Annotated in this window: 61 protein-coding genes (2 of these 61 cut by a window edge); 29 read left to right on the top strand and 32 right to left on the bottom strand. The window is 57.6% G+C overall.

Annotated features, from left to right (window positions below; all coding sequences use genetic code 11):
- The 3 genes in view from GS646_RS03645 to GS646_RS03635 are tightly spaced (each overlapping or abutting the next) and all read left to right on the top strand, a layout consistent with a single transcriptional unit that may run on beyond the window.
- A protein-coding gene (locus GS646_RS03645; protein WP_171187074.1) for an ABC transporter permease crosses the window boundary here: on the top strand, nt 1–619 show its 3' portion. The gene continues 410 nt to the left of window position 1, outside the view; 619 of the gene's 1,029 nt are visible here — the last part of the coding sequence; its start codon lies beyond the left edge, outside the window; it ends in the stop codon at nt 617–619.
- Nucleotides 616–1,770, top strand: a complete 1,155-nt coding sequence (locus GS646_RS03640) for an ABC transporter permease (protein ID WP_171187076.1) — start codon at nt 616–618, stop codon at nt 1,768–1,770. Before GS646_RS03645 ends, GS646_RS03640 begins: the two co-directional genes overlap by 4 nt.
- Nucleotides 1,767–3,119 carry a CoA transferase gene (locus tag GS646_RS03635; protein ID WP_171187078.1) on the top strand — a complete coding sequence of 451 codons (1,353 nt, stop codon included), beginning with the start codon at nt 1,767–1,769 and terminating at the stop codon, nt 3,117–3,119. Before GS646_RS03640 ends, GS646_RS03635 begins: the two co-directional genes overlap by 4 nt.
- A gap of 84 nt (nt 3,120–3,203) precedes the next feature.
- On the opposite strand, the gene GS646_RS03630 is transcribed toward GS646_RS03635, so the two are convergent.
- Entirely contained in the window at nt 3,204–5,585 is a 2,382-nt protein-coding gene (locus GS646_RS03630; protein ID WP_171094410.1) for a mechanosensitive ion channel family protein, read from the bottom strand.
- 391 nt (nt 5,586–5,976) lie between these two features.
- On the opposite strand from GS646_RS03630, the gene GS646_RS03625 reads away from it, so the two are divergent.
- Genes GS646_RS03625 through GS646_RS03595 form a run of 7 tightly spaced genes read left to right on the top strand, consistent with a single transcriptional unit; the run spans nt 5,977 to nt 12,470 of the window.
- A complete protein-coding gene (locus GS646_RS03625; protein ID WP_171094413.1) occupies nt 5,977–7,191 on the top strand; it encodes a glycosyltransferase family protein in 1,215 nt (404 codons plus the stop codon).
- Nucleotides 7,188–8,435 (top strand): glycosyltransferase, encoded by a 1,248-nt coding sequence (locus tag GS646_RS03620; RefSeq protein ID WP_171647594.1) that lies wholly within the window; start codon nt 7,188–7,190, stop codon nt 8,433–8,435. The genes GS646_RS03625 and GS646_RS03620 overlap by 4 nt, the downstream gene beginning before the upstream one ends.
- The gene (locus GS646_RS03615; protein ID WP_171647595.1) at nt 8,435–9,511 is read left to right on the top strand and encodes a glycosyltransferase family 4 protein; all 1,077 of its coding nucleotides are present in this window, start codon (nt 8,435–8,437) and stop codon (nt 9,509–9,511) included. Before GS646_RS03620 ends, GS646_RS03615 begins: the two co-directional genes overlap by 1 nt.
- A complete protein-coding gene (locus GS646_RS03610; RefSeq protein WP_171187086.1) occupies nt 9,508–10,092 on the top strand; it encodes a histidine phosphatase family protein in 585 nt (194 codons plus the stop codon). Before GS646_RS03615 ends, GS646_RS03610 begins: the two co-directional genes overlap by 4 nt.
- Nucleotides 10,089–11,231 carry a glycosyltransferase family protein gene (locus GS646_RS03605; RefSeq protein WP_171647597.1) on the top strand — a complete coding sequence of 381 codons (1,143 nt, stop codon included), beginning with the start codon at nt 10,089–10,091 and terminating at the stop codon, nt 11,229–11,231. The genes GS646_RS03610 and GS646_RS03605 overlap by 4 nt, the downstream gene beginning before the upstream one ends.
- Nucleotides 11,228–11,983 (top strand): polysaccharide deacetylase family protein, encoded by a 756-nt coding sequence (locus GS646_RS03600; RefSeq protein ID WP_171647599.1) that lies wholly within the window; start codon nt 11,228–11,230, stop codon nt 11,981–11,983. The genes GS646_RS03605 and GS646_RS03600 overlap by 4 nt, the downstream gene beginning before the upstream one ends.
- A gap of 10 nt (nt 11,984–11,993) precedes the next feature.
- On the top strand, nt 11,994–12,470 hold the full coding sequence (locus GS646_RS03595; protein WP_171647601.1) for a class I SAM-dependent methyltransferase: 477 nt from the start codon (nt 11,994–11,996) through the stop codon (nt 12,468–12,470).
- Here the strand turns inward: GS646_RS03595 and GS646_RS03590 are convergent, their stop codons facing one another.
- A complete protein-coding gene (locus tag GS646_RS03590) occupies nt 12,471–13,613 on the bottom strand; it encodes an alpha-D-ribose 1-methylphosphonate 5-triphosphate diphosphatase (RefSeq protein ID WP_171647622.1) in 1,143 nt (380 codons plus the stop codon).
- A gap of 52 nt (nt 13,614–13,665) precedes the next feature.
- On the opposite strand from GS646_RS03590, the gene GS646_RS03585 reads away from it, so the two are divergent.
- Nucleotides 13,666–14,349, top strand: a complete 684-nt coding sequence (locus GS646_RS03585) for a DUF1045 domain-containing protein (protein WP_171647603.1) — start codon at nt 13,666–13,668, stop codon at nt 14,347–14,349.
- Here GS646_RS03585 and phnN read toward each other — a convergent pair.
- Genes phnN through phnG form a run of 8 tightly spaced genes read right to left on the bottom strand, consistent with a single transcriptional unit; the run spans nt 14,331 to nt 19,927 of the window.
- Entirely contained in the window at nt 14,331–14,879 is a 549-nt protein-coding gene (phnN, locus tag GS646_RS03580) for a phosphonate metabolism protein/1,5-bisphosphokinase (PRPP-forming) PhnN (protein ID WP_171187093.1), read from the bottom strand. The two genes, GS646_RS03585 and phnN, sit on opposite strands and share 19 nt — an antisense overlap.
- Nucleotides 14,876–15,559: a phosphonate C-P lyase system protein PhnL gene (gene phnL, locus GS646_RS03575; RefSeq protein ID WP_171187095.1), complete on the bottom strand. Its 684-nt coding sequence runs from the start codon at nt 15,557–15,559 to the stop codon at nt 14,876–14,878. The genes phnN and phnL overlap by 4 nt, the downstream gene beginning before the upstream one ends.
- Before the next feature lie 22 nt (nt 15,560–15,581).
- Nucleotides 15,582–16,352, bottom strand: a complete 771-nt coding sequence (phnK, locus tag GS646_RS03570) for a phosphonate C-P lyase system protein PhnK (RefSeq protein WP_171187098.1) — start codon at nt 16,350–16,352, stop codon at nt 15,582–15,584.
- Nucleotides 16,349–17,209 carry an alpha-D-ribose 1-methylphosphonate 5-phosphate C-P-lyase PhnJ gene (locus GS646_RS03565; protein WP_171187100.1) on the bottom strand — a complete coding sequence of 287 codons (861 nt, stop codon included), beginning with the start codon at nt 17,207–17,209 and terminating at the stop codon, nt 16,349–16,351. Before GS646_RS03565 ends, phnK begins: the two co-directional genes overlap by 4 nt.
- Entirely contained in the window at nt 17,206–17,802 is a 597-nt protein-coding gene (locus tag GS646_RS03560; protein WP_171647605.1) for an HAD family phosphatase, read from the bottom strand. The genes GS646_RS03565 and GS646_RS03560 overlap by 4 nt, the downstream gene beginning before the upstream one ends.
- Entirely contained in the window at nt 17,799–18,890 is a 1,092-nt protein-coding gene (locus tag GS646_RS03555) for a carbon-phosphorus lyase complex subunit PhnI (RefSeq protein WP_171187105.1), read from the bottom strand. The genes GS646_RS03560 and GS646_RS03555 overlap by 4 nt, the downstream gene beginning before the upstream one ends.
- Nucleotides 18,891–18,893: 3 nt before the next feature.
- Entirely contained in the window at nt 18,894–19,469 is a 576-nt protein-coding gene (phnH, locus tag GS646_RS03550) for a phosphonate C-P lyase system protein PhnH (protein WP_171187106.1), read from the bottom strand.
- Nucleotides 19,469–19,927 (bottom strand): phosphonate C-P lyase system protein PhnG, encoded by a 459-nt coding sequence (gene phnG, locus GS646_RS03545; RefSeq protein WP_171647607.1) that lies wholly within the window; start codon nt 19,925–19,927, stop codon nt 19,469–19,471. The genes phnH and phnG overlap by 1 nt, the downstream gene beginning before the upstream one ends.
- A 103-nt stretch (nt 19,928–20,030) precedes the next feature.
- Here phnG and phnF point away from each other — a divergent pair, with 103 nt between their 5' ends.
- Nucleotides 20,031–20,741, top strand: coding sequence for a phosphonate metabolism transcriptional regulator PhnF (gene phnF, locus GS646_RS03540; protein ID WP_171187110.1), 711 nt, complete (start codon nt 20,031–20,033; stop codon nt 20,739–20,741).
- Between the two features lie 44 nt (nt 20,742–20,785).
- Here the strand turns inward: phnF and GS646_RS03535 are convergent, their stop codons facing one another.
- The 5 genes from GS646_RS03535 to phnC form a co-directional block, all read right to left on the bottom strand.
- Nucleotides 20,786–21,400: a chloramphenicol acetyltransferase gene (locus GS646_RS03535; protein WP_171187112.1), complete on the bottom strand. Its 615-nt coding sequence runs from the start codon at nt 21,398–21,400 to the stop codon at nt 20,786–20,788.
- 19 nt (nt 21,401–21,419) lie between these two features.
- Nucleotides 21,420–22,787, bottom strand: a complete 1,368-nt coding sequence (gene phnE, locus GS646_RS03530; protein ID WP_171647609.1) for a phosphonate ABC transporter, permease protein PhnE — start codon at nt 22,785–22,787, stop codon at nt 21,420–21,422.
- A complete protein-coding gene (gene phnE, locus GS646_RS03525; protein WP_171647611.1) occupies nt 22,784–23,665 on the bottom strand; it encodes a phosphonate ABC transporter, permease protein PhnE in 882 nt (293 codons plus the stop codon). Before phnE (GS646_RS03525) ends, phnE (GS646_RS03530) begins: the two co-directional genes overlap by 4 nt.
- Nucleotides 23,666–23,732: 67 nt before the next feature.
- Entirely contained in the window at nt 23,733–24,635 is a 903-nt protein-coding gene (gene phnD, locus GS646_RS03520) for a phosphonate ABC transporter substrate-binding protein (protein ID WP_171094452.1), read from the bottom strand.
- A gap of 66 nt (nt 24,636–24,701) precedes the next feature.
- Nucleotides 24,702–25,523, bottom strand: a complete 822-nt coding sequence (phnC, locus tag GS646_RS03515) for a phosphonate ABC transporter ATP-binding protein (protein WP_171094453.1) — start codon at nt 25,521–25,523, stop codon at nt 24,702–24,704.
- Between the two features lie 163 nt (nt 25,524–25,686).
- On the opposite strand from phnC, the gene rpe reads away from it, so the two are divergent.
- Nucleotides 25,687–26,376: a ribulose-phosphate 3-epimerase gene (gene rpe / locus GS646_RS03510; protein ID WP_171094455.1), complete on the top strand. Its 690-nt coding sequence runs from the start codon at nt 25,687–25,689 to the stop codon at nt 26,374–26,376.
- Nucleotides 26,377–26,462: 86 nt separating this feature from the next.
- On the opposite strand, the gene GS646_RS03505 is transcribed toward rpe, so the two are convergent.
- From GS646_RS03505 to parC, 5 genes are all read right to left on the bottom strand, one after another.
- Nucleotides 26,463–26,663, bottom strand: a complete 201-nt coding sequence (locus tag GS646_RS03505; RefSeq protein WP_171094457.1) for a transferrin-binding protein-like solute binding protein — start codon at nt 26,661–26,663, stop codon at nt 26,463–26,465.
- Nucleotides 26,664–26,841: 178 nt separating this feature from the next.
- Nucleotides 26,842–28,677 (bottom strand): amidohydrolase, encoded by a 1,836-nt coding sequence (locus GS646_RS03500; protein ID WP_171647612.1) that lies wholly within the window; start codon nt 28,675–28,677, stop codon nt 26,842–26,844.
- A gap of 182 nt (nt 28,678–28,859) precedes the next feature.
- Entirely contained in the window at nt 28,860–30,035 is a 1,176-nt protein-coding gene (gene tuf, locus GS646_RS03495) for an elongation factor Tu (RefSeq protein ID WP_171182005.1), read from the bottom strand.
- A 115-nt stretch (nt 30,036–30,150) separates the two neighbouring features.
- A complete protein-coding gene (locus GS646_RS03490) occupies nt 30,151–30,741 on the bottom strand; it encodes a hypothetical protein (RefSeq protein WP_171188974.1) in 591 nt (196 codons plus the stop codon).
- Between the two features lie 89 nt (nt 30,742–30,830).
- Nucleotides 30,831–33,179 (bottom strand): DNA topoisomerase IV subunit A, encoded by a 2,349-nt coding sequence (gene parC, locus GS646_RS03485; protein ID WP_171648461.1) that lies wholly within the window; start codon nt 33,177–33,179, stop codon nt 30,831–30,833.
- 206 nt (nt 33,180–33,385) lie between these two features.
- Here parC and GS646_RS03480 point away from each other — a divergent pair, with 206 nt between their 5' ends.
- The 6 genes from GS646_RS03480 to GS646_RS03455 all read left to right on the top strand — a co-directional run bounded on the left by GS646_RS03480 (nt 33,386) and on the right by GS646_RS03455 (nt 37,664).
- A complete protein-coding gene (locus GS646_RS03480) occupies nt 33,386–34,033 on the top strand; it encodes an SH3 domain-containing protein (protein WP_253746759.1) in 648 nt (215 codons plus the stop codon).
- A 69-nt stretch (nt 34,034–34,102) separates the two neighbouring features.
- The gene (locus tag GS646_RS03475) at nt 34,103–34,930 is read left to right on the top strand and encodes an SDR family NAD(P)-dependent oxidoreductase (RefSeq protein ID WP_171188970.1); all 828 of its coding nucleotides are present in this window, start codon (nt 34,103–34,105) and stop codon (nt 34,928–34,930) included.
- 77 nt (nt 34,931–35,007) lie between these two features.
- A complete protein-coding gene (locus GS646_RS03470) occupies nt 35,008–35,211 on the top strand; it encodes a twin transmembrane helix small protein (protein WP_171180728.1) in 204 nt (67 codons plus the stop codon).
- Entirely contained in the window at nt 35,212–35,784 is a 573-nt protein-coding gene (locus GS646_RS03465; RefSeq protein ID WP_171188968.1) for a cob(I)yrinic acid a,c-diamide adenosyltransferase, read from the top strand. It begins immediately after the preceding gene.
- 192 nt (nt 35,785–35,976) lie between these two features.
- Nucleotides 35,977–36,735 (top strand): electron transfer flavoprotein subunit beta/FixA family protein, encoded by a 759-nt coding sequence (locus GS646_RS03460; RefSeq protein WP_171096053.1) that lies wholly within the window; start codon nt 35,977–35,979, stop codon nt 36,733–36,735.
- A complete protein-coding gene (locus GS646_RS03455) occupies nt 36,735–37,664 on the top strand; it encodes an electron transfer flavoprotein subunit alpha/FixB family protein (protein WP_171188966.1) in 930 nt (309 codons plus the stop codon). The genes GS646_RS03460 and GS646_RS03455 overlap by 1 nt, the downstream gene beginning before the upstream one ends.
- Before the next feature lie 55 nt (nt 37,665–37,719).
- Here GS646_RS03455 and GS646_RS03450 read toward each other — a convergent pair whose 3' ends face one another.
- Nucleotides 37,720–38,523 carry a DUF6473 family protein gene (locus tag GS646_RS03450; protein WP_253746760.1) on the bottom strand — a complete coding sequence of 268 codons (804 nt, stop codon included), beginning with the start codon at nt 38,521–38,523 and terminating at the stop codon, nt 37,720–37,722.
- A 164-nt stretch (nt 38,524–38,687) separates the two neighbouring features.
- Between GS646_RS03450 and GS646_RS03445 the strand changes: the two genes are divergently transcribed.
- Complete coding sequence (locus GS646_RS03445; RefSeq protein ID WP_171648462.1) at nt 38,688–39,563, top strand: 3-hydroxybutyryl-CoA dehydrogenase; 876 nt, start codon at nt 38,688–38,690, stop codon at nt 39,561–39,563.
- Between the two features lie 75 nt (nt 39,564–39,638).
- On the opposite strand, the gene GS646_RS03440 is transcribed toward GS646_RS03445, so the two are convergent.
- From GS646_RS03440 to GS646_RS03410, 7 genes are read right to left on the bottom strand one after another with little or no spacing between them, the layout of a single operon-like run.
- The gene (locus GS646_RS03440; protein ID WP_171180739.1) at nt 39,639–40,538 is read right to left on the bottom strand and encodes a lysophospholipid acyltransferase family protein; all 900 of its coding nucleotides are present in this window, start codon (nt 40,536–40,538) and stop codon (nt 39,639–39,641) included.
- 38 nt (nt 40,539–40,576) lie between these two features.
- A complete protein-coding gene (locus GS646_RS03435) occupies nt 40,577–40,846 on the bottom strand; it encodes an HPr family phosphocarrier protein (RefSeq protein WP_171096062.1) in 270 nt (89 codons plus the stop codon).
- Nucleotides 40,847–40,862: 16 nt separating this feature from the next.
- Nucleotides 40,863–41,255, bottom strand: coding sequence for a PTS sugar transporter subunit IIA (locus tag GS646_RS03430; RefSeq protein WP_171096064.1), 393 nt, complete (start codon nt 41,253–41,255; stop codon nt 40,863–40,865).
- Entirely contained in the window at nt 41,252–42,133 is an 882-nt protein-coding gene (gene rapZ, locus GS646_RS03425; protein WP_171648463.1) for an RNase adapter RapZ, read from the bottom strand. Before rapZ ends, GS646_RS03430 begins: the two co-directional genes overlap by 4 nt.
- Complete coding sequence (locus GS646_RS03420; RefSeq protein WP_171188959.1) at nt 42,130–42,600, bottom strand: HPr kinase/phosphorylase; 471 nt, start codon at nt 42,598–42,600, stop codon at nt 42,130–42,132. The genes rapZ and GS646_RS03420 overlap by 4 nt, the downstream gene beginning before the upstream one ends.
- Before the next feature lie 3 nt (nt 42,601–42,603).
- Nucleotides 42,604–44,322 carry a sensor histidine kinase gene (locus tag GS646_RS03415; RefSeq protein WP_171188957.1) on the bottom strand — a complete coding sequence of 573 codons (1,719 nt, stop codon included), beginning with the start codon at nt 44,320–44,322 and terminating at the stop codon, nt 42,604–42,606.
- A 31-nt stretch (nt 44,323–44,353) separates the two neighbouring features.
- Nucleotides 44,354–45,058, bottom strand: coding sequence for a response regulator transcription factor (locus GS646_RS03410; protein WP_171096072.1), 705 nt, complete (start codon nt 45,056–45,058; stop codon nt 44,354–44,356).
- Nucleotides 45,059–45,399: 341 nt separating this feature from the next.
- On the opposite strand from GS646_RS03410, the gene GS646_RS03405 reads away from it, so the two are divergent.
- The 3 genes from GS646_RS03405 to GS646_RS03395 all read left to right on the top strand — a co-directional run bounded on the left by GS646_RS03405 (nt 45,400) and on the right by GS646_RS03395 (nt 48,243).
- Complete coding sequence (locus tag GS646_RS03405; RefSeq protein ID WP_171188955.1) at nt 45,400–46,998, top strand: phosphoenolpyruvate carboxykinase; 1,599 nt, start codon at nt 45,400–45,402, stop codon at nt 46,996–46,998.
- A gap of 318 nt (nt 46,999–47,316) precedes the next feature.
- The gene (locus GS646_RS03400) at nt 47,317–47,664 is read left to right on the top strand and encodes a hypothetical protein (protein ID WP_371732016.1); all 348 of its coding nucleotides are present in this window, start codon (nt 47,317–47,319) and stop codon (nt 47,662–47,664) included.
- A 27-nt stretch (nt 47,665–47,691) separates the two neighbouring features.
- Nucleotides 47,692–48,243 (top strand): hypothetical protein, encoded by a 552-nt coding sequence (locus GS646_RS03395; RefSeq protein WP_171188953.1) that lies wholly within the window; start codon nt 47,692–47,694, stop codon nt 48,241–48,243.
- Nucleotides 48,244–48,247: 4 nt separating this feature from the next.
- Here GS646_RS03395 and GS646_RS03390 read toward each other — a convergent pair whose 3' ends face one another.
- Nucleotides 48,248–49,012, bottom strand: coding sequence for a sulfite exporter TauE/SafE family protein (locus tag GS646_RS03390; RefSeq protein WP_171188951.1), 765 nt, complete (start codon nt 49,010–49,012; stop codon nt 48,248–48,250).
- Nucleotides 49,013–49,156: 144 nt separating this feature from the next.
- On the opposite strand from GS646_RS03390, the gene GS646_RS03385 reads away from it, so the two are divergent.
- The 3 genes from GS646_RS03385 to GS646_RS03375 all read left to right on the top strand — a co-directional run bounded on the left by GS646_RS03385 (nt 49,157) and on the right by GS646_RS03375 (nt 52,070).
- Nucleotides 49,157–50,848, top strand: coding sequence for an acyl-CoA dehydrogenase family protein (locus tag GS646_RS03385; RefSeq protein WP_171648464.1), 1,692 nt, complete (start codon nt 49,157–49,159; stop codon nt 50,846–50,848).
- Nucleotides 50,849–51,085: 237 nt separating this feature from the next.
- Nucleotides 51,086–51,640, top strand: coding sequence for a hypothetical protein (locus tag GS646_RS03380; protein ID WP_171648465.1), 555 nt, complete (start codon nt 51,086–51,088; stop codon nt 51,638–51,640).
- A 37-nt stretch (nt 51,641–51,677) separates the two neighbouring features.
- Entirely contained in the window at nt 51,678–52,070 is a 393-nt protein-coding gene (locus tag GS646_RS03375; RefSeq protein ID WP_171096084.1) for an META domain-containing protein, read from the top strand.
- On the opposite strand, the gene recO is transcribed toward GS646_RS03375, so the two are convergent.
- Nucleotides 52,054–52,779: a DNA repair protein RecO gene (gene recO / locus GS646_RS03370; protein WP_171648466.1), complete on the bottom strand. Its 726-nt coding sequence runs from the start codon at nt 52,777–52,779 to the stop codon at nt 52,054–52,056. The two genes, GS646_RS03375 and recO, sit on opposite strands and share 17 nt — an antisense overlap.
- Nucleotides 52,780–52,977: 198 nt before the next feature.
- Between recO and GS646_RS03365 the strand changes: the two genes are divergently transcribed.
- Nucleotides 52,978–53,223, top strand: coding sequence for a hypothetical protein (locus GS646_RS03365; RefSeq protein WP_171648467.1), 246 nt, complete (start codon nt 52,978–52,980; stop codon nt 53,221–53,223).
- Nucleotides 53,224–53,360: 137 nt separating this feature from the next.
- Nucleotides 53,361–53,750, top strand: a complete 390-nt coding sequence (locus GS646_RS03360) for a VOC family protein (RefSeq protein WP_171188942.1) — start codon at nt 53,361–53,363, stop codon at nt 53,748–53,750.
- A gap of 46 nt (nt 53,751–53,796) precedes the next feature.
- Here the strand turns inward: GS646_RS03360 and GS646_RS03355 are convergent, their stop codons facing one another.
- Nucleotides 53,797–54,126: a DUF1491 family protein gene (locus GS646_RS03355; RefSeq protein WP_171096093.1), complete on the bottom strand. Its 330-nt coding sequence runs from the start codon at nt 54,124–54,126 to the stop codon at nt 53,797–53,799.
- Complete coding sequence (gene era, locus GS646_RS03350) at nt 54,123–55,031, bottom strand: GTPase Era (protein WP_171188940.1); 909 nt, start codon at nt 55,029–55,031, stop codon at nt 54,123–54,125. Before era ends, GS646_RS03355 begins: the two co-directional genes overlap by 4 nt.
- Before the next feature lie 159 nt (nt 55,032–55,190).
- On the opposite strand from era, the gene GS646_RS03345 reads away from it, so the two are divergent.
- On the top strand, nt 55,191–55,506 hold the start of the coding sequence (locus GS646_RS03345) for a multicopper oxidase family protein (RefSeq protein WP_171188938.1). The gene runs 1,067 nt beyond the window's last position; only the first 316 of its 1,383 coding nucleotides appear in the window; the start codon lies at nt 55,191–55,193; its stop codon lies beyond the right edge, outside the window.

Raw genomic sequence — 55,506 nt, 5'->3', positions numbered from 1 at the left:
GGCTGCACGGTCGCGGACGTGGATCGACTATACCTCGGCCTTTGTCGGATATTTGGGTCTGGCCACACCGAACTTCCTTCTGGCTCTGATCTTGTTCTACTACGGACACCAGTATTTCAACCTGCCCATCGGCGGCCTTATGGATCCCAAATTCGAAGGCGAGCCGATGAGTTGGGACAAGCTGAAATCCATCCTCGTTCACTTGATCGTGCCAACCTTTGTGATCGGCACGTCGGGGGCCTCGGCCATGATGCAGCGCCTGCGGGCAAATATGCTGGATGAGCTTGGCAAGCCTTATGTCGAAACTGCGATTGCCAAAGGTATGGCCCCGTCGCGGATGCTGACCAAATACCCACTGCGCGTGGCGTTCAACCCTTTCGTGGCCGATATCGGCAACCTGCTTCCGTCAATGGTGTCAGGCTCGGTTCTGGTTTCTGTTGTTCTGGGCCTACAAACCATTGGCCCGACCCTGCTGACGGCTTTGAAAACACAGGATCAGTTCCTTTCGGCCTTCATCCTGATGTTTGTCGCCTTGCTGACGCTGATCGGTACGATGATCTCGGACATTCTGCTGGTGATGCTCGATCCGCGCATCCGTTATGAGGGGCGCGAAGCATGACCGAACGTCCCGATGACCGCTTTGTCGATGACGCGCCTTTTGACCCACAGGCGTCTGTTCAACAGCTCGAACGCGCCGATCTGGACGCACCAAACTGGGTGCTGGTCTGGCGCAAGTTCCGCACCCACAAGCTTGGATTGATCTCAGGCATCTTCCTGCTGTTGTGCTATCTGATGTTGCCCTTTGCCGGGTTCATCGCACCCTATGGACCCAACGACCGCAATGGCGAGCACCTTTATGCCCCGCCCCAATCGGTTCACTGGTTCCATGAGGGTGAGTTTATTGGTCCTCATGTATATCCCATCGTTGCCGAAGCGGATCTTGAGACATTCCAGTGGAAATTTGTGCCCGACACAGACGACCCACGCCCCATCAGGTTCTTTTGCGAAGCGTCAGACTACCGTCTGGCCGGGTTCATACCATCCGACACCCACCTGTTTTGCGCCCCCGAAGGCGCCACCCTGTTCCTGTGGGGGTCTGACCGACTGGGGCGCGACATATTCAGCCGCATCCTCTATGGCGCTCAGCTTTCGTTGACAGTGGGTTTGATCGGTATCTCAGTGTCGTTCTTCCTGGGCATCTTGTTCGGCTCGATGGCGGGTTATTTCGGCGGGCGCATCGACTGGACGATCAACCGCGTCATCGAAATTCTGCGTTCGTTGCCGGAACTTCCTTTGTGGCTGGCGCTGTCCGCCGCCGTGCCATCGAACTGGAGCCCTGTTGCGGTCTTCTTCATCATCTCGATCATTCTGGGTATACTCGACTGGCCTGGCCTGGCGCGTTCTGTTCGCGCCAAGTTTCTGTCACTGCGTGAGGAAGAATATGTGCGTGCGGCTGAAATGATGGGCGCGAGCTCGGGCCGGGTGATCCGCAAGCACCTGCTGCCAAACTTCATGTCGCACCTGATCGCATCGGCCACGTTGTCGATACCAGCCATGATCCTGGGTGAAACAGCACTTAGTTTCCTTGGGTTGGGCCTGCGAGCGCCTGCCGTCAGTTGGGGTGTCATGCTGAATGATGCGCAAAACCTCGCCTCGATCGAGATTTACCCGTGGACGGCCATCCCGATGCTGCCGATCATCGTGGTCGTGCTGGCTTTCAACTTCCTCGGTGACGGGCTGCGCGACAGTCTGGACCCCTATCAGCAATGAGCCTGCTCGCCACCCTTCCTGCTGCAGACAGCTATCGCAGAACGGGTGACGGCGCGCTGCCAAGTGCTTTCGCGGTATCTGAGATGGCGACAGCCAGCTTTGCGGCGGTTGGTCACGAAATGGCCCGGTTGATGCAAGCGCTCAACCTGTCGTCTGCTACGCCTGAAATCAAAGTCGATCACCGGCTGGCATCCCTTTGGTTCGGCTATTCTTTCAAACCAGACGGTTGGGAAATGCCGAGCCTCTGGGATGCGGTCGCGGGCGACTATAAAGCCTCGGACGGATGGATACGCCTGCACACCAACTTACCTCGCCACCGGGCGGCTGCGCTGAAGGTTCTTGGTACTCCGCCTGATCGCGAGGCCGTGGCAACTGCCGTCAAGTCATGGTCTATAGCGGATCTCGAAACCGCAGTGGTGGCAGAAGGTGGCGTTGCCGCTGCCATGCGCAGTCGAACCGAGTGGCTGGAACATCCGCAAGGCCGCGCCGTGTCACGTGATCCACTGATTGGCTGGCAAGGGCCGCGCTATGTCAAACTACGCGACAGGCCGCAGGCAACTGCCGAACGGCCCCTGGCAGGACTACGCGTGCTTGACCTGACACGTGTTCTGGCCGGTCCGGTCTCGACCCGAACTCTGGCCGGTTTCGGCGCCGAGGTTCTGCGCATCGATCCTCCGGATTGGGATGAACCGGGTGTGATCCCTGACATCTCGCTCGGGAAACACTGCGCTTATCTGGACCTCAAATCAGACGATGGCCTGGAGCTACTGCAAGAATTGCTGTCTCAGGCGGACGTATTTGTGCACGGGTATCGACCGGGCGCATTGGAGGCTTTGGGTCTGACGCGCGCCAAACGCGACGAATTGGCTCCGAACCGGATCGAGGTCACTCTGGACGCATATGGCTGGCAGGGACCATGGTCCTCCCGACGCGGCTTTGACAGCCTTGTGCAGATGAGCGCGGGCATTGCCCATACCGGCATGGGCTGGGCGCAGGCGGACAAACCAACCCCCTTGCCGGTTCAGGCTTTGGATCACGCGACAGGGTATTTGATGGCAGCCGCTGTTCTGTCCGCCCTGTCAGAGGCCGCCGCAGGTAATTCGATCATGCACGCCCACCTGTCCCTTGCACGCACTGCCGAGCTTTTGGCCGTGCTCGGCAAGGACGATGCCGAAGCTGCACCCATCAGCCCAACAACCGCAGACTACAATACAGACCCCGAACCCTCCGGCTGGGGGCCCGGCCAGCGGCTCAAACCAGCGCTCCAAGTCGGTGGGGCATCTATGCGTTGGGATCTGCCAGCATCAAAACTGGGCACATCCAAGCCTGTTTGGCCCTTTACCGCCTAGGCACCCAACCGTCGCGCGGAACGCGCGGCCCACGCTTTGTGTCGCGTCTTGCCATAGACGCATTCCGAAGCGGCGGGAGAGTCCCTAGCGGTCGTCGCCACCCGGCCCGATGTCGTCCAGATAATCCTCGTCGATTGCAGTCTGTACTGCTCCAGTCACGGCCTCTCGCTGCTTAGGCGTCAGGTCCTCGGCTTCTTTGCCGTCCGCCAATCTCACAGTGACTTCACGGTGTGCAAATTTGATTCCCTCACGAGCAAACAATTCACGAATGTCCTGGTAGACCTTTTTACGCACCAACCACTGATCGCCCGGTTTGGTCATGAACTTGACCCGGATAATCATAGCAGAATCCTGCATCTCAATCACACCCTGCGATTTCAGCGGTTGGATAAAGTTATCTCCGATCACAGGATCGCTCAGCAGTTGCTGACCCAGTTTCTTGATCAGCTTGCGCACCTTCTCGACATCCGTGTCATAGGTGACGCGCAAGGGCAGTTTCATGATGACCCAATCGCGCGAATAGTTCGTCAGCACCTTGATCTCACCAAAGGGGATAGTGTTCAGCGCACCCAGATGGTGCCGCAGTTGCATGGACCGGACCGAGATCTTCTCGACCGTGCCTTTGACATCGCCGATGTCGATATATTCGCCTTTGCGGAACGCATCATCCAGCAGGAAGAACGCACCGGAAAAGATATCACGCACCAATGTCTGCGAGCCAAAGCCAACGGCCAGACCCACCACACCGGCGCCGGCAAACAGTGGGCTGACATTGATGCCCAGCTCCATCAGAGCAATCAGCACAATCGTTACGACAACAACGGCCAGAATCGCGCCTCGGAATAGGGGCAGCAACGTTGCCAGACGACTTTGTCCGCCCTCACCACCTTCATCACCCAGTTCGGCTTCACTCCCGTCATCGACCTCTTCCGCGATTTTACTGTCGATCCAGATGCGGAAGAAGTGAAACAGGATGTAGCCGATGAAGATGATGACCATCACATCCAGCGCGCGCTCGACCGGCAAATCCTGGCTCCAGTCCGCATCCGGGTACCAGATGACGACAAGCGCATAAGCCCCGATCACAAAGGCCAGAATGCCGGCCACGCGGCGCGCCAGATCTTCGTAGGTCAGGAGATATTGCTGGCGCTGCTCGGCCTCGGGCGTTTCCGCCGGGGCGATCTCGTCATCCTCTGCCGCCGCTTCTTCGTTGATTTCGTCAATCATACGGGACCGGTCGAAATACCGTTCCAGCAGATAGTTCATCGCCCCATAGGCGATGACGACGGACATGAAGATCAGATAGCTGCTGGCAATCAGGGGAATTGGCGTTGGATTCTCCAGCGCCAGATCAACGGCCAAACGGAACCAGCTAAACACGACGTAGACGATGAGGACCGGCGCCCAACCATAGGACACAACCCGCAACAACCAGGATACCTGATCCCCAGCCCGTCCGCCGCGGATCGCGTTCGAGATGGCCCGTGCGTTGAACAGGATCATCAGAACGTTGCCCAACGCGCCAATCATCGTCAGCCCACCATAGACCATGGCATAAACGTTGTAGTTCAGGCCAAAATCCGCGACCCAGGTCGCAAACAATACAACCGAGATGTCATAGGTTGCTAAGGCCGATGCCCAGATGTAAAGCCTGCGGGCGTTTTTGTCCGAGAAAGGTGGCAGTCTGTATTGGCTCAGATAGGGCGACAGAACCATCCGCCACAGATCGGATACAGTACGCGCGAGGAAGAACGCCGTGAAAATAGCCGTGACTGTAAACTGGATCGAGATGTCCTCGGCCTCGCCGAAGAACAGGTATCCAACAATCAGCGCCATCAGCATGGCAAAGATCGTGCCTCCAATCCCCATCACAAAGCGGAAGACAAGGAAAGGCATCTTTTCGCGGTATCCAACAGGGTCGTCTTTGACCCGGGCCACAACCCAGCGCCGAGCAAAGCGTTTGCCGTAAATCTCGATCGACAGCCAACGCCCCAACAGCAAGAACAGGACGTTCCAGCCCAAGACCTCAACATAAGTCTGGATGCGCCCGTCAGGGCTGGTCTGACGTAGAATATACTGCACTTCGAACACTGAATAGGGCAGCGCCTCGAGCCTCGATTGCATCGAATCGCGGAATTTCGAGAACCGCTCCTGCGCCTTCATCAGCTGCGATCCGTCGCTCATGGGGTTGTTTGCCCCACCGCCGCCTTCGGCTGAGCCTGCCTCTGCTCCGCCCGCCGTTGTCACGACCTGACCGGCGCTGTCTATGACAATCACACTTGCACCGGCTTCGCTGGCAGCGCGGATCGCGGCGGCAAGATCGTTTTCGGGCACCGTATCGGATGTGCTGCTCGATCCCGAACCGTAACCGGGAATCAACGATGTCTGCGCCGAAACACTGACCGGAAAAGCCAGAACGAAAGCCCACAAAGCCAGGACTATTGCGGCCAGAAAGGTATGTTTCATAGGGTCTTGCATCCAGTTTTTCCGATGCAGGTCAGATTAAACAAGCGTTGAAGGCAGTTCAAACACTCGCACGTCTCTGTCTCAATATCGTGTAGAGGCGTGGTATTGGCGCACAGGCGTGTTGCAGCTATTTTCAATCTGGCAAAAATTGAATATGACTTAGCACAGGTTGCGGGCGCCCTTATGTCAGCGATTTCTTTGATGCTTTTGCAATCCTATCCAAGCTTTGGTGCGATATGTCGCTAACTCGTCAATATGCTGTTGCCAAATCGCAATGCTTGGAACATTTGCAGGGGCGCATTTCCGCCTTTGGCAAGCACGACAAAAAAATATACGATAACGCTTGCGAACGCGCGGATTTCGCATCGAGATCAAGAAGACGGGCAACTCTATGAGCCTTGGCACCACCACCTCAAAACCGGACCGCGCGCCGCGTATCCTGTTTTACAGCCACGACACGTTTGGCCTTGGCCACTTACGCCGGTCGCGGGCTTTGGCCGCTGCAATCACGCAGGCCGACCCCAGCGCGTCTGCGCTTATCCTGACCGGTTCTCCGGTGGCAGGAAGGTTTACCTTTCCCCGCCGCGTCGATCACGTGAGATTGCCCGGTGTGACCAAGCGCGCCGATGGCTCTTACGCGGCACGTACGATCGGAATGGGCATCGATGAAGTGACCGAGCTTCGCTCGGGCCTGATCCAGACGGCCGTTCAGCAATTCGACCCCGACGTACTGATCGTCGACAAAGAACCAACCGGGTTTCGCGGTGAACTGCTGCCAACGCTGAATTATCTGGAGCGGAACTGTGGCACAAAACTGGTGCTGGGGTTACGGGATGTTCTGGATGAACCCGAAGTTCTGGCCGCCGAATGGGCACGCAAAGAAGCTGTTGAGGCGACCGAGCGGTTTTATCACGAAATCTGGGTCTATGGCTTGAAGTCGATCTATGACCCAACTCAAGGCTTGCCGCTGAGCCCCGCCGCGCAATCCCGCATTCATTGGACAGGTTATCTGCGGCGGGATCTGGGCCCGGTGGGTGAGCCGCCTGAGCAACCCTATATCCTGATCACCCCTGGCGGGGGCGGAGATGGCAAAGCGATGGTGAACCTGGTTCTTTCTGCTTACGAGAAAGACCCAGACCTGTCTCCACGTGCAATGCTGGTCTATGGCCCCTTCCTGTCGGGCGAACTGCGCGAGGAATTCGAAACACGTGTTGCCGCTTTGAACGGGCGCGTGACAGCAGTTGGCTTTGAATCTCAGATCGAAACGCTGTTTGCGGGGGCCGAGGGCGTTGTGTGCATGGGCGGCTACAACACTTTTTGCGAGGTTCTGTCCTTCGACAAGCGCGCCGTCATCGTTCCGCGCACCACGCCCCGGCTGGAACAGTGGATTCGCGCCTCACGCGCGGAAGAGCTGGGCTTGGTCAAAATGCTGGATGAACACCGTGACGGCCTGACCCCCGAGGCGATGATCGCAGCGATCCGTAACCTGCCCAATCAAACCCTACCATCGCAGGCCATCCAGACCGGTTTGCTCGACGGGCTGGACTACGTCACCGACCGCATCGACGACCTGCTGACCTGGGAACAGGAACGAGCCACCGGATGACCTCAGAAATACCTACGCTGGCGGTTGTGGTCAAAGGCTGGCCGCGACTGTCTGAAACGTTTATTGCGCAGGAGCTTGTCGCCTTGCAGGACGCGGGCCATCGGTTCGACATCTGGTCGCTGCGTCACCCGACCGACACCAAGCGTCATCCCTTGCACGACCGTTTCACCGGGCAGGTGCATTATTTGCCCGAATACCTGTATCAGGAGCCGCAGCGAGTCTGGGCCGCGCGTGCGATTGCGCAAACCCTGCCCGGCTATGCCGAAGCTTACCGGATCTGGCGGCAGGACTTGCGTCGCGATCCAACACCAAATCGCATTCGGCGCTTTGGCCAAGCTTGTGTTCTGGCTGCAGAACTACCCCCCGAAGTTCTGGGGCTTTACGCGCATTTCATGCACACACCGTCGTCTGTTGCCCGCTATGCGGCCATCATGCGCGGCTTGCCATGGAGCTTTTCGGCCCACGCCAAGGACATCTGGACGTCGCCCGAATGGGAAAAGCGCGAAAAGCTGCAGGCCGCAACACATGGCGCAACGTTTGGTGCCACCTGTACAGCAATTGGGGCTGAGCATTTGCGGGGTCTGGCGGATGATCCCGATCGCATGGACCTGATCTATCACGGGCTCGACTTGTCGCGGTTTCCGAACCCGCCGACCCGAACATTGCGCGCAGTTGAAAGCCCATTTCATATGATCTCAGTTGGGCGACTGGTTGAGAAAAAGGGATTCGACCGGCTGATCGCGGCTTTTGCCTTGTTGCCCGATAATCTGGACTGGCATTGGACCCATATTGGCGGCGGCGCTTTAGGCGATACGTTGCGGGCAAAGGCGAACGCCGCTGGCATTGGGGATCGCATCGCGTGGAGAGGTGCCTGTGATCAGCCCGAGGTGATCGATGCCATGCGAAAGGCCGATCTCTTTGTTTTGCCCAGCCGTATTGCGGCAGATGGCGACCGTGATGGGCTGCCGAATGTGTTGATGGAAGCTGCCTCTCAGCTGTTGCCCATCCTGTCGACCCCGGTGTCGGCAATCCCGGAGTTCATCGAAACCGGAACACATGGCATCTTGTCCGAGGACGATCCCGCCGCATTGGCAGCTGCCATCGACGCATTGGCCAAGGATCCGCAACAGGCATCTCAGATGGCGCGCGCCGCCTATAATCGGCTGATCGCCGAGTTTCGGATGGACCCAGGGATCGCTCAACTCTCCAGACGCCTGAACGCCATGTGCCTGGAAGACGCATGATGGCGCGGGTCGCATTTTATGCACCAATGAAATCCCCCGACAGCCCGACCCCCTCGGGCGACCGCGAAATGGCGCGGAACCTGATCAAGGCGCTGGCCGCTGAAGGCGACAGGGTTGATCTGGTGTCGGACCTTAGAATCTATGACAAGAGCGGCGATCCCGACCTGCAACGCACCCTGCGCGGCGCTGCAGAAAAAGAAGCACAGAGGTTAATTTCCGACTTGCCTTCGGACACGGCTCTGTGGGTGACATATCACAACTACTACAAAGCCCCCGATTTGTTGGGGCCGCAAGTCTGCAAGGCGCGCGGCATTCCTTATGTTCAGTTGGAAAGCACCCGCGCGTCCAGTCGGTTGACCGGGCCTTGGGCCGATTTTGCAGCTGATGCACATCGAGCCTGCGACGCCGCCGACGTCATCTTTTACCACACCGCCAACGACCTGATCACATTGGAACGGGACCGCTTTGGCGATCAGACCTTGGTCGAGCTGCCACCATTTCTGCCACAATCCGAGCTGCCCCCTGCAACCAGTGGAGAAGGCCCCATGCTAACCGTTGGCATGATGCGCCACGGGGACAAGCTGGCCTCTTACCAGATTCTGGCCGAAGCGCTTTCGCATCTGGCAGGTGAGTGGCATCTGAACATCGCTGGCGATGGACCCGCTCGATCAGAAGTCGAGGCTTTGATGGAGACCTTTGGAGAAAAGGTCAGCTTTCTGGGTCAACTCGACCGCGATGCGCTGCAAGCGGCCTATGAACACGCCTCTCTGCTGGTTTGGCCCGGTGTGAACGAAGCCTATGGTATGATCTACCTCGAGGCACAGGCTGCGGGCGTACCGGTGCTTGCACAAGATCGACCGGGCGTGCGGGATGTGCTGGCCCCCGCAATTTACCCTTCGATCGACGCCGGGGCGCAAGGCTTTGCCATCCGTCTGCAAACTCTGCTGGAGGACGCATCGCTGCGACACTCCCTCGGCGCGGCTGCGCGCAGCTATGTGGCTGACCGTCATCTTATGCCACAAGCCACTGCCCGCCTTTGGGCAACCCTCCGCCCCTTGCTGAAGGACGTGCCATGACCAAGCTTGCGCTGCTTCGCCACGGGCACACACACTGGAACCGCGCTGGTCAGATACAGGGCCGAAGCGACATTCCCCTGGACGATGACGCACGAACGGAATTGGCTGGCTATCGCCTGCCGGACAACTGGGCACAGGCTGACATCTGGTCCAGCCCGCTACAACGCGCCCATGAGACCGCCCAAATCGTCTCGGGTCGCATCCCGCAAACGTCAGGCGCGCTGACCGAGATGAACTGGGGCGATTGGGAGGGTCAACGCGGCGTTGATCTGATCGCGGACACAACAAGCGGTTACAAGCATATCGAAGATTGGGGGTGGGATTTCCGACCGCCAAATGGCGAAAGTCCGGCAGATGTTCGTGACAGGTTGCGCCCTTGGCTGTCCGCGCTGCAAAACGATGCGGTGGCTGTCTGCCATATCGGCATCATGCGGGTCATACTGGCCCAAGCCTGGGGTTGGAATTTTGTTGGCCCTGCCCCCTTCAAGATCAAACGCAATCGGCTGTATATCGTTGATGTGAATACCATGACCGCTGACCCCGATCCCATACGCTTGCCAAAACGAGAGACCTTGCCATGAAGGTGATGATCATCGTCACACACCTGTTGGGAACAGGGCATCTCAGCCGCGCTTTGACCCTTGGTCGTGCATTTCGGGATGACGGGCACGAGGTCATGGTGGTGACGGGCGGAATGCCTGCACCGCAGCTGGACAGCAGTGGAATGACGTTGTTTGGCCTGCCCCCTTTAAGGTCGGACGGCACCAATTTCACCCGCTTGCTGACCGAAACCGGCGAAGAGGCTGATGCCGCCTATCATGAGGCGCGTGTGACGGCTCTGGTACAGGCTGTAAAAACGTTCCAGCCACAGGTGCTGATCACCGAGCTTTATCCTTTTGGTCGCAGATCGCTGACCGCCGAGTTCGACGCAGCGTTGAGCACAGCAACAGAGCTGCCGGTACGTCCGGTTGTTCTGGGGTCGATCCGAGATATTCTGGCCCCGCCCTCAAAACCCGCCAAGGCCGAGCGCGCAGACGATATTGTGACCCGGTACTATGACGGCGTACTGGTTCATTCGACCGAAAGCGTGACGCCCCTATCCGTCAGTTGGCCGGTTTCAGATCAACTGTCGGGCCGGTTGCACTATACCGGCTTTGTTGCGCCTGAATTGCCCCAACCTCACCCGGATTTGGTGGGTGAAGGTGAAATTCTGGTCAGCGCCGGCGGCGGCTCTGTTGGGCAACCGATCTTTCGTGCGGCCATCGAGGCCGCCCGCCAGATGCCCAACAGGCGCTGGCGTCTGTTGGTGGGCGGTACGGATGCCAAGGCGCGGATTGCCGAACTGTCGGAACAGGCCAAAGGAACCTCGGTCATTCTTGAACAAGTGCGCCCGGATTTTCGCCAGATGTTGCCGCTTGCGGCAGCGTCGGTCAGTATGTGCGGCTACAACACCGCGATGGATATTCTGCAAAGCGGAACACCTGCGGTTTTTGTCCCATTCGATGACGGCAAAGAGGTTGAACAAGGTCTGCGCGGGCAGAGCTTGTCCGGCCTGTCCGCTATTGAAGTTCTGGAAAGTCAATCGCTGAGCGGGGCCGCACTTGCCCAAGCGGTTGAACGCATCATTGCCGATGGTCCCCGCGCAAAGCAGGATTTCGGATTTGACGGCGCTGCCCAAAGCGTACGCATCGCTAAACGCCTGTTGGAGCTGCGTGCATGACCCCCGACTGGCACCCTCTGGACGCCGAGCTGGATCACTGGCGTGCATCGGGTATGTCATTTCCGCTCTGGTGGCGTGACGATGACGCCGTCGCTCCAACTCCTCAATTGGACCAATTGGCTGATATGTCTGCGGAATTGGGCCTACCTGTTCATCTGGCTGTCATTCCCCACCACGCGACCCCGGCATTGGCCGAGTATGTCGCGGACCGACCTTGTTTGATCCCTGTGGTGCATGGCTGGGCGCACTATAACCACGCGCCTGTGGGAGAGAAGAAGGCCGAGTTCCGTCTCAATCGACCGCTGGACCAGATGGTCGATGATGCAAAGGCAGGAATGGCCCGTCTTGATGCGATGTTCGGTGGTAACCTGCGTCCCATGTTTGTTCCCCCGTGGAACCGCATCGCGCCCGAGATGGTCGCGCAACTTCCCCGCCTGGGCTTTCGTGTCCTGTCCACTGCGACGCCGCGCCAAACACCTTTTGCCGCACCGGGGCTGGGACAAATCAACACCCATCTTGACCCGATTGACTGGCGCGGCACACGCAGTCTGATCAACCCCGACATCCTGATCGCGCAGACAGTTGATCTGTTGCGCGACCGGCGCGAAGGACGCGCAGACAACGCTGAACCATTTGGCATATTGACCCATCATCTGGTCCATGATCAGGACATTTGGACCTTTACCGAGGCCCTGCTGCGCAAATTGTTGAAAGGCCCGGCCACGATCTGGGTCGCGCCTAAGAACGAATAAGGACACCACCATGAGCCGACTGGATTCCATGCTGCGCCGACTGACGGCTCAACGCGACGGGTTGAACTGGGCTGCCCAGCGCATCAGCGGACAGCCAGGTGATGTGCTGGACATGGGTTTGGGCAATGGCCGCACCTATGATCACCTGCGCGAAATCCTACCGGAACGCCGAATCTGGGTGATGGACCGGGTCCTGCAATGCCACCCGGACAGCACCCCTCCGGCCGAAGATTTCCTGCAAGGTGAGGCCGAGCCGATGCTCAAGAAACTGGCGGCAGACGGGCAAAAGATCGCGTTGGCACATTACGATTTCGGACGCGGGATCAAACAGGAAGATGTGGCTGAAGCCGCGCGGCTCAGTCCATTGGTCGCGCAAGTCATGCAGCCCGGCGGTTTGCTGATTTCCGGTCAGCCCCTTGTCGGCTTTAACCAGATCAAAGGGCCCGAGACGATTGCCCCGGACCGATACCTGTTCTACACCGCCTGATCAGGCGACACGCCGACCACGCGCCCAGACCGAATTAAGCGCAGGAACCCCGGCCCGCATCCGGAAACGGATGACATCGGCTCGGGCGCCGGCGCGTAACTCACCCCGATCTTCCAGTCCCGCGGCCAGCGCAGGGGCCAAAGTGACCGTTTTCATACCGCGCGCTATATCATCCCACATCTCGCCCAGCATGGCCGCCGACAACAGCAGGGCCGACGGCACATAATCCGATGACATGATGTCCAGATGCCCAAGTTCGGCCAAATCGCGCGCCGCGACGTTGCCCGAATGCGAGCCACCGCGAATGATGTTGGGTGCCCCCATCATGACCTTGATATCGTGATCGTGACAGGCACGCGCTGCCTCGACCGTGGTCGGAAACTCAGCCAGTCGGATACCGTGACCTGCCGAGACTTTCACCTGATCTTCCGTCGTATCGTCATGACTGGCCAAAACCGCCCCAAAACGACGCGCGGCTTTGACGGTCTCAACCTCATGCACATCGCCATTACGGTCGCGAAGACCCTTTAACTGGGCCACATGCTGCAGGAATGTGTCATCGTCCATCGCATGTTTGCCCTTCATATATGCCTCAAGTTTGGTCATGTCGCGGAACTGCCGCTGTCCGGGTGTGTGATCCATGATGGACACAAGACCAACCCGATCCTCTGGCCCGAACTCATCCAGCTCTTCGACCAAAGTTTCAGAACACACCTCGGCCCGCAAATGCAGGAAATGGCTGATCTTCAACGCATCCTGTTCGCGCAGATCCCACAATTCCTGCGACAGGCCACGCGCGTATTTTCCATAACGCGCTGCTCCTGACGGGATCGATCCGACCCGCATGGCATCAAACACGGTCGTGATCCCGGTGCTGGCCAATTCCGCGTCATGTGCAAGGATCGCAGCTGCATGAGGCCAGTCTACCCGTGGCCTGGGTTGAATGTGGCGTTCAAGGTTGTCTGTGTGCAATTCAACCAGACCAGGGCTGACATAATCGCCTTCGCAATCGATTGCACCAGACGGAACCGCGTTTCCGGTATCAATCTCGGCGATGGTCTCGCCCACAATCCGGACGCTGCCGGTTACGGTTTCATTCGGCAACACAAGCGTGGCATTGGCAAGGATCAAGTCTTCTGTCATCTGAACTTCACGCAGTTTGAGGTAGTGGAAGGCCACGCAATAGGAGGCCAATGTGACATTCACGCGATACGCGATCTATTTTGCGCCACCCGCTAAGGCGGAGTGGACGAAATTTGCAACCAGCTGGCTGGGTTGGGACATGGAAACCGGATCTTTGGTCGCGCATCCGGTAGTCGGAGACATCGACGTTGCCGCAGTCACGGAAGTGCCACGTAAATACGGGCTGCACGCGACGATGAAACCCCCCTTCCGACTGCGCGCAGTCCAGACCTTCGACGCCTTGCACGCAGCTTGCGGCTCGTTCGCCTCCAACCAACCTCCTGTCACGCTGGATGGCCTCGAGATCGCGCGGCTTGGCCGCTTTCTGGCCCTGCGCCCCATGGGTGAGACGCAAGCATTGAACACCCTGGCCGCCGCTTGTGTTCAGCAATTGGACAATTTTCGCGAAGCCGCATCCGAGGCTGAACTGGCCCGCCGCCGCGCCGCTGGCCTGACACCGGAACAGGAGGCCAATCTGGTTCAATGGGGCTATCCTTATGTGCTGGACGGTTTTCGCTTTCACATCACGCTCAGCGGCAAGCTGGACAAACCGACCCTTCGGGCCACCCAAGAGGCGCTGCAAGCCCATCTGGCCCCGTTGCTGCCGCAGCCCTTCCAGATCACCGATCTGGCGCTGATGGGCGAGGCTGAGGATGGTCGGTTTCACCTGATCCATCGCTACGCGCTTTCCGGTTGAAGTCGCGCAAGGATCTCGGCGACGGTGTCTTCCAGCGCACCGGAGTTGTCGACTTCGATGACCCGTTTCAAACCATCAGGCAAAGGCGCTTTGGCACGACCCAGCCGCCGCGCCTGTTCTGCTGCGCTTTCCCGCCCTCTTGCGGATAGGCGCTGCGCCAAAACATCAGCTTCGGCCGTCAGGGAAATCACGATCAGGTCCCCAAACACCTCCTGCGCCTGCACCAACACGGCACGAGACAGGTTGACCAGAACAGCGTCAGCTATCTGCCGCTGCTGTGTGATCTTGTTCGGCACACCGTAAAACAGCCCATGTGCAGGCCAGCTCAGCGCAAAAGCCCCGGCCTGCTCCATCTGTTGAAACGTCGCGACGGAAACCCGGTCGAAATCCTCACCCTCTTCCCCTTCGGGACGGGTAATCACTCGGCGCAAGCGCTGGATACCGGGCGCATGGGCCACCAACGCCCCCATGACGCTGTCTTTGCCGACCCCCGAAGGTCCGACAACGGCTATGACCGGGGCAAGCGTCATGCAGCCAGCCCCGGTGTAAAGTCCGAGACATTGACTTCACGATCACAGACTCGCTCGCGGGCTTCAAGATCGTGGAAAATCCCAACAATCGCCGCACCACGTTGCTTTGCCTCTTCAATCAGAGACAAAACGGTTTCCCGGTTCTGCGCATCCAGGCTCGCCGTCGGCTCATCCAGTAACATCGCAGGATATTCATGCGCAAAGCCACGCGCAATGTTCACCCGCTGCTGCTCTCCGCCAGAGAATGTCGTTGGACTCAGGGTCCACAAACGCTCGGGAATATTCAGCCGTTTCAGCAACCCAGCCGCCTTATCCAACGCAACTTGTTTGTCCGTGCCTACGGCCAGCAGCGGCTCTGCCACAACCTCCAGCGTCGGCACCCGAGGCACAACCCGCAGGAACTGGCTGACATAACCCAAAGTATCGCGACGCAGCGACAGGATCTGGCGCGGCTCGGCTTTCGCAACGTCCAGCCCCCCGACCAGCACCTGACCAGAAGCGGCCAGATAGTTGCCATAGATCACCCGCATGAGTGTGGACTTACCTGCACCGGACGCCCCCGTCAGGGCGACACATTCCCCCGGCACTACTTTCAACGACGCGCCTTCCATAACCGGGATCACGGCGCTGCCTTGATTATGAAGGGTGAAGCTCTTGCTCACATCGATCAGTTCAATCATCGCTTCATCTTTTCCTAAATACTCAAACCTGCAATACGCTGGACACAAGCAACTGCGTGTAGGCATGCTGCGGGTCGTCCAGCACCTGATCGGTCAGCCCAGCTTCGACCACATGACCGCTTTTCATCACCATCAGCCGATCCGCCAGCAAGCGCACCACGGCCAGATCATGCGTCACGATGATGGCGCTCAGCCCCATTTCACGCACTAGACCGCGCAACAAATCCAGCAAGCGCGCCTGCACGGATACGTCCAGCCCTCCAGTCGGTTCGTCCATGAACACCAGCCGAGGGCCCGTCACCAGATTGCGCGCGATTTGCAGACGCTGCTGCATCCCGCCAGAAAACGCGCTGGGGCGATCATCCACACGGGCTGCTTCAATCTCGACCCGGCCCAGCCAGTCGACGGCCTTGTCCCGAATCTCGCCATAGTGCCGGTCGCCAACGGCCATCAGCCGCTCACCAATATTGCCCCCCGCGCTGACAGACATCCGCAGCCCGTCGCGTGCGTGCTGATGCACAAAGGCCCAGTCAGTGCGGCCGAGCATTCGACGTTCCGGCTCGGACATGGTGACTGTGTCTACCGGTCCATCCACTCGGGTATCAAAGATCACTTGCCCGGCGTCCGGTTCCAGGTGCCCGGCCAGACAATTCAGCAAGGTCGACTTACCTGAACCACTTTCACCGACGATCCCCATCACTTCTCCGGGGTAGAGATCGAAGCTCACATCCGCGCATCCGATCCGCGCGCCATAGCGCTTTTCGATGCCCTTGACTTGCAACAGGGGGGTCATGCCGCGTCCTCCTCAGCCAGTCGGCCCACGTGGCCTGCCTCACGGCGCGACCGGCAATAATCGGTGTCCGAGCAGACAAACATTCGGTTGCCTGCGTCATCCATGATAACCTCATCCAGATAGCTGTCCTCGGCCCCACACAGATCGCAGGGATGGTTGGCTTTGGTGGCCTCAAACGGGTAATCCTCGAAATCGAGGCTCACGACCTTGGTATGCGGGGGCACTGCATAGATACGCTGTTCGCGCCCTGCACCAAAAAGCTGGATCGCGTCCATCTCAAGCTTTGGGTTGTCGAATTTCGGGATCGGAGACGGGTCCATCACATACCGGCCTGATACTTTGACCGGATAGGCATAAGCGGTTGAGATCGCCCCGTGCTGACTGATGTCCTCGTACAGTTTCACATGCATTAGCCCGTATTCTTCAAGGCTGTGCATTTTGCGCGTCTCGGTCTCGCGCGGCTCCAAAAAGCGCAGAGGTTCCGGGATCGGCACCTGATAGACGATGATCTGGTCTTCGCGCAGTTTCGCCTCGGGGATGCGGTGGCGAGTCTGGATGACAGTTGCTTTTTTCGTCTCCTCCGTGGTGGCAACTCCGGCGGTGTTCTCAAAGAACTTGCGGATCGACACTGCGTTGGTGGTGTCGTCTGCGCCTTGGTCGATCACTTTGAACGTATCCTCGGGCGTCAGTGTCGCCGCCGAGACCTGAACGCCACCCGTCCCCCAGCCATAGGGCATGGGCATCTCGCGGCTGGCAAAGGGAACCTGATACCCAGGCACAGCCAGACCTTTCAGGATCGCCCGGCGGATCATCCGCTTGGTTTGTTCGTCCAGGTAGGCGAAGTTGTACTCGCTCATAGGAGACCTCTTTCAATCAACGCGCTTTCCAGCGCTTGAGGCGTCGTAAAGTGGATGCCATCCATGCCAACGGCGCGCGCGCCGTCGACGTTGTGCAGCCCGTCGTCGATGAAAATGCAGTTTTCAGGCGCAAGCCCGGCCCGCTCACACAAGCGATGAAAAATCTCAGGCTGCGGTTTCAACAGCTTTTCCTGACCGGACACGATGGTCACATCGAAGACGTCGCCCAACTCGGGATGCGCGCCAACACCAACCGGCCATGTTTCCGCCGACCAGTTTGTAATTGCGTGAACCTGCGTGCCTTGCTCCTTCAATCGATAGAGCAGTTGCCAGGTTCCTTCGATCTTTTGCGGAACAGTCATGGCATAGTGCTCAACATACACACTCAGGCGTTGCCGGTCTTCGGCGTCATCCAGTTCTGACGCCAGATCGGCGAAATTCTCTCCGCCATCCGCCCTCAGATTGCGATCTTGAAAATCGATGCGGGTCAGGAACTCGGCCACGGCCTCGCGGCTGCCCATCTCGCCCAACCAGGCCAGATGCGGATCCCATCGGATCAGCACATTTCCGATGTCAAAAACGACGGCCTTCATTCCGCGGCCTCCTTTGGCATAATGCGTTCTTCAGCCTCGCGACGCAGTTTGCGGACCAGCTCCAGCTCAGACTGGAAGTCGACGTAATGCGGCAGTTTGATATGTTCGAGGAAACCTGTGGCCTGAATGTTATCCGCATGGCTCAGGACAAATTCTTCGTCCTGCGCCGGTGCACCCAGATTGTCTTCGCCCAGTTCTTCCCAACGCAGCGCGCGATCGACCAGAGCCATCGCGATGGATTTTCTTTCGGACTGACCAAAGACCAGACCATAGCCACGTGTGAACTGTGGCGGTTCTGTCTTCGAGCCCGTGAACTGGTTGACCGTCTCACATTCAGTCAGCTCGACTTCACCAATATCAATGGCGAAACCCAGCTCGGGGATGTCCATTTCGACCGCGACCTTGCCGATGCGCAGTTCGCCGACAAACGCATGGTTGCGGGCGTAGCCGCGCTGGGTGGAATAGGCCATGCCCAGTACAAAGCCCTCGTCCCCGCGGGTCAGCGACTGTAAGCGCAAGGGACGGTTTGACGGAAACTCCATCGGCTCGCGGGTCAGGTCGCCCGGGGTGTCATCGCTGGCGGATTCATCCTGAATGATGTCCTCACCTTTCAGGAACTCGGTGATATGGGGCGTCGGCTCCTGACGTGCCGCGCCTTCGGGTGCCTTAGGGGCTTCACCATCAGCAGCCAGTTTGAAGTCCAGCAAACGGTGGGTGTAGTCGAAAGTCGGACCGAGAACCTGCCCGCCGGGCGCATCCTTGAACGTGGCCGAGATCCGGCGGTCACACGCCATCTGAGAGGTCTCGACCGGGTTGGAATAGCCAAAGCGCGGCAGAGTCGTACGGTAAGCACGGACCAGAAAGATCGCCTCAATCAGATCACCACGCGCTTGCTTGATTGCCAGCGCCGCAAGGTCGGGGTCGAACAACGACCCTTCAGCCATGACCCGGTTTACGGCAAGGCTCAGTTGTTCGCGGATCTGCGCAAGGCTCAGTTCCGCCACATCAGTCGCGCCCCGGCGTTCTTCGGCCAGCCACGTATGGGCGTTCTCGATGGCTTTTTCGCCCCCTTTGACAGCTACATACATCGCTTAGCCCTCTGTCCTGATCTGCGTGCTGCGCGGCAGAGCCGCGATCCTGTCACCGCAGGTAAAGAAGAAATCGCACCCCAGCGGATACAGCATCGCATTGCCTTGAAGCGCTGGAACATCCGGCAGAGACAACCGCGCGGTGTCCTTGATCCCAGGGCCGCTCAGTATGGCACCGCTTTGCTCAAGCTGGTCGCATTCTACAATTAGGGTCGCAGACCGGTCCGGGTATTCCGGCGTCCCGATACGATAGGCGTTCAAAGGACCTAACGCGCCCCACGTACCAACGGCAAAATCCGCCTGATCCGCTGACACAATCGGCGCGCCCGTGTGGAAGGTCAGCCATTTGCGAACCGCATCGGTATCAGCGTCACTGGCCAGATGCACCTTCGTTTCGGGGTCGCACAGCGTCAGCAACAGCGTACCTGCTGCCACGGACAAAGGCGCAGGGGGTTCACTGCCCGTTAGGGTGCGAATATCACCCGGGCGCGCCATGACGGTCATGGCCGCACGAAACGCGTGGGCGGCCTGGACAGGCGCGTTTTGAAAGCCCCCGGAAAACTGTGTTTGCGCAGCCATCAGTCTTCCCCCCGGACCAGTGTGAAAAACTCGACCTTCGTTGCAGCTGCCTTGGCGGCGCGCGCGGTTTTGGTCTTCTGCATTTGCGTCCGCAGCGGGTTGATCAGCTTTGCCTTCAACTCATCCGCGGAAGTCGTCTGCATCATGGCATCAATCAACGCTGCGGCTTTGGCCTTGGGCTTGGACCTGCCCTGCACATATCCGTGACCAACCGTGCCATCCTGCAGCACGACCGAACAGCGCGTGGTGGTCATTTCGCCCAGATTGAACGGCGCTCCGGTAGCTCCGGTGCGACCTCTCACCATGACGCCGCCCACTTCAGGGCTGCGCAGCCATTCAAAACTTGGGCGGTCCTGAATGCCATCCCATAGCCTCATCAAAGCATCGTCCGGCGCACGGGCCAGCAGACCCATCCATTCCTTCCGCGCCTGCGTCGCGATTTCTGTCTGATTTGTCATCAAAGCCTCTTGGCCGGGTTGTCTACATGAACTATACAACTAGACAAATATTACCCTTTAGGCATCCGAGTCGCAATCCGCGATGGTGTGAAGATTTGATGACATGAGCAAAACGCCGATCTGGAAAAGCATCGCCCTGCGCCTGACCTCGGACATCGCCGAAGGGCGCTATCAAACCGGAGATCGCCTGCCGACCGAAGCACAATTGGCCGCCACTTATGGCGTCAATCGCCACACTGTGCGGCGCGCGTTGGCAGACATGTCGCAACAAGGTCTCGTCCACGCCAGGCGCGGCGCAGGCGTGTTCGTGGCAGCACGACCAACTGACTATCCAATCGGCAAAAGAGTTCGGTATCACAAAAACATCTCGGCCAGCGGTAAGATGCCGGGCAAAAAAATCCTCGCGCTGACCACACGCGCGGCAGATGAAGCAGAAGCCGAAGCCTTGGGTTTGGACAAAGGTGATCCGGTGCATGTCTATGACGGTCTGTCATTGGCGGACGGGCAGCCTGTGGCCGTGTTTCAAAGCGTTTTTCCAGCCGCGCGTTTTCCCGACCTGTTGCAGACGCTGACTGAAACGCAATCGGTTACAAAAGCTCTGCAAGCCAACGGCATCGCGGATTACACACGCATCTCGACCCGTTTGACAGCACGCGGGGCAACGGCAACACAAGCCCTGCAGCTTCAACTGTCCGAGGGGGCTCCGGTTCTATTCTCGGTCGGCGTGAACGCCGATCCAGATGGCCAGCCGGTTGAATATGGGCGAACCGTTTTCGCGGGTGAGCGGGTCACGCTGACCCTGAACGAAGAATAGACCCCCAAAAGGGGTTTTCGGCTCTTGGATCTGCGAGAACAGAGTTACGCGTGCTTTTCCAAAAACGCTTCGGCACTTAGGGTGCGAAAATCCGGCAAAGCCGCGCGAAGCTTGGCGTTTTCCCAATCCCACCACGCAAGTTGTTCCATCCTGTCCGCGACGCCCTCGGGGAACCTGTTGCGCAGCACCTGAGCCGTGACACCTGCAACAATCGTATAAGGCGGTACGTCTTTGGTAACCACCGCACCTGAAGCGACCACGGCACCATTGCCGATCGTGACCTCGGGCTTGATGATCGCGGCATGTCCGATCCAGGTATCATGCCCGATCCGGGCGGTGCGACTGGCGCGATGCGCGAACCAATCCGCATCATCTTCGGCATCGTCCCAATAGTCGGCGGAACGATAGTGAAAATGATGCAGCGAGGCCTTGTCCATCGGGTGATCTGTCGCTCCGATGCGAGTAAAGCTTGCTATGTTTGCGAACTTTCCAATTTCGGCATTGGCGATATCACAAGTCCGGTCGCAATAGGAATAGTCGCCCCAAACCGAGTTTGCCACTCGGCTGCCAGCACCAATCTCGACATATGCACCAAAGCCGCTGTTGGTGATCTGACAATCATTATGAATATACGGCTGATCAGCGCGCAGTCGTGCCATTGAATGTCCCCATCTTTGTTCAGGGTAACAGGAATGTCTTGCGTGCAGCATCGCGCGGCTTGCGTTTTTTACCCGTTTCGCCCTGGATCAATCGTTTGCGCAGCCAACCCGAGAACCAGTCCATCAACATGACCATCAGGATGATCAGGATGATGTAGTATGCGACCTCTTCCCAATCCTTTTGCGTGATGATTGCCTGCGTCAGCAGAAGGCCAATGCCACCGCCTGTGATTGCACCAATCACCGTCGCGCTGCGGGTGTTGGATTCCAGAAAATACAACAGCTGGCTCAGCAACACAGGCGTGACCTGCGGAATGACCCCAAAACGATATCTCTGCGGCGCATTTGCGCCTGTGGACTGAACGCCCTCGATTTGCTTCTGGTCCACATTCTCCAACGCTTCCGAGAAAATCTTACCGAAGGTCCCGGTGTCAGTCACCAGAATGGCCAGCGCGCCTGTCAAAGGTCCGGGGCCAAAGGCACGGGCCAGCACCACGGTCCAGATCAAGGCGTCCACACCGCGCACGAAGTCGAAAACGCGACGCATAGCAAAGCGGATGGATTTCATCGGGTTGAAGTTGCGCGTTGCAAGGAAGGCCAGTGGCAACGCGACCATGGCCGCGCCCAGCGTGCCCAGAAACGCCATCAGGATCGTCTCGAAGATCGCCCAAGCCACATCCTGATGCCGCCACATCTTGTTGGTCCAGAAGTCATTAAAAATTGCACCCGCCTCACCCGACGCCGCCCGCCCGGCCAGTTCGGGGAAGGACTTGCCGTAATAGGGGCTGTCGAGCGTGAACCAGAACAACTCCCACCCGGTGAAGTAGCGAAACACTTCCGACCGATTGCGTGTGACGGTCAAACGGCCAGCATCCGTCTTGATTGCCAAGCGGTTCTTCGAAACGTTGATCCACTCTGGTACGTCACCCGCAGGCAACTCTGCCTGTACGCCCGCCGACCGGCTGGGTGTTGCCCGAACAGTTCCATAACCGGGGATGTCATATTCGACCGTTTCCGGCCCGAACCGCACCACGTGGCCGTCTTCCAGATCGATCACGGTTGTCTCGCCCAGCGTCACCCAGTCCGGGGCCTGACCTTCAGGATATGCGCCCTTGCGTTCGCCCTCGATCGCGGCCGAAACCTCGCCGGTGCGGTTGTCACGCTCGATATGCGTCTTGTAGCTGTAGCTGTCGGACACAAGGGTCTTGCCGTTTTCCCAATTCGCACGCGCTGCAAGGCCGGGAACGTCAAACGCAAAGAAGACGTAGACCAGATAGACAAGCACCAGCGCGGGCAGCCCGAAATTCATCAGTCTTTTGCGACTGAACAGACGGTCTGCTTCGGCTTTGAGCTCATCGACGGTCAGATTGGTTGCGAAGGTGCTCATACCGAGGCTCCTTTTTCCGTCCCATGAGTCAGACGGTCGCGCAGGACACCGGACAGCTGATCCACGACGACGATTGTTACGAAAAGCAAAAGGAAAATGGCCGCGGCCTCATCGTACCGCCCCTGCCCCCAGGACATGGCGTTGCGCAGCTCATAGCCCAGACCACCAGCGCCAACAAAACCCAGGATGGCCGAGGCGCGAATATTGATTTCGAACCGCAGCAACGCGTAGCTGACATAATTCGGTCCGACCTGTGGGATCACGCCCAGATACATGCGTTGCGACCAGTTCGCACCCACCGAATGCAGGCCCTCGACCGGCTTGAGCGAGGCGTTTTCGTTGACCTCGGAGAACAGCTTGCCCAGTGCACCTGCTGTGTGAATGGCAATCGCAATCATCGCCGGAACCGGACCACCGCCCAAAATGAAAATCAGAACTAGTGCGATCACAATCTCGGGGACCGCGCGGCACACATCTGCAATTCGTCGAAACAAAGGGATCAAGGCGGGCCAAAGTGCCATGCCGCGCGTCGACATCAGGGCCAGAAACGTGCCTGCAATCGCGCCGATCAAGGTCGAAGCGGCGGCGATATTCAGTGTTTCGATCAGTGCGGGGAAAAACTTGGCCAGGTTTTCCGGCAGCGCGCCGATTTTTTCCCACGCCTCGGCCAAAACCTCAGCGGGGTAGTCGAAAATACGCGTCCAGCCATCGCGGAAACTGCCAGCGTTGCGGTCGTCAGCAACACGAAAGCCCGAGGCCATAACGGCAACGAACAGGATCAGGAGGATACCACCATAGACCCGTTTGCGGCGCGTCATCGCCGTATAGTCATCGCGGATCTGGTCGACGGTCGGGGACCCAGCGGTCAGGTCTGTCATGGAATGCTCCTGGGTGGAAAAACGGGGCCCGGATTTTCACCGGACCCCGATCATTGGGTATGCAGGCTTAGTTGGACTTCAGCTTGCGTGCTTCGATGATGACTTCGTAGGCATCATGCGTGATCGGCTCGAACGCTTTCGCCTCACCTGCGGCAACGCCGTAGAAGCAATCGCGGTCTTTCTCGTGCAGGCCAGCCATCAGGGCTGTCATCTTCTCTTTGACATCCGCAGGCAGCGCTGTACGCAGAACAACCGGACCTTCCGGGATCGGCTTGGATTTCCAGATTTCAACCATGTCGTTCATGTCGACCAGACCGGCATCAACTGCACGGCGCAGCGCGCCCGAGTTGTATCCGTCTTCCCAGTTGCCAAGACCATCGGCCCAGGTAACACCACCATCAACGTCACCATTGTTGACCGCGACGATGGTCTGCTCGTGACCGCCGGTGAACTTCACTTCACCAAAGTAGTCGCCTGAGTCCATGGTGGCACCGGTGGCCTGCGGGATTTCTATGGACGGGATCAGGTAGCCCGAGGTCGAGTTCGGATCGCCAAAACCAAAGGTCTTGCCTTTCATGTCTTCCAACGAGGTGATGCCGCTGTCCTTGCGGGCAAAACCAACCGAGTAATACCCGTAACCGCCGTCGACGTTCACCTTAACCAGAACCGGCTCAACCGCTTCGGGATCGCTCAGATAAGTTTTGGCGTAACCCGACGCGCCCAACCATGCCATGTCGATAGTGCCGCCCAGCAGACCCTGGATCACACCGTTATAATCGGCAGGCGCAAACAGCTTGGTCTCAACACCCAGCGTTTCTTCGGTGTATTCGCGCAGGCATTCGTTGTTGTTCAGACGGTCCTGAGCGTTCTCACCGCCCAGAATGCCTATGCGGAATTCGCTGATGTCCTGTGCCATGGCCGGGGCGGCAAGCGCAGTTGTCGCCGCAAAGGCAGCAATCAGTTTTTTCATCTGTCTCTCTCCAGTTTGATTGCCCCGGCCTTTCATCGGGCCGGGCGATGAAAGGGGGTTGGTGGCTCAGATGGTTGCTTCCGCTTCCATCAGGGCCTTCTGGGTGGCGTCCAGAGTTTCGATCTCGGTCGATGTCGCCTCTTCCGAGAAGCTGGCATCGGCACCATAGATTTCGCGGGCGACACCGGTCGTCAGTTGTTCGGGCAGCCCGTCAAAGACGATGCGCCCGTCGCGCATTCCGACCACGCGGTCGCAGTAGCGGCGTGCTGTATCAAGTGTGTGCAGGTTGGCGATGACGGTGCGACCGTCCTCTTCGTGGATACGGCGCAGCGCCTGCATCACCACCTGAGCGTTCATTGGGTCCAGCGAGGCGATGGGCTCGTCCGCCAAAATGATCTTGGGGTCCTGCATCAGGGCGCGTGCGATAGCGACGCGCTGTTGCTGGCCGCCCGACAGGGCCTCCGCGCGCTTCGGTGCGTGCTCGGCAATACCAAGACGATCAAGTATGTCGATAGCGCGATGGATGTCTTCCATCGGAAACAGGTTGAACATGGTCGCCAGGGTCGAATGACGGTTCAGAGTGCCATGCAGAACGTTCGACACAACATCCATACGCGGCACCAGATTGAACTGCTGAAAGATCATGGCGCAGTCAGCTTGCCAGGCGCGCTTTTCGCGGCCCTTCAGTTGGGTCACGTCACGACCTTCGAACAGGATCTGACCATCGCTAGAGTCCGTCAGTCGGTTAATCATCCGTAGCAGGGTCGACTTGCCTGCACCAGACCGTCCGATAATCCCGATCATGCAAGGCTTGTCCACATCCAGCGTCGCAGCATCCACAGCAACGTTGTCGCCAAAGCGTTTGGTCAGTTTCTTGATATGCAGCACGTGCCACCCCCAAATGATGTTGGCGGTCAGCTACAGATGCCATTCAACGGATATGTGTCAGCGTGGTGAAAGTTTTGTAACGGACCAGCCGTTGCGGGGGCTATCCATCCCCCTGCCCCACAGGTATACGCTTCGGCGACTCTTTTTTTGATACGAGGCCATCATGAGCTTTGACCGCACCATCAAGATTGCTCCATCGATCCTGTCTGCCGACTTCGCCAACTTCGGAGCAGAGATTCAGGCCATCGAGGCACAAGGCGCAGATTGGGTCCACGTGGATGTCATGGATGGTCATTTCGTTCCGAACCTGACCTTTGGCCCACCCGCCGTCAAAGCCTTCCGCCCGCACGTGAAAACCGTGATGGATGTGCACCTGATGATCACCCCTGTTGATCCTTACATCCAGGCGTATGCCGATGCCGGAGCGGACATTCTGACCGCACATGTTGAGGCGGGCCCGCATACACATCGCACCCTGCAAGCGATCCGCGCGGCAGGTATGAAAGCAGGCGTCGCCCTGAACCCCGGAACGCCGGCAGAAGCGGTCGAGCACCTGCTGGATCTTACCGATCTGGTTTGTGTAATGACGGTGAACCCCGGATTCGGAGGTCAGAAATTCATCGATATGACCGGCAAGGTGCGCAAGCTGCGCGAAATGATTGGTGACCGTCCGGTACATATCGAAATCGATGGTGGCGTGGATCCAAAAACTGCCCCGTTGGTCGCAGCTGCAGGTGCCGACGTACTGGTGGCCGGTTCGGCTGTTTTCAAAGGTGGATCGGTGGACCAGCCGGACGTGTACGGTGAGAACATCCGTGCTGTACGCGCAGCAGCACAATCAGCGTTGTCCTAGTTTCGAGACTGACATTACCGGCCAGTAGCTCAGCTCTTTACCGACGGTGAAAGGAGCCCTTCACAAAAAGGGCTCCTTTCCGTCTATCAATCCGCGCCGAACGACCCGATATGCGATACGCCGTTGGCGCCGGACGCTTGGAACGTCCCACCAACTTCTTCGGCGTTCGGGCCATAAAACACTCCGTAAGCTTCGCCATTTGTCCCTGGCCCATAAGTCGTCGCGATAACACCAAACGAAACCTCTTGGGGGTCGCGTTTACGGATTGAAAAGAACGACCTTTTCATTGGAAACGGGTTTTCCCCGTTTGGTTTGATTGAGTACAGCCGAACGGAGTCCGACATCCCGGCCTATAGTTTTACTGAGACCAATTTCGAGCTCGGGCTGGAACGACGCTTTTGACAAAGCGACATCGGTTTGTTCGTTTTTTTACTGGTGCCCGCACCTCTGGTTACGTCGGGCCGTTCACTCAAGCTCCTTTCCTACAAGCCATGGGTCTTCAACTTTCATGCCCTGATAAACCGCATGCAGAAAAAGATGGGCAATCACAGGGTCGTTTGAAAATGGCGAGAACTGCAAGTTACCCTCTCGGACGCCTTCATCTGCTTCATAGACGACCTCGTCGCCTTTTACAGTTACAAGCACTTCAAGCTCTGCCAGCGTTTCGGAGTCGACCGCTGTGGGGTCATCCGACAGGATCACAAAATCCGCAACTTTTCCAACTTTGATAGAGCCCTTTTCATCTTCTTCGAAATGCTGCCAGGCAGGCCAAATTGTCATGGCTTTCAGGGCAGTCATGACGTCGACCCTCTGATGCGGTCCCAAAATGTCGCCCGACCGTGTGCGACGCGTAACGGTCGCGGCAAGTACACGCATGCTGTCGGGAAATGCGACCGGGGCATCGTGATGTGTCCCGAACATCATGTCACGTTCTCGCAGCCATCCCGTGGGTGAGATGTTGTCAGCGTTGACCGGCCCCACAGTATGATCCCGGTGCCAATCACCCCAATAGAATGTATGCATCGGGAACAGCGATGGAAACACGCCCAGCCGTTTAAAACTGGCGACCTGATCCTCTCTTAGAAATTGGCCGTGGATCAAAACAGGGCGATTGCCCGGGTCACCATATTTGATCTGCGCCTCTTCAAGGGCCGCGATCAACATGTCAGATGCCCCTTCGCCGTTGGAATGCACGAGGATCTGGAAGCCGTTTTCGTAACACCAGTTTACCGCATCCTGAAGCTGCTCCATCGTTATTGCTGCATATCCGGCATACCCGGCGGCGTAGTTTCCAACCGGGTTGTAATAGGGTCGGTCCCGCAACGCCGTGAAACCTTGCGGCGAGCCGTCGATTGTAAGCTTGCAGCCGCCAACCCGGACGCGGTCACCGTAATCCGCTGAGGTGTTTTCTCCGATATAGTCCCTCGACTCCAACACATCTGGAAAAGCGACCACGTCTATGGGCAGACCATCTTCGGCAGCAACTTTCTTGAGGACTTCGACAATCTCACCCGAAGATCGGCCTTCTTGTCCGGTCGTATATCCAAACTTTGCCCAAAGTTCAGTTCCGGCTCTGGCAAAGGCGGCCAAGCCCTCCTCGCCCAGATTTCCAAGTATGGGAACGAGCACCGAAAAGAACGCGTATTCTTCCAAAACACCATTGGGTTCTCCGGCTTCATCGCGCTGAATGACCCCGCCGGGAGGCGCCTCTGAAGCGGCAGTGATGCCTGCCAACTCCAGAGCTTTTGAATTTGCGACACCAAGATGCCCGGATTGATGAATGATGATCACAGGCAAATCCTCGGACACCATGTCCAGATCTTGCCGTGTCGGGTGACGCAGTTCCTTCAGTTGCGCATTGTCATAGCCAAAGCCGATGATCATTTTCACCTGCTCAACGGCTTCCGCGTTCTCAGCGGCCCAGTTGGACAGTGTTGATTGCAGGGTCGCAATATCTACGACGTCCCCATCCGGCGGCGCGAGGAGGTTGGCGGACAAAGCCTGCAATCCACCCATGACGACATGACCGTGGCTGTCCACAAAGCCCGGCAGCATCGCGCGTCCGTTCAGGTTGAAGGTTTCCGTTCCATCACCTTGATGTGTGGACAGATCAGATAGTGAACCGACGGCCAGTATGCGTCCGTCTTTGACTGCGACCGCTTCGGCAGTGGGGCTTTTGTCATTCATCGTGACAATTGGACCCCCGAGATAGATGCGATCCGCAACTTGTTGGGACGCCGCCGAAGAAGACGAAAACGCGAGTGCCGCGACAAGACAGAGTGAACGAGCCGATACGTGCATCTTGTGACCTCTTTCGAATTGCAATGTCTCAATATGAAAGAAGGTAGCATTTTGGCGGGCGTTTCCGAAAAAGAAAAAGGCCGCCCCCTGTTGGACGGCCTTCTTTAGTTCTTTACCGAGTTGCTCCCGGCAGATTTTCCTGAGGAAAATCGCCTGCCGCAACCAGGCGCGACAAGCGCGCCTTACTCGATGATTTTCGACACAACGCCGGCGCCGACGGTGCGGCCGCCTTCGCGGATCGCGAAGCGCAGGCCCTGCTCCATCGCGATCGGTGCGATCAGCTCAACGCCGAACGACACGTTGTCGCCAGGCATGACCATCTCGGTGCCTTCGGCCAGGGTCACGGTGCCGGTCACGTCAGTTGTACGGAAGTAGAACTGCGGACGGTAGTTCGCGAAGAACGGGGTGTGACGACCGCCTTCTTCCTTGGTCAGGATGTAGGCTTCGGCTTCGAACTTGGTGTGCGGTGTAACCGAACCCGGCTTACACAGAACCTGGCCACGCTCAACGCCGTCACGGTCAACACCACGCAGCAGCGCGCCGATGTTGTCGCCTGCTTCACCGCGGTCCAGCAGCTTGCGGAACATTTCAACGCCGGTGCAGGTGGTTTTCGAAGTGTCGCGGATGCCGACGATTTCGATCTCGTCGCCAACGTTGATCACGCCACGCTCAACACGGCCGGTCACAACGGTACCACGGCCCGAGATCGAGAACACGTCTTCGATCGGCATCAGGAACGGCTGGTCAACAGCACGCTCAGGGGTGTCGATGTAGTCATCAACAGCCGCCATCAGTTCCTTGATCTTCTCTTCGCCGATTTCCGGGTTGTTGCCTTCCATCGCGGCCAGAGCCGAACCTGCAATGATCGGAATATCGTCGCCGGGGTATTCATACGAAGACAGCAGCTCGCGGATTTCCATTTCCACCAGTTCCAGCAGCTCTTCGTCGTCAACCTGGTCAACTTTGTTCATGAACACGACCATCTTCGGGATGCCAACCTGGCGGCCCAGCAGGATGTGCTCACGCGTTTGCGGCATCGGGCCGTCAGCGGCGTTCACAACCAGGATCGCGCCGTCCATCTGGGCAGCACCGGTGATCATGTTCTTGACGTAGTCGGCGTGGCCGGGGCAGTCAACGTGCGCATAGTGGCGGTTGTCGGTCTCGTATTCCACGTGGGCGGTCGAGATGGTGATGCCGCGCGCTTTTTCTTCCGGCGCACCGTCAATCTGGTCATACGCTTTGAAGTCACCGAAATACTTGGTGATTGCTGCGGTCAGCGTCGTTTTACCATGGTCAACGTGGCCAATCGTGCCGATGTTGACGTGCGGTTTTGTACGCTCAAACTTTTCCTTTGCCATTCCTCAGGCGCCCTTTTGCGATTTGGGGGACCCTTGGTCCCGTGGTTACATCTGCGCGCGCGAGATATTTGGTTCAGGGGGGAAAATCAAGCACATCCTGAGGGAAATACGCCGATCACGCCGGATTTTGCGTGACCTCGACAGATTCCAGCGGTTGGATCAGGTCAGGCCGCTTGTCGAACCACCCTTGCTCAAGGTGTTCTTCGGCTAGCCATTCCTCGACGCGATCAGCAACTTTCAGGGCCAGACCGCTCATTTGTTCTTCCTTGGTGCGCTCATGCCCCGACCCTTTCAGCGCACTTCCACCTGTCGTGTCTTCCAACACCTGAAATTGCTTTCCTTTGGCAAGGAACTCTTTTTTCTTAACATCATAGACATTGACCAACACAATCGCCGTGCTTTTGGGATTGTAGATCACGGGTATGCCGGGCGGGGCCAGCATATAGCCTTCCAGACTGATGCCGATGTCGTATTCCTGAGCCCCTTCATAACGTCCCAGGCGAATATCGACCGCATTCTGAATCGCCGCAGTCCATTCGTCCGGGGTAGCGTCCCGGCTGACCGGTCCCTGAACGGCCTTATCAGCGAACGCGTAGTTGACGCGCAGCTTGAATTCGCCCAACGACTCGGGCTCTTCGTATAACTGCGTCTGCGTGCAAGCGCCCATCAGGGCCAATCCGGTGATCAAGGTCAGAATGCGCAACATGGTCTCGTCTCGATAGGCCTGTTTTTCTTTGATCTAGCGCACCGATGCGGCTTGTGCCAACCCGTATCGGCAGATTTCCACTTTTGCGATCACGAGAACTTGTAATCCCGCGGGAAGCCATAGGGCGGTTTTTTACCAACGCTGGCACGTTTCGACAGCCATTGGGACATGTCGGCCTCGTGCCGGGTTTTGTCGCCACCCATGGACCATTTCAGTCCCTCTTCCCAGTTGAAGGTGGTAATGTCGGACAACCCTCCATCCAGCTCCAGCGTACCCTGCCGCCCGCGCGCCATGTTGTATTTCTGCAAGCGCACACCTTTGCCACGGGTCATCTCGGGCAGCTCTTCTGTTGGGAATACGAGGAATTTGCCGTTCTGAGACACGACAGCCACGTGATCTCCTGCGACCGGCTTGCAGATCATCGCCGACTCGTCGCCTTTTACATTCAATACCTGTTTGCCGTTACGGGTCTGTGCCAGCACGTCATCTTCGGGCACCATGAACCCGTTGCCCGCATCCGAGGCCACCAGCAGCTTACGCCCCGGCTTATGGATCAGGATATCGATGATCTGCGCCTCGTTCGGAAGATCGACCATCAGGCGCAGCGGTTCGCCCATGCCCCGTCCACCGGGCAGATTGGCCGCACTGACAGTGTAGAAGCGCCCATTCGAGGCAAACACCAGCAGGCGATCTGTGGTTTCCGCGTGGAAAATGAAACGCGGGCCATCACCATCTTTGAACTTCAATTCGCGCTTCAGGTCGATATGGCCTGTCATGGCGCGAATCCAGCCCATCTGAGAACAGACGACCGTGATCGGCTCCTTATCGATCATTGCCTCAAGCGGAACTTCTTCGACTTGTCCGGCCTCGGCGAACATCGTGCGACGCGCGCCGCCTTCGTAATCCTTGCCGAAAGTTTTCTTGGTCTCTTTCAACTGCTCGGCAATCTTGGCCCATTGCAGGGCGGGATCTGCCAGCAGGTCTTCAAGATTGGCGCGTTCCAGCATCAGCTCGTCGCGTTCGCGGACCAACTCCATCTCTTCCAGACGGCGCAAGCTGCGCAAGCGCATGTTCAGGATGGCGTCGACCTGAACCTCGGACAGTTCGCCCTCACCCAGCTTGGGCGTGACGTAGTCAGACTCATCGGTGGCGCGGACGTGGTCGATGCCCCAATCCTCGCGCATCAGCGCGGCTTTGGGGTCGTCGTCATAGCGGATAATGTCGATCACACGATCAAGGTTCAGGAAAGCGACGATAAAGCCCTCCAAGACCTCCAACCGATGGTCGATCTTCGCCATGCGGTGACGTGAGCGTCGGATTAGCACCTCTTGTCTGTGATCGAGGAAGGCACGCAGCACTTCCTTCATCGAACAGACCTTGGGCGTTACGCCGTCGATCAGCACGTTCATGTTCAGACTGAACCGCACCTCAAGGTCCGAGTTGCGATAGAGCATGCCCATCAGCACCTCGGGGTCCACGTTTTTAGATCGAGGCTCAAGGATCAACCGGATGTCATCGGCAGATTCGTCGCGCACATCGGCGAGAATCGGGATTTTCTTGGTCTGGATCAGCTCTGCGATCTTTTCGATCAGCTTGGATTTCTGAACCTGATACGGAATTTCAGTGACGATGATCTGCCACTGGCCGCGCCCCAGATCTTCGACCTCGTATTTGCAACGCAGACGGAATGAGCCGCGCCCGGTGCGATAGGCCTGCGCGATGTTCTCGGGCGGCTCGACAATCACGCCACCAGTCGGGAAGTCCGGTCCAGGCACGTAGTTCAGCAACGTATCGTCGCGGGCATCCGGCGTCTTGATCAGATGCAGGCAGGCATCGCACAGCTCGGCAATATTGTGCGGCGGAATGTTCGTCGCCATACCCACAGCGATACCGCTGGCACCATTGGCCAAAAGGTTGGGGAATTGCGCAGGCAACACCACCGGTTCGGTCAACGTGCCGTCATAGTTGTCGCGGAAATCGACAGCGTCTTCGTTCAACCCTTCAAGCAGCGCTTCGGCGACGATGGTCATCCGCGCCTCGGTGTATCGCGAAGCAGCCGGGTTATCCCCGTCGATATTGCCAAAGTTCCCTTGCCCGTCGACCAACGGGTAACGGACGTTGAAGTCCTGCGCCAATCGCGCCATCGCGTCGTAGATCGCAGCGTCGCCATGTGGGTGATAGTTACCCATCACATCGCCCGAGATCTTGGCGGACTTCCGAAAACCTCCGGTTGCACTGAGTCGCAATTCCCTCATCGCATAGAGGATTCGCCGGTGAACCGGCTTCAGCCCGTCGCGCGCGTCAGGCAGGGCGCGATGCATGATGGTAGAGAGCGCATAGGTCAGATAGCGCTCACCTATCGCGCGGCGCAGCGGTTCGGCTACCTCGCCCCCACCTTCGGGGGCCTCCATGTTGGGGTCGTCGATGGTATCGTTCATATATGATGTGATACGACGCAAGCGCGCCTTGGTAAAGCAAGCAGCAAGTATTTTGCTGGGGACAAGTCGCGCTTTTTGCAACAGGGGGAGGCAAGTGTGTGTTTTCCCCGAATTTTCGACTCGGCGTTACAATTATGCTACCATTCCAACAATTGAATAATTGCTGCCTAATATTGTTGTTACGATTACCTTGGGGGACGGCCACTATGCGCCTGATACTTGTTACTTTTGCCGCTCTCGGCTGGACCTTTTACGTGATGAGCGGAGGTCCGGACTTTGAACCGCGCGGTGTGCGCGAAGCTAAACCTGAACGCGTTGCTGTTGCACCAAAACCGGCTGCGCCGGCGATCGAACCTGCGCCTGTTGAAAACCTTGTCACACAAGCGGCCATCAAATCTGAACCTGTCGTGCCGGTGACTGCCGAGGTGGTGCAAGTGACTGCCGAACCTGTCGCCGAGCTGGGCGAAGAAGAAACCAAAGCGCTGCTATCGCAGGTGGCTGCGGGTCTAAAGGCAAACCCATCGTTGTTTAGCGACGAGAATGTTACTCTTACCTTGGCGTCGCTGGAACAAGGCGTCGCCTCGCTTGAACAGGTCACCACAGATGCCGAACTGCCAACAGTGGACCTGTCCTCAACCGTTGAAACACCTAAGGACATCCGCGAGATTTCGGGCACCCGCGTCAACCTGCGGGACGGCCCCGGAACTATCTATCCGATCATTGGCAAAGCCGGTCTTGGCCAGCAAGTCGAGGTATTGAGCGAATCGGGCACCGGCTGGCTGCGCCTGCGCGTGTTGCCGGGGCAACAGGTTGGGTGGATTTCCGCATCACTGGTCCGGAAAACAACAAACTGACGCCAGAGTGTCATTGCCCTGCCGCAAACCCCGCCATAGCTATTGGCGGTGTAAAGGTGCGGAAGGCTTATGCAGAAATCGATTCTAATTACGGGATGCTCTTCGGGCATCGGCCTGGATGCGGCACACGGAATGCGTGCACGTGGATGGCGTGTCTTCGCATCTTGTCGCCAGCAGCGCGATTGTGATCGTTTGCGCGCACAAGGCTTTGAAAGTCCGAGAATCGACTATACCGACCACCAGAGCATAACATCAGGTGTGTCATCCATACTTGAGGAGACGGGTGGTACTCTGGATGCGCTGTTCAACAACGGTGCCCACGGCCTGCCCGGGGCAGTCGAAGACGTGCCGACCGATGGATTGCGCCATATCTTCGAAACCAATGTCTTCGGATGGCATGAGCTGACGCGCCAAGTAATTCCCGTTATGCGGGAACAAGGTCACGGCCGAATTGTTCAATGCTCTTCGGTTTTGGGCCTTGTCGCCTTTCCCTGGAGAGGCGCTTATGTTGCAACTAAATATGCCATCGAGGGTCTGACCGATACGATGCGGCTGGAATTGCGCGACACCGACATCCATGTGGTTCTGATCGAGCCCGGACCCATTACGTCGAAGCTGCGGGAAAAGGCGATTCCGATGTTCGAAAAGTACATCGACTGGGAAAACTCGGCTCTGCGGTCAAAGTACGAAGCCTCTTTGCTGAAACGTCTTTATGAAAGCAGCGGGCCCGACAAGTTCGAGCTACCGGCCTCTGCTGTGACAAACAAACTGGCCCACGCGGTCGAAGCGCGACGCCCCAAACCGCGTTATTACGTGACGACGCCCACATATGTGGCCGGAGTTCTGCGGCGGATTTTGCCCACAAAAGCCACTGACCGGATCCTCTCAGATATCTGAGGTGAAATTTCCCGTTCGCTTTTTGACCTCTCAACGCTAGATGGGTCATAATCGAAAAAACCGGACGGTGACTTAAAATGGACCTTTTGATGGTCGTACTGCTTTTGGCTATGGCGGCGGTTGTCGTTGTGCTGACCTTGGGCATTGCGAATTTCGGCAAAAGCGGCATGGAAGCCGCAAAGAAAAGCAACAAGATGATGCGGCTGCGTATCCTCTTTCAGTTCATTGCCGTGGTGCTGATCGTTCTATTCGTCTATCTGCGCGGACAAGGGGTGCAATAAATGGTCGTTCTCAACAAGATTTACACTCGCACGGGCGACGACGGCAAAACGGCTCTGGGCAATGGCGAGCGCGTTGCCAAATACGCAGGCCGCGTTGCCGCATATGGCACGGTAGACGAATTGAACGCCTTTGTCGGTGTAGCCAGAAGCGAGGCTGAGGGCGAAACGGATGCAGCACTATCGCGCATTCAGAATGACCTGTTCGACCTGGGTGCAGATTTCTGCCGCCCGGACATGGATAAGGACGCCGAGGCCGACTACCCGCCTCTGCGTATTGTGCCATCTCAGATCGATCGGCTCGAAGCCGAAATCGATGTAATGAACGAAAATCTTGAACCGCTGCGCAGCTTCATCCTGCCAGGCGGATCGCGTCTGGCTGCACATTTGCACGTGTGCCGTACCGTGTCGCGCCGCGCAGAACGGCTGGCAGTTGAATTGACGAATATGGAGCCGGTCAACGACGTTGCGGTCAAATACCTCAACCGCCTGAGCGACTGGTTCTTTGTCGCCGCACGTTGCGCAAATAACAACGGCAAAGATGACGTTTTGTGGGTTCCCGGCGCGAACCGCTGATCCCGAATTGCAGAGGATTCAGGCGGCAGCGCCCGCCCCTCTGCGAAAAAAACCGCAAAACGCGACGTCCCAACGCCATGACGTGACGATTTTGCTCTGTTGTGCCACTGCCGCAGGCGCTATCTAGTCCGTCGAGAGCATTGGTGGAGTCGCCACAGCGGCTTGCCGTTTTTTTGAGGAGCATACGCAAAAATGAAGGTACTGGTGCCTGTCAAGCGCGTGATTGACTACAACGTTAAGGTCCGCGTGAAAGCGGATGGGAGCGGTGTTGATCTCGCCAATGTGAAAATGTCGATGAACCCGTTTGACGAGATTGCTGTCGAAGAAGCAATTCGTCTGAAAGAAGCGGGCAAAGCCGACGAAGTTGTTGCCGTTTCGATCGGCGTCAAGCAAGCACAGGAAACGCTGCGCACCGCGCTGGCGATGGGCGCAGACCGCGCGATCCTGGTTGTGGCTGCCGATGACGTGCACACCGACATCGAACCGCTGGCCGTTGCCAAGATCCTGGCCAAAGTGGTCGAGGAAGAGCAGCCGGGCATCGTTCTGGCGGGCAAGCAGGCGATCGACAACGACATGAACGCCACCGGTCAGATGCTGTCGGCTCTGCTGGGCTGGTCGCAAGGTACCTTCGCGTCCGAGCTGGACATCGAAGGCGACAGCGCCAAGATCACCCGTGAAGTGGACGGCGGTCTGCAGACTATCAGCGTCAAGATGCCGACCATCGTAACCGTTGACCTGCGCCTGAACGAGCCGCGCTATGCGTCGCTGCCGAACATCATGAAGGCGAAGAAAAAGCCGCTGGATGAAAAAACCGCCGCCGATTACGGCGTCGACGTCACCCCGCGTCTGGAGATTGTCAAAACTGACGAGCCGCCGGCACGTGCCGCTGGTATCGTCGTGGGCTCGGTCGACGAGCTGGTCGAGAAACTCAAAGAAGCGGGGGCTGTGTAATGGCTGTACTTCTGCTGGCTGAAGTTAACAATGGTGAGCTGTCGATGGACGCCACCGCCAAGGCCGTCAACGCTGCGAAAGCTCTGGGCGATGTGACCGTTCTGGCCGCAGGCGGTTCCGCCGCCGCTGCTGGTGAGGCCGCCGCCAAGATCGACGGTGTGTCGAAGGTTCTGGTCGCCGAAGATGCCTCGCTGGGTCACCGCCTGGCGGAATCGACTGCGGCGCTGATCGTGTCGCTGGCTGATGGATACGAGCACATCGTTGCCCCTGCGACCACCGACGCCAAGAATGTGATGCCGCGCGTTGCTGCGCTGCTGGACGTGATGGTGATCTCGGATGCGTCCGGCGTAGTTGACGGCTCGACCTTCGAGCGTCCGATCTATGCGGGCAACGCGATCCAGACCGTGAAATCCTCCGACGCTAAGAAGGTTGTCACCCTGCGGACCGCCAGCTTTGATGCAGCGGGCGAAGGCGGCTCGGCCCCGGTCGAAACCATCTCGGTCCCGGCCTCCGAAGGTCTGTCGTCGTGGGTCGAGGACAAGGTTGCCGAGAGCGATCGTCCTGAATTGACCTCGGCAGGTGTTGTTGTCTCGGGCGGCCGTGGCGTCGGCTCGGAAGAGGACTTCAAACTGATCGAAACCCTGGCCGACAAGCTGGGCGCGGCAGTTGGCGCCTCGCGCGCGGCTGTGGACTCGGGCTATGCCCCGAACGACTGGCAGGTGGGTCAGACCGGTAAGGTTGTTGCCCCCGATCTGTATGTCGCTGTCGGCATCTCGGGCGCGATCCAGCACCTTGCTGGTATGAAAGACTCGAAGGTCATCGTTGCGATCAACAAGGACGAAGAAGCCCCGATCTTCCAGGTCGCCGACTTCGGACTGGTCGCAGACCTTTTCCAGGCCGTCCCGGAACTGACAGAGAAACTCGGCTAAAGCCAAAGTTTTTCGTCGACACATCTTTGAAGGCCCGCCAATACGCGGGCCTTTTTCAGTTCAAGTCCCGCAAAACAGGCAATAGTTTCCCGGCAATCTCTCTGTGCGCGGACGGGCCAATGACATGCTCGGCCATCGGCTGCTGCAACGTCCCAAACAACACATCCTCTAACGTGTCTGACACTGCCGTCACGCAAACCGAACATTCAACGACGCCGCTACAGAAGGGTCGAAGCCGTTCGATCATCGCGGCATCCGGCAAGACAGGATCGCTATGCAGACCGGCCTGCCTTTGCACATGAAGCCAAAGCAGTATGACTGGCGGCTCTATGCGGCGAACCAGCTTTGAACAAGCGCGCAACCAAGCTTCTTGCAGCTCTTGCACGACAATTTCGAAACGGGCGCCCTGTTCGGCGCGCAGCCGATCCAACAGATGCCGCACGAAGTGGATTTCCGTGAAATCGACCTCTGGATATAACTGTACCAGATCGAGCGTAGGTTCCACGAAACGATCATTGCGGCGCGGATGCACCCGGTAGAATCGGTTCGACTGGTACGGCAGATCGGGGACCTGCAATACGCAAAATTCCGACGCATTCACCAGTTCCGAAAGCACCGGGTCACCCAGCATGGCCTCAAAACCACAAAATAGGCTGCCGAAATTGATGCAGGGCAGCTTTAAACGCTGGCCAAGCTCAACTGGAAACGGATTCTCAACAAACCGGCCAAAGGTCTCCTCTCCGCCCAGACAGGCCACATAGGGCTTGCTCAGATCGCCCGGCGGGCCTCGAAACCACAGTTTGGACCCCATGTATTGACAGGCGGCGTCTCCACCACCGCCAGATTGATGAAAGCTCATATCAAGCCCCCCATTTTCTCACCCGGTTGCCATCTTGCGGCCGCAGATGTTGAGAAATTCCTAATGCGCGCATTTGAAGCAAAATTGACAGGTTCGATCCCCTTGCCGCCTGCCCCGCTCTGCCGATACTGTCGCGATAACCTTCAGGGCAGAGGCAGCTGGACATGGAAATCAAATCGGTCGGAGTTATTGGCGCGGGTCAGATGGGAAATGGGATTGCCCATGTCCTGGCCTTGGCGGGATACGAGGTCTTGCTGAACGATGTCAGCCAGGACGCGCTGACTAATGCTGTGTCTGTTATCGAAGGCAACTTGGCGCGTCAGGCTTCTCGCGGCAAGATCAGCGACGACGATATGCAGGGTGCACTGACACGTATTACGACAACGTTGGAACTGCCCCGTCTTGGTCAAACCGATCTGGTCATCGAAGCCGCAACCGAGCGGGAGACGATCAAGCAGGCTATCTTTGAGGACCTGCAGCCGCATCTGCTGCCGCATACAATCTTGACGTCGAATACGTCATCCATCTCGATTACGCGCCTGGCCAGCCGCACCGACCGGCCAGAGCGGTTTATGGGCTTTCACTTCATGAACCCGGTGCCGGTCATGCAGCTGGTGGAACTGATCCGGGGCATCGCCACGGACGAAGAGACATTCAGCGCTTGCAAGGCAGTGGTCGATCGCCTTGGTAAAACCGCCGCAAGCGCCGAAGATTTCCCGGCCTTTATCGTTAACCGGATCTTGATGCCGATGATCAACGAAGCCGTTTATACCCTGTATGAAGGCGTCGGCAGCGTTCAATCCATCGACCAGTCGATGAAGCTGGGCGCGAATCATCCGATGGGGCCGCTGGAACTGGCGGACTTTATCGGGCTGGATACCTGCCTGGCGATCATGAACGTCTTGCACGACGGTCTGGCAGACACCAAATACCGCCCCTGCCCGCTGTTGACGAAATATGTCGAGGCTGGCTGGCTGGGCCGCAAGACCGAGCGCGGGTTCTATGACTATCGCGGAGAGGTTCCGGTACCAACACGTTGAAAGGGGGCCAGCCCCCTCGCCCGGATTTCATCCGGGCTCACCCCCGAGGTACTTTTGGCCAGATGAAGACGCGGATCAGGCTTTGTTTGACTGGCCCAAGGACATTGTGCGATCCCGTAGCCATGCCATGAAGCCGCGTGGGTCGCGCTCGAGCAGTTCCATGTCTTCATCACCGATCGGCTCGCCGATAACCGGCGATTGCGGTTTGTTGCAGGATCGGACGATTTCATGCAGCAGCAAACCCTGGCGCAGGATCGGCGACAGTTTATTGGCAATCTGGTACCAGCGCGAGTTGCTGCCCGGAAAGAAAATCGGCAACACTTGCGCGCCCGAGCGACGGATCATTTTGGCGGTGAAAACGTTCCATTCCCGCTCGATAGCTGGACCAAACCAGTCATCCGATGACATCACCACGCCTGACGGGAACAAGGCCACTACACCGCCATTCTTCAGGTGCTCCATGGCCTTGCCGCGCATCTCCAGCATCTTGGCTTGCGCCTCGGGGTCGTGCGGGAAAGGCACCGGGATCATGAAGGATGTCGCGGCCTCATCCAGCCCGGTTAGAACTGAGCGGGTTAGAATGCGGTAATCGCTGCGGACCCGTCCAATCAGCTCGGCCAGGATCATACCATCGACCATACCGTGCGGATGGTTGGCAACCACAACGACGGGACCGGTTTTGGGAATCCGGGCAATCTGTTCCTGAGGTGTGGTCAGGTCGATTCCCATAGTCGTAAGGGCACCGCCCCAGAACCGCTGGCCGCGATAGTATTCGTTCTTTTTTTCGAATTTGTTGACCATGCGCAGGATGGTCAGCTTGCCAGTGCACCATTCGATGGCCCGAATGGCGGTCGAAGTCCAGGCATCGTCAAACGAGTTCGCATAGGTCAGGGTTCTACGGTCGTAGATTTCGCCCTCATCCGCGGTCCCATCCACCACAGGGCTTGTCTTGGTTTCGTGCGTCGTTTCCGCCAATTCCTGGTCTTCCCGTTTTCATGTCCCGGCGGGGCGGATTAGAACCCCTCTCCGAACTTGTCATTCACAAGCGCTTCCAGAGCTTCCGCCAATGCCTCAGCATCCGGCCCCGACGTCTCGACGTCAATAGTTGTTCCGCGCGAAGCTGCCAACATCAAAAGACCCATAATACTGTCGCCTGAGGCAGAAAGTCCGTCTTTTGACACCTCGGCGCGAGCATCGAACCCTTCTACGACCTCGACCAGCTTTGCCGAGGCGCGGGCATGCAGGCCCTTTTCATTGATAATTTTAAGGCTTCGGTTGGTCATAGTCGTCAATCCGGTCTTATTCCAATGTCACATTTTGTGCATTTATGTATTTCCGTCCAGCCTCCATCGCCTGTCGCACGGCATCGCCGATAGGCAGGTGGCGGCTTTTGGCCAATTTGATCAGCATAGGAAGGTTGGCGCCATAAAGAATGCGCCGGTCCTGAGGCGCACAGGCCCTCAGGCTGAGATTCGACGGGCTTCCGCCGAACAGATCGGTGACAACAACGACACCATCGCCCATGTCTACGCTGTCCGCTGCCTGGCAGATCTCGGCCTGTTTGGCATCACGATCGTGTTCAGCTTCGATTGCAATGGCCACCAGACCGGGTTGCGGCCCGACGACATGCTGTGTGGCTGACAGGTATTCCTGAGCCAACCCCCCATGCGCAACGATCACAATTCCGATCAATCCGACCTCACATTCAACGTCCGGCGTTCCATTTCGCGATGCCTAATTGCCACTTGCTGGCCACCTTCGGCAAGGGCCTTTGCCACGGCTTCGGCCATTGCAACAGAGCGGTGTTGCCCCCCGGTACATCCAAAGGCCACAGACAGGTGCGCTTTACCTTCGGCCCGAAATGCGGGCAACAAAAGATTTAGCAGATCCATGACACGTTCATAAAACGGCAAATAGGTCGTGTCCGATTGCACATAGTGCGCGACATCCGGGTGTCGACCATCCGCTGCACGCAACTCGGGGCGCCAGTAGGGATTGGCAAGGAACCGGCAGTCGAACACCATATCCAGCCCGCGCGGCAGCCCGCGTTTATACGAGAAAGATTCAATCGAAACCGCAAGGTGCCGCCCATCCTTGGGGGCAAACCAGGTTTCAACCTCTTCGCGTAACTGATGCACGTTCAAAAGACTGGTGTCGATCAGCGTATCGGCAATCTCGCGGATCGGGGCCAGAAGTTCCTTTTCACGCCGGATGCCGGTTTCTGGGCTGGCATCTCTTGCGACCGGGTGACGGCGACGGGTTTCCGAAAACCGACGCAGCAGAACGTCATCACTACAATCCAGATACAGAACCGTCAGATCCACTTGCGCCATACGACCCAGTTTTTCGGCCAACTCGATAAATCTGATTGTCGAAAAATCCCGATTGCGGGCATCAACGCCCAACGCCATTGGACGATCGCTATCGGCGCTATCGAGCAGGCGCAGCAACAACCCCATCGGCAGGTTATCAATCGCCTCGAAGCCAAGATCTTCCAGTACGTGGATCGCGGTGGACCGGCCTGCGCCTGACGGGCCAGTGACCAATACGATCCGCCGTTGTGAAGTCATGTGTTCGGCCATTCCGCGTCTACACGCCCATACTTTAGCAACTGCACTAATGCTGCTGCCAAATTGGGGACGCCAGCGCCCCGAAGCAAGGGAACAGTTTGCCTCAGGACTTGAACGGTGATCTGTTCGGGAAAACGCGCGGGCTCGCTCTGCGACAGATCCACGACATAGGTTACCGGAGTTGATTCGACCGCCGGGGTCTTGAGCAGGCCGATGTGGCGTGCTTCGATCAAGCCGCGCAGGTGTGGAACGGCGGACGCAATGACCCGCTCTTCGACCATTTCAAGGATCACACGATCATCTGCAACCAAATCTGTCCCAACGGCCATCATCTGCAATGCCAACCCGGATTTACCTGTGCCAGAGGCACCGATGATCAACACGCCGCGCCCTTCAACCGAAACACAGGAGGCATGAACGCACGCCTTGTCCAGGTTTTTGGCGTCTGACAGAAAATTGGTTTGCATCGGTTAAACGGGCAGCCCCACCACGAAACGCGCGCCCAGAGGATCCGAGGTGATGTCGGCCTCGGTCGGGCGTATATTTTCAGCCCAGATTACACCGCCATGGGCCTCGACAATCTGCTTTGAGATCGCAAGACCAAGGCCCGAGTTATTGCCGAAATGCTCGGCCGGGCGCTGCGAATAGAAACGCTTGAACACTTTGGTCAGTGCCTGTTCGGGAATGCCAGGGCCTGTATCCTCAACTACGACCAAAACGCGATTATCGCGCTGACGAACCCAGACGCGAATGGCGTCGCTTTCCTCGCAGAAGGAAATGGCGTTGGTGATGAGGTTGACGAAAACCTGCGCCAGTCGGGCTTCGAGACCGTTGATGATGATCGGTTCAGGTGGAAGATCGGTGATGTAATCGATGCCTTTGGAACGTGCATCCTCGCCCAAATACTGACCCAGATTGCCCAGCAGCTTGAGAAGGTCAAAGGGTTGCTCTTCTTCTTTGACCAGCTCCGCATCCAGACGCGAGGCGTTCGAGATATCGCTGACCAGACGGTCCAGACGCCGGACGTCATGTTCAATCACATCCAGCAACTTGTCGCGCTGATCCTCGCGTTTGACCATACGCAGCGTGCCAACGGCGGATTGCAGGCTGGCCAAGGGGTTTTTGATTTCATGGGCCACGTCGGCAGCGAACTGTTCATTCGCGTCGATCCGATTGTAGAGCGCTGTCACCATACCCCGCAGCGCACGGCTGAGACGCCCAATTTCGTCCGGGCGCGCACTAAGATCCGGAATGCGGATACGACCGGGGTTGACCCCTGTACCGCGGTCCTTGCCCATTTCAGCAGCCGCCGCCAGATCCGCCAGAGGGTTGGCGATTGTCGAGGCCAGCACAAGGCTCAGACCTACGGAAACCAGAAGGGCCACCACAAACATCTGAAGAATGCGTTCCTGTTCGCGACGGGCCAGCGCGTCGATTTCCCCGGCTGGGCCGGTAATGGCAACCGCACCGGCTGGACTATCCGCATACAGGATCGGTGCGGCAGCAACGATCACCGTGTCCCCCGCGCTGTCTTGCACCGCTTGGACCTGCGCTTGCCCTTCCAGCGCTTGCGGAATAATCGCCTGAACCCGTTGCGCCAGCGTCGGAGATTCCGTCTCGGTCGACCAGTTGAACAGGTTGGACAGGCCAATCCACACCGCATTCAGCGTATCGCTGATGACAGTGCTGCCAGTTTGCACTTCGGACTCCGAACGAAGAAGCACGGGCATGTCAGAGATTTGCGGCGCGCCACGCGTCCAACCGATCAGAGTGCCACTTGCGTCATAGACAAAGACTTCGCCGCCTTCGGGAAGTGTTAGCCCTGAAAGCGTATCCTTGACGTCCAAGTTACCAGCATTTTGCGCCGAGGTTTGAGCGCCCTGTCGCAGCTGAGTTTCAAAGACATTGCTGACTAGCTGCGCGTCGCCCAGCAGATTGCGCGCGGTTTGCTGCACCTTTTCTTTACGCGAATCGTCCAGATACAGCAGCCCGGTGACCAGGATCACCAAGGCAATCAGATTGAAGGTGATGATCTTGCGGGCCAAGGGCGATCCACGCAGAGAAAACAGGTTCCTCCGGGATCGCTTTTCTCTCAGCTCGGCAGACTCGGGATCCTGGGGGATGACCCAGTCATCCCCAAGAACGACGTCACCGTCGCGCAGTTCTCTGGCTTCTTCGGTGTCGCGCACGAGAGCCCATTACCTCTTGCAGGCGTCGCGCCTATTCTTCGTTGTACCGGTAACCGATACCATACAGGGTTTCGATCGCCGAGAACTCGGGGTCGGCTGCGCGCATTTTCTTGCGTAGGCGTTTAATGTGGCTGTCGATTGTCCTGTCGTCCACATAAACTTGATCGTCGTAAGCCACATCCATCAGCTGATCACGGCTTTTGACAAAGCCCGGACGCTGGGCAAGCGCTTGTAACAACAAGAACTCTGTCACGGTCAGGGACACGTCATTCCCCTTCCAGCTTACGGCATGGCGCAGAGGATCCATCCGCAGGTCACCGCGTTCCATAACCTTGGTGTCACTGCTGTTGGCGGCCACTGCGTCGCCGCTTGTTGCCTCTTGCCGGCGCAGCAACGCGCGGATGCGTTCCACCAGCAACCGCTGCGAGAACGGCTTTTTTACATAGTCATCTGCGCCCATGCGCAGGCCAAGAACCTCGTCGATCTCGTCATCTTTCGAGGTCAGGAAGATCACTGGCATCTGCGTTTTCTGACGCAGCCGCTGCAGCAAATCCATGCCATCCATCCGAGGCATTTTTATATCGAGAACAGCCATATCCGGCAGCTTTTTGTTGAACGCATCCAACGCGGCCTGGCCATCATTATAAGTTTCAACCTCGAAACCTTCGGCTTCAAGAGTCATGGATACAGACGTCAGAATGTTTCTATCGTCATCCACCAGTGCAATCTTTGACATCGGGCTCACCCCTATTCCTGCTCACTCGCGCAATAATTCGCTTATTTGTAAGGCATTGTTGGCGGTTTTAAGACGCCGAATCAATCCGTAACCTCGAATCGTGCCTTTGTTGCGGCAGGTCTGCGGCAAATTTGCCTTTATGCCCGCAAAAATCTGCCTGCTTTTCGAACATTGAATTTGTGGTGGCGCTAAACTCGGACTTGGTTGCGCTAACTGCGTCAACCCGCCTGTTCATGCCCCAAATGACCGTGATAAGACGCGCCCAGCCGCCGGTTTGCCCGGCTCACTGCCCCAATGGCGCTAACGGCCAAAGCCACGCGCCGCCACAGGAGAAGACACACATGACATCTGGACGGGTTAACCCGCAATTCCGCCTCGAAGATCAGGGCATCGAGGGTCTGGGCAATGTCTATTACAACTTCATGGAACCGGCGCTGATCGAAGAGGCGCTGAAGCGCGGCGAAGGGACACTTGGCAACGGCGGTGCGTTTCTGGTCACCACTGGCAAGTTCACCGGCCGCTCACCCAAGGACAAGCACGTCGTCAAAACCGACAGTGTCGTCGACACCATCTGGTGGGAAAACAACGCCGAAATGAGCCCCGAAGGCTTTGAAGCGCTGTACCAAGACATGCTGGCCCATATGAAAGGCCGCGACTACTTCGTGCAGGATCTCGTCGGCGGTGCTGACCCCGCATACGCGATCAACGTGCGTATGGTCACCGAGCTCGCCTGGCACAATCTTTTCATCCGCCACTTGCTGCGCCGCCCGGATCGCGAGGATCTGGATGATTTCACAGCCGACTTCACCATTATCAACTGCCCCAGTTTCCAGGCCGACCCGGCCAAGCACGGCTGCCGCAGTGAAACGGTGATTGCGCTGAACTTTGATCGTAAGCTGATTCTGATCGGTGGAACCGAATACGCGGGCGAGAACAAGAAATCCGTCTTCACTCTGCTGAACTACATGTTGCCGGAAAAAGGTGTGATGCCGATGCACTGCTCGGCCAACCATGCCGTTGGCAACCCGGTTGATACCGCCGTGTTCTTCGGGCTGTCAGGTACCGGCAAGACAACTTTGTCCGCTGACCCGGCCCGCGTTCTGATCGGGGACGACGAGCACGGTTGGTCAGATCGCGGCACCTTCAATTTTGAAGGCGGCTGTTATGCCAAGACAATCAACCTCAATGCCGAGGCCGAGCCGGAAATCTACGCGACCACCAGTAAATTCGGCACTGTCATCGAAAACATGGTTTTCGACCCCGAGACCAAAGAGCTGGATTTCGACGACGATTCACTGACTGCCAACATGCGTTGCGCCTATCCGTTGGAGTATATCTCGAACGCATCCGGCAGCGCTTTGGGTGGTCACCCGAAGAACATCATCATGCTGACCTGTGATGCCTTTGGTGTTCTGCCTCCGATCGCGCGGCTGACCCCGGCGCAGGCGATGTATCACTTCCTGTCGGGCTTCACTTCGAAGGTTGCGGGGACCGAACGTGGTGTGACTGAGCCTCAGCCCACGTTCTCGACCTGCTTTGGCGCGCCGTTCATGCCGCGCCGTCCGGAAGAATACGGTAATCTGTTGCGGGATAAGATCGCCCAGCATGGCGCGACCTGCTGGCTGGTGAACACCGGCTGGACCGGTGGTGCTTATGGCGTAGGAAGCCGGATGCCGATCAAGGCGACCCGCGCATTGCTGACGGCAGCCCTGGATGGTTCGCTGCGCGATGCTGAATTCCGCAAGGACGCCAATTTCGGCTTTGATGTACCGGTTTCCGTGCCCGGTGTCGCCGAGGTTCTGCTGGACCCGCGCCGCACTTGGGACGATCAGGCCGCGTTCGACAAACAAGCCGAGAAACTGGTTCAAATGTTTGCCGAAAACTTCGAACAATACCTGCCGTTCATCGACGACGATATCAAAGCCGTAGCGATTGGCTAACGTGGTACCAGATACAGAAACAAGGGGCCTGCGGGCCCCTTTTTCAATTCAGAAACCGCTCGTATAATCCACCCTTAGTTGTATGTCACAAAAAGCACATACAAGTGCGTTGTTTCAAAATGCGATCTGGGGTACCTGTTAGTCTCGATGAGACGAAAAAGCCCGGCACATCAGCGCCGGGCATTGACTGAAAGGACTTTGTGGCAGCTCAGAAGCGTACACTCACAACGCTGGATTGAGCAACCTAATCAGGCACCTAGTCTAGGTAAAAGGGGATGAGTGTCAACATGGGACTCGCTGGTTTCTTAAAGGACCGGTGTGGCTCAAATAGTCGCAGACCGGCGGCAGTTGGCTCAGGAAATTGCAGGTAAGAACATGACAGAAATCTCGAAACTCACCGAACTTCGCAAATTGATGCAAAGCATGGAGCGGACGCTTGGCCTGGAAAAACTATCTCCGGTTGAGCGCGACATTTATTACGCAGCGGAAGAACTCTCAAAATCTGATCAAGAAGTACGCACATTCGGTTTGATCGAACACACATTGGTCCAAAGCGTGTCGCGCCCGACCTTTTTCCGCGCGCTGAAGTCACTGGTTCAAAAAGGCTATCTTTCGCAAAGCGGCAGCGCCAACCGGGGGCGGTATATCGTTAATGCTCCCAGATGACGCCAGTTCAACACGCACGGCCCAATAATGTCCGTGCGCGCTTGGGCAATTGATACGTTTGCGGCCTCATCGGCCTATGTGGTGGCGTCATTCCTGACATTCGCCGTTCTGATGCCTCTTCAGAATATGTATTTCCCGGAATATCCAAGCCGGGCAAGCCTGCTGTTTCTGCCTCATGGCGTGCGGGTTCTTTCTGCATGGCTATTAGGGTGGCGGGCGATCTTTGCCCTGTTACCAGGGGTATTCATAGTCTTTGTTTATCTGGGAGGCGCTGACGTTTTCCTACCCAGCCGCCTATTGGCCATTGCCATAGCTGTCACCACAGTTCCGGCAGTGTTCTATCTGTTCAAGGCCGTCGGATGGGACCTGTTCCCGCGTCCTGATCGCAAACCCTGCTGGGCCTGCGTCATGGGTGTCGGCATCATCACATCTTTTCTGGTCTCGGGCCTGACCAATCTGGCTTTCGGCAGTGCAACTGTCGAATACATTGCCTTTTTGATCGGCGATATCTCGGGCTTGTTCTTCCTGATGCTGGGACTCTACTTTGCGTTTCGCTTCGCCGACAAACGTCGCGGCTGAGACATCAGCCCATCAGCCCGCGTCGCAGCAGGTTTAGTCCAGCCACCAACAACACAAACAGGGTCGCCTTGCGAAAGCTGGCCTGATCGATTCGGTCCTGCAGCCTGATGCCGACCCACATCCCCACCAAGGCAGGAAGGATCAGGATAGCGGAAAACGGAAGCGTTTCTGCCCGCAAGATACCTGACCCCAAATGAGCGGCCAGCAACAGCACTGCCCCAAGCCCATAAATAACGCCCTGAATGCGGATCTGTTCCTTTTTGGGTGTGTTCAAAGCCATCAGATAAGCAACAGTTGGCGGACCCCAAACACCGGACATACCGCCAGCGAAACCTGCAACTCCGCCCATAGCAGCCTCTATACGCGCGGATGGCTGGTTCAATACCAGCCGAACCCCCAAAACCTGAAACAAACAAAAAACCGAAACCAAACCACCGATCAGAAGCAACGAAACCGAACTAGGGATCATGGTGACAAGCTGCGCGCTGAGAACCAACATGAGGCCCCCGACGATCAGAAAAACCCGAAAGCGCAGGATTGAAGAATACGCGGCCGTTGCGCCGCCGCGCAAAGCTTGAAGCCCGTTTGTCACGAGAGTCGGCAGGATAAGTCCGGCCAGGGTCAACTCGGGAGTCAGGAATGAATTCAACCCTGACACCATGACCATAGGCATGGCGAAACCAACAATGCCCTTGATCCAACCGGCAGCAAAAGCCACGGCCATAGCAAGCATGAGGTCTTGCGGAGAAAGAATGGAAAACAGGGACATACCCTCTAAATACCATTTAAGATTCCTTCTGCATTGCAAAAATGATCAGGTAATTTTTGAACTTTTTCGTAGCGTAATAAGTATTTTTGTTGCGCTGCACGTGCAGCATGATATGACCAGACGACCGAGGAAAGGACGCGATTCATGGCCCACGACGGACAAGATATGACCGAGATGACAAAAGCTGCAGTATTGCCCGATCTTCTGGAATTGACCCGTACCGCTGTGCCTGCGGTGGAGGCGGTATTTGAAAAAGCCCGCGAGTCCGTACGCTCTATGGTTACTGCAGATGGGCGCGTCTCTGGCGCCCTGATCGAAGCGAACCAAACGGCTGCTCATGGCTTGGCTTGGCTGGCAACCTACGCTCAATCGCTGCAACAGATGCAACGCTGGGCAGAAGCGCTGCAAGCCGAAGGTAAGTTCGGCGAGGTTGAGCAGCTGCTGCACCAGATCGCTTTTGGCGAATATCTGCATCAGGTCGCTGGCGGCATTCCGATGAACCAGGGCGAAGTTGTACGCCTTCAGGATATGGGGCTGGGCTGGGACGCGCTGTCGGGCTTTCAATCGACCGAAGTTCAAACCCTGATGGCGCAGGCCAATTCTCAGGCTGCGCGCAGCCGCCTGGTTGAACTGATGCAGGACCAGGCCGGTGCCACCATGTTCGGCGCCTCTGGTCTGGACGAAGAACTTGAGATGATCCGCGATCAATTCCGCCGCTATGCGCAGGAAAAGGTCGAACCGCATGCGCATGAATGGCACCTGAAGGATGAGCTGATCCCGCTGGAGATCATCGAGGAACTGGCAGAAATGGGCGTTTTTGGCCTGACCATCCCCGAGGAATTCGGCGGGTTCGGCCTGTCCAAAGCCTCAATGTGCGTGGTGTCCGAAGAATTGTCACGCGGTTATATCGGCGTGGGCTCACTGGGCACCCGGTCCGAGATCGCGGCTGAGCTGATCATCGCAGGCGGCACGGATGAACAGAAAGCCAACTGGTTGCCTAGACTGGCCAGCGCCGAGATCCTGCCCACCGCCGTCTTCACAGAGCCCAACACCGGGTCGGACCTTGGCAGCCTGCGCACGCGCGCTGTGAAAGACGAAAACGGCAACTATCAGATCACCGGCAACAAAACCTGGATCACACATGCAGCGCGGACCCATGTGATGACTCTGCTGGCACGGACGAATCCCGACAGCACCGACCACCGCGGCCTGTCGATGTTCCTGGCAGAAAAGACCCCTGGCACCGACGAGAACCCATTCCCCACCCCCGGTATGACTGGTGGAGAGATCGAAGTTCTGGGCTATCGCGGCATGAAAGAATACGAGCTGGGCTTTGATGGCTTCCACGTCAAAGGTGAGAACCTGTTGGGCGGCGAAGAAGGCAAAGGTTTCAAGCAGTTGATGGAAACCTTCGAATCTGCCCGCATCCAAACCGCTGCCCGCGCCATCGGCGTGGCGCAAAGCGCGCTGGATATCGCCATGCAATACGCGATCGACCGCAAACAGTTCGGCAAGTCTCTGATCAACTTCCCGCGCGTCTCGGGCAAGCTGGCAATGATGGCGGTTGAAATCATGATTGCACGTCAGCTGACCTATTTCAGCGCATGGGAGAAAGACCACGGCCAGCGTTGTGACCTGGAAGCCGGCATGGCCAAGCTTCTGGGCGCCCGTGTGGCCTGGGCCGCTGCCGACAACGGGCTGCAGATTCATGGCGGCAACGGTTTTGCACTGGAATACAAGATCAGCCGCGTTCTGTGTGACGCGCGCATTCTGAATATTTTCGAAGGGGCTGCCGAGATTCAAGCGCAGGTCATCGCACGCCGGCTGCTTGGCTAACGGTTTACGGCACCCCGTTTCCCCAACTGACCCGGCCAGTGCGCCGGGTCTTTTTCTTTGAGTGGTGACTTTCCTGACGACACCGTCCACAATTCTTCGATGAGCACAAAACGGAATGCATACGGCGCACCACCGCGCACAGGTTCACAACTCTGCAAACTTCCCCTTTGCATCTGTTTTGGTCGCCAGTAGAGCACCGAGCGAAACCAAACCCATCCGAGTGAGGGTGAACAAAATATGACCCAACGGATTATTGCGCTTTGGGCGATTCTTGCAGCATTTGTGCTGAGTGGCTGCTCCGTCAGTCAGCCAACCGCCACCCAAAGCGATATCGATGCGCTGGCAGAAGCCATCCTGTCACTCGGGCCTCAGGTTAGTCCCGTCGAAGCGCAACAGGCCGCTACGATTTCGTACACCTATTCTCAGCAGTTGGCGCGGGAATGGAACATCACGGATCCAGCCATCATCCACAACGCCAAGATCGCAAACGGCTTTCGCGAGTATGGCTTGTGCAATGACTGGGCGCAGGCCATGACCGCGCGGTTGCGGCAGGAAAATTTCGACACGCTTGATTTGCATTGGGTCACGTCTCCGCCGACGCAGTTTCGCATTATACACCATTCGGCGTTGATCAGCGCCAAGGGGGATTCGATGCATGACGGGATCATCCTGGATCCCTGGCGCAACAGCGGCGCGCTGTATTGGGCACCCGTGCGTGAGGACACTAAATACAACTGGAGGCCCCGCCTTGAGGTGCGACAGGAATTGTTGAGCGGCGCGATCCCCTATTGAGGTTTTCCCACCCAATAAAATTGATTAAGACCCTATGATGACCCGCCTTATCCTTACGTTGCCCCTACTCGCCTTGTTCCAATGCGAAAAGGATGAAACCGTCGCCGCCTATGGCGCGGCGGGGCAAACATGGGTCCTGCAGGAAATCGATGGGCAGCCCTATGAAGCCAGCGCGTTGCTCCGGTTTCCCGAAGAAGGGAAAATCAACGGAAACGCCCCCTGCAACAGTTACAACGGCACACTGAATGCGCCCTACCCTTGGTTCGAGATCCAAGACCTGAGCGCCACGCGGGCCGCTTGCGCCGGGCTTGAAGCCGAAGGTATTTATTTTGCCGCCCTGATGGCCATGACCCAGTCCGAAGTATCGGGCAACGTGCTGATCCTACGTAATGAGGCGGGGCACGAAATGGTTTTCAAAGCCGCCGAGTGACCTGATCCACAAACCGCGCCCTGGCTTCGGGCAAGGGATTGTGCCCAAGCGACGGTGCAACACGATTTTCCAGGAAATAGCCCGTCGTGCGCAGGGCTTCCGCGACCTCAAGATCGGGTGCCATACCCTCGCCCCTTAGGCAAGGTGGCAGCGGCAAAAGCTTGTCTGCCCACTCTCCGGCTCCATTTGCACTCACAGCGCGGCCCGTCTTAGGTGACACGTAAACCAGACCTTCGGTCGCGCCAGTCACGGCACAGGCCGTCAGATCAAGGCCAAAACCCAGTTCGTCCAGCAACGCCAATTCCCATCGCAGATATGCCAATGGCCAGATCTCATCCTGACCCAGCAGGTCCATCAACTGTTCCGTCATCGCATAAAGCGCCGGATGTGGTTCGCGTTCAGGCAAACAAAATGACAATAGTGAAACAACTGCATTGAGCCCGGACAAGGCTAGCCGCCCTGAAAACGCCGCCGCCGCGCGGGACCGCAAAGGTTCGACCTGAAAAGTGCCGATATGTTCTTCCAGACGAGCGCGCCACAGTACGTCCAATTGCGCGCCAGGTTGTAATATGGGTGCGATCTTGCGACTGGTTCCGCCGCGCACCACACCGGCGTGACGACCGTGCGCCTCGGTGAAGACCTCGATTATCGCCGCTGTTTCACCATGGCGTCGAGAAGTCAGGAGTATGCCGTGATCGCGCCAGTCCAAAATTCGACCTTACTTCTGGTTAAGTTGAACCGCAGAAAATCCGAAGCGGGACAGGCACGCAAGGGCGTAAACTCTTCTAAATCTCCCGCGACGGATGTTCTTTTTTTTCAAACCGCCATAGTTTTGCGACTTCGCGCCAGACGGCTTGTACGTGATCACCCACGCCCCACTTGCAGTTCAAACAGAAGGGGCCGCGCTATGACTGATGACGAACCACAACCCGTCGCCTTTTACGACGAACACAAAATCTGGACGCCTGATCCAACAGCTGCCGATATGCAGGTCTATGACACCTTTGCCTCGGCTGTTGTAGATCTATTGCAGGTGTTGGATGACAACAAACCCATGTTGTCGAGGGACGTCTACGCACGCTTTTTTGCGTCTCTGCTGCATCTGTCCAGAGTGTTGGGCGAATATGAAGATGGATGGAGCCGGGAAAAATAGCTCAGTCAGTGACTGAGAATAAACTGTTGGGCTAATACACAAGGTCGTACTGCGCCTGTGGCATTTCAAGAAACACGTTGCACCAGCGTAACTCGGGCATTAATGTTCTCTATATGTTCCATTAGAGGATTTCAGCAATGTCACTCAACTATGTCATGATCGGTTCTAACGACGTTGTTAACGCGCGCACGTATTATGACGCGGTTGTGTCCAGTATAGGCGGCAAAGTCGTCGCCGAATATATGCCTCATGCCGTCTGCTACGAACTGCGAGGCGGTGGATGCATGTGGGTAGCGACGCCGTTCAACCAAGAGGCCGCCACAGTTGGAAATGGCAATATGGTTGGCCTTGCATGCCAAAGCAAAGAAGAAGTGAAAGAAGCACATGCAGCCGCTTTGGCCAATGGCGGAACAAACGAGGGTGATCCGGGTGATCGCCCGCAATATGGTCCCAATTTCTTCGGCGCCTACGCGCGCGACCCGGACGGAAATAAGATGAGTTTTGTTTACCTTGGTGAAGACGGCTGACTGCTGAAACCAAGCTTTGCATCGACTTTACAGTCTGGCAGGGAGTTTACTCCAACCCCTCTTCATCCAGCAAATGTCGCCCTTGCCGGTCCTCGACCTCGATCACCCAGAGGTCAGGATCAAAGCTGCGTTGTTTGGTAATTGCGGTGTCCACATCCGTCTCAGTCCCGCTGGACAGTTCGACCCATTTGCGCGCGCCGGACATTAGGTCAAAGCTGCGTTGAAAAGCAATTGCCTGCCCGTCCAGAGTATTGAGCTTCACCAGAACGGCCCCAGCCGTGTCGTCACCATGGGCCACAACAAACGCCGGGATTTCCTGAAACCGAAGCCGCGCCAGATAGGCATGGACCCAGAATTCAGCAGTTAGCCGGGTCATGCGTTGCCGTCTTTGAAGTCCAGACCCATCTCTGAATACCGCTCGGATTCTTCCAGCCAGTTCGGCCGGACTTTGACCTGTAGGAACAGATGGATCTTGCGGTCCAGGAATTCTTCCAACTCGGCCCGCGCCGCTTGACTGACCGCTTTGATTGTCTCTCCGCGCTTGCCAAGAACGATGCCCTTGTGGCCGTCGCGCATGACGTAAATGACCTGATCGATCTTTGCGGAACCGTCTTTACGCTCTTCCCAGTTTTCAGTCTCGACAGTCAGCTGGTACGGCAGTTCCTGATGCAGGCGCAGGGTCAGTTTTTCGCGCGTCATTTCAGCCGCGATCATGCGCAAAGGCAGATCGGCGATCTGATCTTCGGGATAAAGCCACGGACCTTCGGGCAGCTCCCCGGCCAGCCATTTGCGCAAATCGTCTACACCATGGCCCTTTTCGGCCGAGATCATGAAGGTCTCGGCAAACGGATAGCGGGCGTTCAGGTCGCTGGTCAGCGCCAGCAGTTTTTCAGACGGCACCTTGTCGATCTTGTTGATCGCCAACGCGATGGTCCGGCCTTGCCCGATCTCGTCCAGCCCCTCAAGGATGCGTTCAACCCCTTCGGTGATACCGCGATGCGCCTCGATCATCAGCACAACAACATCTGCATCTGCGGCCCCACCCCATGCGGCCGCGACCATGGCGCGGTCCAAGCGGCGGCGGGGCTTGAACAGGCCCGGCGTGTCGACAAACACCAGCTGCGCGTCACCCTCCATCGCCACGCCACGAATGCGCGCACGCGTGGTTTGCACCTTATGCGTCACGATCGAGACCTTGGCCCCGACCATGCGGTTCAAAAGGGTGGATTTGCCCGCATTGGGCTCTCCGATCAGGGCGATAAATCCGGCGCGTGTGGTCATATATTGGCGTTCCTGTGTGCAATTGCGCTCTGCTATAGCAGAAAGGGCCTGCGGGCCAGAGGGATTTGTCGCATTGCAGCCATGCATCAGCAGTGGCAGGACTTGCAAAGACACCCAGCCGTTCCCAGCCCGGTGACACATCCGTTCAGTGAGGTCCTTATGAAACGTCGCGAGTTTCTTCTTGGAAGCGGTGCTGCCGCTGGCGTGGTCGGCTTAGGCGGTTTGACCATGGCAGCTACTGGGTCCGCGCAAGAGCTGGTGCTGCAGCCTGCCAGCTACAGGTTGCGCGATCAACTGACCACCGGGATGGTCAGCCTGTCGCCGGACGCACCGCCACAGGTTCTTTATGGGAAGCAGGGTCAGAGGATGCGGCTGGCGGTGCGCAACACTTTGCCCGACTATACCGCGATGCACTGGCATGGATTGCGCATCGCCAACGAAATGGACGGCGTGCCCTACCTGACCCAAATGCCCA

The organism is Ruegeria sp. HKCCD4315 (assembly GCF_013112245.1).
Taxonomy (GTDB): Bacteria; Pseudomonadota; Alphaproteobacteria; order Rhodobacterales; family Rhodobacteraceae; genus Ruegeria.
The sequence above is the reverse complement of the archived record's forward strand: the minus strand, read 5'-3'. Positions and strand labels throughout refer to the sequence as shown.

What these genes read in the sequence shown, in the direction of transcription:
- GS646_RS03405 (WP_171188955.1), top strand. Translation starts at nt 45,400, where the DNA reads ATGACATCTGGACGGGTTAACCCGCAATTCCGCCTCGAAGATCAGGGC.
- GS646_RS03535 (WP_171187112.1), bottom strand. Translation starts at nt 21,400, where the DNA reads ATGGCACGACTGCGCGCTGATCAGCCGTATATTCATAATGATTGTCAG.
- GS646_RS03605 (WP_171647597.1), top strand. Translation starts at nt 10,089, where the DNA reads ATGAAGGTGATGATCATCGTCACACACCTGTTGGGAACAGGGCATCTC.
- GS646_RS03455 (WP_171188966.1), top strand. Translation starts at nt 36,735, where the DNA reads ATGGCTGTACTTCTGCTGGCTGAAGTTAACAATGGTGAGCTGTCGATG.
- GS646_RS03465 (WP_171188968.1), top strand. Translation starts at nt 35,212, where the DNA reads ATGGTCGTTCTCAACAAGATTTACACTCGCACGGGCGACGACGGCAAA.
- GS646_RS03375 (WP_171096084.1), top strand. Translation starts at nt 51,678, where the DNA reads ATGACCCGCCTTATCCTTACGTTGCCCCTACTCGCCTTGTTCCAATGC.
- phnN (WP_171187093.1), bottom strand. Translation starts at nt 14,879, where the DNA reads ATGACGCTTGCCCCGGTCATAGCCGTTGTCGGACCTTCGGGGGTCGGC.
- GS646_RS03595 (WP_171647601.1), top strand. Translation starts at nt 11,994, where the DNA reads ATGAGCCGACTGGATTCCATGCTGCGCCGACTGACGGCTCAACGCGAC.
- GS646_RS03395 (WP_171188953.1), top strand. Translation starts at nt 47,692, where the DNA reads ATGTCCGTGCGCGCTTGGGCAATTGATACGTTTGCGGCCTCATCGGCC.
- GS646_RS03625 (WP_171094413.1), top strand. Translation starts at nt 5,977, where the DNA reads ATGAGCCTTGGCACCACCACCTCAAAACCGGACCGCGCGCCGCGTATC.
- GS646_RS03480 (WP_253746759.1), top strand. Translation starts at nt 33,386, where the DNA reads ATGCGCCTGATACTTGTTACTTTTGCCGCTCTCGGCTGGACCTTTTAC.
- GS646_RS03555 (WP_171187105.1), bottom strand. Translation starts at nt 18,890, where the DNA reads ATGTATGTAGCTGTCAAAGGGGGCGAAAAAGCCATCGAGAACGCCCAT.
- GS646_RS03360 (WP_171188942.1), top strand. Translation starts at nt 53,361, where the DNA reads ATGTCACTCAACTATGTCATGATCGGTTCTAACGACGTTGTTAACGCG.
- phnD (WP_171094452.1), bottom strand. Translation starts at nt 24,635, where the DNA reads ATGAAAAAACTGATTGCTGCCTTTGCGGCGACAACTGCGCTTGCCGCC.
- GS646_RS03505 (WP_171094457.1), bottom strand. Translation starts at nt 26,663, where the DNA reads ATGAAAAGGTCGTTCTTTTCAATCCGTAAACGCGACCCCCAAGAGGTT.
- GS646_RS03355 (WP_171096093.1), bottom strand. Translation starts at nt 54,126, where the DNA reads ATGACCCGGCTAACTGCTGAATTCTGGGTCCATGCCTATCTGGCGCGG.
- GS646_RS03590 (WP_171647622.1), bottom strand. Translation starts at nt 13,613, where the DNA reads ATGACAGAAGACTTGATCCTTGCCAATGCCACGCTTGTGTTGCCGAAT.
- parC (WP_171648461.1), bottom strand. Translation starts at nt 33,179, where the DNA reads ATGAACGATACCATCGACGACCCCAACATGGAGGCCCCCGAAGGTGGG.
- phnG (WP_171647607.1), bottom strand. Translation starts at nt 19,927, where the DNA reads ATGACAAATCAGACAGAAATCGCGACGCAGGCGCGGAAGGAATGGATG.
- GS646_RS03390 (WP_171188951.1), bottom strand. Translation starts at nt 49,012, where the DNA reads ATGTCCCTGTTTTCCATTCTTTCTCCGCAAGACCTCATGCTTGCTATG.
- era (WP_171188940.1), bottom strand. Translation starts at nt 55,031, where the DNA reads ATGACCACACGCGCCGGATTTATCGCCCTGATCGGAGAGCCCAATGCG.
- GS646_RS03565 (WP_171187100.1), bottom strand. Translation starts at nt 17,209, where the DNA reads ATGAGCGAGTACAACTTCGCCTACCTGGACGAACAAACCAAGCGGATG.
- GS646_RS03635 (WP_171187078.1), top strand. Translation starts at nt 1,767, where the DNA reads ATGAGCCTGCTCGCCACCCTTCCTGCTGCAGACAGCTATCGCAGAACG.
- GS646_RS03450 (WP_253746760.1), bottom strand. Translation starts at nt 38,523, where the DNA reads ATGAGCTTTCATCAATCTGGCGGTGGTGGAGACGCCGCCTGTCAATAC.
- GS646_RS03475 (WP_171188970.1), top strand. Translation starts at nt 34,103, where the DNA reads ATGCAGAAATCGATTCTAATTACGGGATGCTCTTCGGGCATCGGCCTG.
- GS646_RS03490 (WP_171188974.1), bottom strand. Translation starts at nt 30,741, where the DNA reads ATGTTGCGCATTCTGACCTTGATCACCGGATTGGCCCTGATGGGCGCT.
- GS646_RS03615 (WP_171647595.1), top strand. Translation starts at nt 8,435, where the DNA reads ATGGCGCGGGTCGCATTTTATGCACCAATGAAATCCCCCGACAGCCCG.
- GS646_RS03630 (WP_171094410.1), bottom strand. Translation starts at nt 5,585, where the DNA reads ATGAAACATACCTTTCTGGCCGCAATAGTCCTGGCTTTGTGGGCTTTC.
- phnF (WP_171187110.1), top strand. Translation starts at nt 20,031, where the DNA reads ATGAGCAAAACGCCGATCTGGAAAAGCATCGCCCTGCGCCTGACCTCG.
- phnE (WP_171647611.1), bottom strand. Translation starts at nt 23,665, where the DNA reads ATGACAGACCTGACCGCTGGGTCCCCGACCGTCGACCAGATCCGCGAT.
- phnE (WP_171647609.1), bottom strand. Translation starts at nt 22,787, where the DNA reads ATGAGCACCTTCGCAACCAATCTGACCGTCGATGAGCTCAAAGCCGAA.
- GS646_RS03560 (WP_171647605.1), bottom strand. Translation starts at nt 17,802, where the DNA reads ATGAAGGCCGTCGTTTTTGACATCGGAAATGTGCTGATCCGATGGGAT.
- GS646_RS03445 (WP_171648462.1), top strand. Translation starts at nt 38,688, where the DNA reads ATGGAAATCAAATCGGTCGGAGTTATTGGCGCGGGTCAGATGGGAAAT.
- phnL (WP_171187095.1), bottom strand. Translation starts at nt 15,559, where the DNA reads ATGATTGAACTGATCGATGTGAGCAAGAGCTTCACCCTTCATAATCAA.
- GS646_RS03380 (WP_171648465.1), top strand. Translation starts at nt 51,086, where the DNA reads ATGACCCAACGGATTATTGCGCTTTGGGCGATTCTTGCAGCATTTGTG.
- phnK (WP_171187098.1), bottom strand. Translation starts at nt 16,352, where the DNA reads ATGACCCCCCTGTTGCAAGTCAAGGGCATCGAAAAGCGCTATGGCGCG.
- GS646_RS03460 (WP_171096053.1), top strand. Translation starts at nt 35,977, where the DNA reads ATGAAGGTACTGGTGCCTGTCAAGCGCGTGATTGACTACAACGTTAAG.
- GS646_RS03365 (WP_171648467.1), top strand. Translation starts at nt 52,978, where the DNA reads ATGACTGATGACGAACCACAACCCGTCGCCTTTTACGACGAACACAAA.
- phnH (WP_171187106.1), bottom strand. Translation starts at nt 19,469, where the DNA reads ATGGCTGCGCAAACACAGTTTTCCGGGGGCTTTCAAAACGCGCCTGTC.
- rapZ (WP_171648463.1), bottom strand. Translation starts at nt 42,133, where the DNA reads ATGACTTCACAACGGCGGATCGTATTGGTCACTGGCCCGTCAGGCGCA.
- GS646_RS03620 (WP_171647594.1), top strand. Translation starts at nt 7,188, where the DNA reads ATGACCTCAGAAATACCTACGCTGGCGGTTGTGGTCAAAGGCTGGCCG.
- GS646_RS03435 (WP_171096062.1), bottom strand. Translation starts at nt 40,846, where the DNA reads ATGACCAACCGAAGCCTTAAAATTATCAATGAAAAGGGCCTGCATGCC.
- GS646_RS03640 (WP_171187076.1), top strand. Translation starts at nt 616, where the DNA reads ATGACCGAACGTCCCGATGACCGCTTTGTCGATGACGCGCCTTTTGAC.
- GS646_RS03500 (WP_171647612.1), bottom strand. Translation starts at nt 28,677, where the DNA reads ATGCACGTATCGGCTCGTTCACTCTGTCTTGTCGCGGCACTCGCGTTT.
- GS646_RS03420 (WP_171188959.1), bottom strand. Translation starts at nt 42,600, where the DNA reads ATGCAAACCAATTTTCTGTCAGACGCCAAAAACCTGGACAAGGCGTGC.
- GS646_RS03385 (WP_171648464.1), top strand. Translation starts at nt 49,157, where the DNA reads ATGGCCCACGACGGACAAGATATGACCGAGATGACAAAAGCTGCAGTA.
- tuf (WP_171182005.1), bottom strand. Translation starts at nt 30,035, where the DNA reads ATGGCAAAGGAAAAGTTTGAGCGTACAAAACCGCACGTCAACATCGGC.
- rpe (WP_171094455.1), top strand. Translation starts at nt 25,687, where the DNA reads ATGAGCTTTGACCGCACCATCAAGATTGCTCCATCGATCCTGTCTGCC.
- GS646_RS03410 (WP_171096072.1), bottom strand. Translation starts at nt 45,058, where the DNA reads ATGTCAAAGATTGCACTGGTGGATGACGATAGAAACATTCTGACGTCT.
- GS646_RS03470 (WP_171180728.1), top strand. Translation starts at nt 35,008, where the DNA reads ATGGACCTTTTGATGGTCGTACTGCTTTTGGCTATGGCGGCGGTTGTC.
- GS646_RS03610 (WP_171187086.1), top strand. Translation starts at nt 9,508, where the DNA reads ATGACCAAGCTTGCGCTGCTTCGCCACGGGCACACACACTGGAACCGC.
- GS646_RS03600 (WP_171647599.1), top strand. Translation starts at nt 11,228, where the DNA reads ATGACCCCCGACTGGCACCCTCTGGACGCCGAGCTGGATCACTGGCGT.